The following is a 41,133-nucleotide window of genomic DNA, read 5'->3' on the forward strand; positions in this document are numbered from 1 at the left end:
CGGCGAGCGCACCCGGGAGGGCAACGACCTGATCGCCGAGATGGCCGAGGCCGGTGTCTTCGACAAGACCGCGCTGGTCTTCGGGCAGATGGACGAGCCGCCGGGCACGCGCCTGCGCGTGGCGCTGAGCGCGCTGACGATGGCGGAGTACTTCCGCGACGTGCAGAAGCAGGACGTGCTGCTGTTCATCGACAACATCTTCCGCTTCACCCAGGCCGGTTCGGAGGTCTCCACGCTGCTGGGGCGCATGCCCTCCGCGGTGGGTTACCAGCCGACCCTGGCCGATGAGATGGGCGTCCTGCAGGAACGCATCACGTCGGTGAGGGGGAGGTCCATCACGTCCCTCCAAGCCGTGTTCGTCCCCGCGGACGACTACACGGACCCCGCGCCCGCGACCTCGTTCGCGCACCTGGACGCGACCACGGAGCTCTCCCGCGAGATCGCCTCGCGCGGTCTGTACCCGGCGGTGGACCCGCTGGCCTCGACCAGCCGGATCCTGGACCCGTTGTACATCTCCAAGGAGCACTACGACACCGCGGTGCGGGTGAAGCAGATCCTGCAGCGCAACAAGGAGCTGCAGGACATCATCGCGATCCTGGGTGTGGACGAGCTGAGCGAGGAGGACAAGCTGACCGTCTCGCGGGCGCGGCGCATCCAGCAGTTCCTGTCGCAGAACACGTACATGGCGGAAAAGTTCACCGGGGTGGCCGGCTCGACGGTGCCGTTGAAGGAGACGATCGAGGGCTTCTCGAAGATCGCCGACGGGGAGCTGGACCACGTGGCGGAGCAGGCGTTCTTCAACGTCGGTGGCCTGGAGGACGTCGAGCGCAACTGGGCCCGCATCCAGAGGGGGAGCTGAACCGCCGCTACCCCAGGTGCTCGTCGGCGGCGTCCTGGTCGGACTCGAAGATGCGGACCTCCACGATCCTGCCGTCGCGCACCCGGTACGTGTTCAGCCGCAGCAGCTCGAAGGGCCCACCACCCGCCGGTCCCGCACCCTCGCCGACCTCACCACCCTCACCGTCCCCGGGGCCGCCGAGCACCTCGCGCACCAGCACCCCCACGTGCTCGCGGCCCTCCAGCACGTCCAGGACCTCCACGCGCGCCCGGCCACCGAAGCGCTCCAGGACGGCACGGATGTAGCCCTCCACCTCGGCGCGCCCCTGCTTGCGCCCGGCCAGCGCGGATCGCCCGGGGACGTAACCGGTGACGTCGGGGGCGAAGTGGTCGAAACCCTCCTCCCACCGGCCCGCCGTCATGGCCCGCAGGTAGCTGTGCACCACGTCCGCCGCACCCATCTCAGCCTCCCTCGCCGGAACCCGCCGGAACCCGTTGACACCCGTCGTGCGTGGTCCTGCCCGCGGTGGCGGTGCGCGGTCGATCGCGCGGACCCCTGCAGGGTAGGGAGGCAGCAGCCGGATACACAACCATGGTTGTGCGGTTGAACCGCCGGGCTCCGGGCGGGTTCAGCGCGGCGGGGCGACGGCGCGGCGCACCGCGGCGGCCAGCGCCGCCCTGCGCCGCTCGTGCACCGCGGCGGGGTCGTCCGCCGCGGCGGCGAGCAGGATGCTGGCCGGGCTCCAGGACATCGCCATGGCCACGACGAGGGAGAGCACGTCGGCGGGGTCGAGGTCCGGGTCGACGTGGCCGTCGCGCTGGGCAGCGGCGATCAGCGCCACCTTGGGCGCGCTGTGGTCGACGCCGTCGGCGAAGAGATCCCCGCCGTCGCCGTGGCGCTCGAGCCGGGACCACGTGGCCAGGCGCACGGCCTGCGGGTGGCGCAGGTAGGCGTCGTAGAGGGCGGTGGCGTAGCCCGGAAGGTCGGCGCCGTCCAGGGGCGCGGCGTTGACGATGAGCTCGAAGTGCTCGTCCAGCACGGCGTCGAACAGGCCGTCCTTGCTGCCGAAGTAGGCGTACATCTGCGCCTTGTTCGAGCGCGCCGCCACCGCGATGCGGTCCACCCGCGCCCCGGCGATGCCGTGGGCGGCGAACTCCTCGGTGGCGGCGTCGAGCAGCCGTCGCCGGGTGGCCGCAGCGTCTCGCACGCGCCCAGGGTACGGGCGACCGACCGGTCGGTTGTCTCGGCGGGGATGACGGGCTACCGTCACTACCGACCAGTTGGTAGCTTCACGTCCCCTCGGGAGCGACATGCCCGGCCCCTCCACCGCCACCGCCCACCAGGCCTCCTCCCCCGGCGCCCCGCTGCTGCCCGTGCGGATCACCCGCCGCGCGCTGCGGCCCGACGACGTCGCGGTCCGCGTCACCCACTGCGGCGTCTGCCACAGCGACCTGCACGCGCTGCGCGACCCCGGCGGCACCTTCCCGCTCGTGCCCGGCCACGAGTTCGTCGGCGAGGTCACCGCCGTCGGGGAGGAGGTGCGCGGCTTCGCCGTCGGGGACGCCGTCGCGGTCGGCAACATCGTCGACTCCTGCGGCACCTGCGACATGTGCCTGACGGAGCAGGAGAACTACTGCCGCGAGTTCCCGACCCTGACCTACGGCGGGCGCGACCGCCACGACGGCTCGCCGACGCTGGGGGCGTACTCCACGGCGGTGGTGGTGCGCGAGCGCTTCGTCCACCACCGCCCCGCCCACCTCGACCCCGCCGGCGTGGCGCCCCTGATGTGCGCCGGCATCACCGTGTGGGAACCCCTGCGGCGCTGGGGCGCCGGCCCCGGCACCCGCGTCGGCGTCGTCGGCCTCGGCGGGCTCGGGCACCTGGCGGTCAAGCTGGCCGCGGCCCTGGGCGCGCACGTGACCGTCTTCACGACCTCCGCCGCCAAGGCCGCGGACGCCACCGCCCTCGGCGCGCACCGCACCGTGGTCTCCACCGACGGCGAGGCGATGGCCGCCGCGCGCGGGTCCTGCGACCTGGTGCTGGACTGCGTGCCCGTCGCGCACGACCCGGCGCCGTACCTGCGGGTGCTGGCCCTCGACGGGACCCTGTGCTCGCTGGGGCACCTCGGCCCGGTCACCGTCGAGACCACCGACCTGCTCGTGGGACGCAAGTCGCTGGCCTCGGCCGGCAGCGGCGGGCACCGCTGGACCCGGGACCTGCTGGATTTCGCCGGCCGCCACGGCGTCACCGCCGACGTCGAGGTGCTGCCCTCGGCGCAGGTGGGCACCGCCCTGGAGCGCCTGGCGCGCGGCGACGTGCGCTACCGCTTCGTCCTGGACCTCTCCGACCTGCAGCACCCGTGAGGCCCCCCGCGGGCGCACCGCAGCCGTGATCTTCCCCTTCCGGGCGCACGGGCGGTCGGGCACACTCGCGCCGTGGAGCGTCAGGAGTTCGGTGCGGCCGTGCGCGCGCTGCGCGAGGCCACCGCCCCCGCCGCGGTCGGGCTGCCGGCGGGGAGCCGCCGGGTGCGCGGGCTGCGGCGCGAGGAGCTCGGCGAGCTCGCCGGGATGTCCGCGGACTACGTCCGCCGCCTGGAGCAGGGCCGCAGCCACCCCTCCGCCGGCGTGGTCAACGCCCTCGCCCGAGCGCTGCGCGTCGGGCGGGCCGACTACGAGCGGCTGTGCGCGCTGGCCGGCTACGCCGCCGCCGACGGGCGGGTGCCCACCGACCTCGGCCCGGGCGCGCGGCGGCTGCTGGAGCGGTTCTCGGACACCCCCATGATCGTCTCCGACGCGGCGATGAACGTCGTCGCCGTCAACAGCGCGTTCCTGGCCCTGGAGCACTGGAACCTCACCGGCGACCGCTGGCAGTGGAACGTCGCCTGGCGCCTCTTCCGCGACCCGTTCGAGGCCTTCAAGCAGTCCGCGGCCGACGCCGACGACAACGAGGCGGTCCTCGTGACGCAGCTGCGCAGCTCGCTGCTGCGCTACCCCGCCGACACCTCCCTGGCCGCGATGGTCGACGACATGCGCACCCGCAGCCGCCGCTTCGACGCGCTCTGGCGCGCACCGCGGCCGGTGGCGGCCTACGAGAGCAGCGCGACGATCACCCAGTCCGACGGGGGGTCGGTCACCGTGGTGGGCAACCTCATCTCCATCCCCGGGGACGACCTGGCGGCCGTGATGCTGACCGCGGCCCCGGGCTCGGCCGACGAGGCCCGGCTGGCGGAGCTGGTCGCCGCGAGCGACGGGCGGGCCGTCGTCGAGGTGGGCCGGGAAGCGGGTCAGGAGGTGGGTCAGGAGGCGGGCCGGAAGGTGGGCCGACTCGGCCCAGGCTGAGCGCGCCGGGACCTGCGAGCGTCGAGGACGTCACCAGGACCGCGGAACGGATCCGCGGGGCAGGCCGGTGGCACCCACGAGAGCAGGTGCAGCGGTGAAGGCAGTGCGCTTCCACGAGTTCGGCGGTCCCGAGGTCCTGCGGTACGAGGACGTCGAGACGCCCGTCCCCGGCCCGGGCGAGGTCCGCGTCCGCGTCGCCGCCACGTCGTTCAACGGCGTCGACGCGAACATCCGCGCCGGGTACATGCAGGGCCCGATCCCCGTCGCCCTCCCGCACACCCCCGGCCTCGACGTCGCCGGCACGGTCGACGCGCTCGGGCAGGGCGTGCAGGGCCTCGCGGTCGGCGACCGGGTCGTCGGCTTCCTGCCGATGACCGCGCCCGGCGCCGCCGCCGAGCACGTCCTCGCGCCGGCGGAGCTGCTGACCGGGGCCCCCAGGGACCTCCCGCTGGCCGACGCGGCGGCCCTGCCGGTCGTGGGCCTGACCGCCTGGCAGGCGCTGTTCGACCACGGCGGCCTGCGGGCCGGGCAGCGGGTCCTCGTCAACGGCGCCGGCGGCGCCGTCGGCGGGTTCGCCGTGCAGCTGGCCGTGGAGGCCGGCGCCCACGTCACCGCCACGGCCAGCCCGCGCAGCGCCGTCCGGGTCAAGGCCGCCGGCGCCGACGAGGTCGTCGACCACACCCTCACCGACGTGGCGGCGGCGGTGACCGAGCCCGTCGACCTCGTCCTCAACCTCGCCCCGCTCGCCCCGCAGCAGCTGGCCGCGCTGGTCCCGCTGGTCCGCGACGGGGGCAGGCTCGTCAGCACCACCGTGTGGGTGCCCACCCCCTCCGACGAGGAGCGCGGTGTGCGCGGGACCGACCTGTTCGTGCGCAGCGACGCCGACCAGCTCGCCGACCTCGTCGCCCGCGTGAACACCGGCGAACTGCTCGTCGACGTCGCCGAGCGGGTGGACCTGGCCGACCTGCCCGCGCTGCACGCCCGCGCCGGCGCCGGGGACCTGCCCGGCAAGGTCGTCGTCCTCGCACCCGCGGCCTGACACGGGCGCACCACCGAGAACCCCCACCCCTGGAACCAGAGAACCCCCGAGAGGAACACGACGATGCGAACCATGAAGGCCGTGCGCTTCCACGAGACCGGCGGACCCGAGGTGCTGCAGCACGAGGAGGTCGAGCTGCCCGTCCCCGGCCCCGGGCAGGTGCGCGTGCGGGTGGCGGCCTCCGCCTTCAACGCCGCCGACAACGGCATGCGCGCCGGTTTCCTGCCCATCCCGGTGCAGCTGCCGCACGTGCCCGGCTACGACGTCTCCGGCACGGTCGACGAGCTCGGCGAGGGCGTCGACGGCCTGCGGGTCGGCGAGGCGGTGATCGGTTTCCTGCCGATGGAGCGCGACGGCGGCGCCGCCGAGCACGTCCTCGCCCCCGCCGAGGCGCTGGTCGCGGCGCCCACCACGATCCCGCTTCCCGACGCCGCCGGCCTGCCGTCGGTGGCGCTGACGGCCTGGCAGTCCCTGTTCGACGAGGGTGAGCTGCGGGCCGGTCAGCGGGTGCTGATCGTCGGGGCGGGGGGCGTGGTGGGCAAGTACGCCGTCGCGCTGGCGGAGCGCGCCGGCGTGCACGTCGTGGCCACCGCCAGCCCGCGCAGCGCCGAGGCGGTGCGCGCGGCCGGCGCCGACGAGGTCGTCGACCACACCCGCACCGACCTGCTCAGCGCCGTCGAGGGGCAGGTGGACGTCCTGCTGAACCTCGCCCCCCTCGACCCCGAGGAGTTCACCGAGCTCGTGGCGCTGGTGCGCGACGGCGGGAAGGTGGTCAGCACCACCGCGTTCATCCCCACCCCCGGCGACGAGTCCCGCGGCGTGCGCGCGGTGACCGTCTTCGTCCGCCCGAACCGCGAGCGCCTGGCCGAACTGGTCGCCCTGGTCGACGCCGGGCAGCTGCACGTGGAGGTCACCCGCCGCATCGCGCTGGCGGAACTGCCCGCCCTGCACGCCGAGGCCGCCGCCGGGCGCATCCCCGGCAAGGTGGTCGTCCTGCCCGAGTGAACCTCGCACGACCCCACCCACCACCCCACCCACCACCCCACCCAGGAGGAACCCGTGTCCGCACGACCGATCGTCACCGTCATCGGCGCCACCGGGACCCAGGGCGGCGCGGTCGCGCGCACCCTGCTGGCCGACGGCACCTCCGCCGTCCGCGCCGTCACCCGCGACGCCACCTCCGCGAGGGCGCGCGCCCTCACCGACCTCGGCGCCGAGGTCGTCGAGGCGGAACTGACCGACCGGGGTAGCCTGCGCCGCGCGTTCGACGGCGCGCACGGCGCGTTCCTCGTCACCCCCTTCTGGGAGCACCGCTCCCCCGAGCGGGAACTGGCCGAGGTCCGCACCCTCATCGCCGCCGCGCAGGACGCCGACCTGCGGCACGTGGTGTGGTCCACGCTGGAGGACACCCGGCGGGCCATCCCCGCCGACGACCGGCGCATGCCCTTCGTCGGCGACGGCTACCGGGTGCCGCACTTCGACGTCAAGGGCGGTGCCGCCGACGCCCTCTTCGCCGCCTCCGGGCTGCCGGTGACGTACCTGCTGATGTCGTTCTACTGGGACCAGCTGCTCGGCGACCTGGCGCCGCAGCGCGACGACGACGGGACCCTCGCCCTGCACCTGCCCGTCGGGGACGCCCCGGTCGCCGGCGTCGCCTCCGACGACATCGGCCGCGTGGTGCTGCGCGTGCTGCAGGACCCCACGACCGTCGGCGCCAGGGTCGCCGCGGTCAGCGACGTCCTCACCGGCGAGCAGGTGGCCGCCGCGTTCACCGAGGTGCTCGGCGAACCCGTCGCGTACCGGCCGCTGACACCGGAGCAGTTCCGGGGCTTCCCCGTGCCCGGCGCGGTGGAGCTGGGCAACATGTTCCAGTACTACGCCGACTTCCCCGACGCCTACAACGGGCAGCGCGACCCGGCCGCGGCGCACGCCCTCAACCCCGACCACGTCACCCTGGCCGGCTTCCTCGCCGAGCACCGCTCCCGGCTCGACGCGCTGGCGCGGTCGTGAACCCCGCCGCGCACCGCCGCGGACCCCGCGGCGGTGCGCGACGTCAGTTGACGATCTCGCCGCGCTCGTCGGCGCGGAGGGCGGCCAGGCGCTCCCGCCACGTCCGCAGCTCCTCGGGCGTCAGGCGGGTCCACTCGGCGACCTCGCCGACGACCTCCAGCGGAGCCGCGCTGCGGTAGGAGCGGGTGGGGTTGCCGGGGAACCTCCTGTCGGTCACGTTCGGGTCGTCCTCGTAGTCCCCGGTCGGCTCGACGACGTAGACGCGGGGCGGGCCGTTCCCGGCGGCCAGCTCCGCGGCGAGCCCCGCACCGTCGCGCAGCGCGGTGAAGTAGACGTGGTTCATCACCACCTCGGGGCGGTAGTTGGACCGGAAACCCGGCCTGAGCAGGTCACCGGCACGCAGGTCGGCCCGCGTGCCGTGGAAGAACGGTCCCTCGTCGGACGCTCGGCTCACCGCAGCAGGGTAGGCGGGCGGCGTCCTGCGCGCGGGCACGGCGCGCGTCCCACGGTCGCCGCGCCCGGCGGCCTACGGTGCCCGCGAGCGCCGCCGGCGGCCGGCGGCCGCGACGCCGAGGAGGGCACCGTGCACGAGACCGACCACGCGAACCCCGTGCTGGACAGCGGCGACCGGCTGTGGGCGCCGCGCACCGACGGGCTGTGGGAGTCCAGCGACCGCATCATCACCACGCGCCAGCTGCTCGAGGACGCCTTCGGCCCCACCCGCCCGGCGCAGCCCGCCCTGCCGTGAGCGCCCCGCCCGACGGCCCGGCCGGCGCGGGCGGCGCGTGGGACGCCTCGCGTGCGGCGTTCGCCGACGCGGCGGGCTGGTTCGCGCGCACCACCGCCGCCGTCGGGGACCGCTGGGCCGGACCCGGCCTGGGCGAGTGGGACGTGCGGGCCCTGGTCGGCCACACCAGCCGCTCGCTGCTGACCGTGGAGGAGTACCTGGGCCGGCCGGCGGCGGGCGCGCAGGTCGGCTCCCCCGCCGGCTACGTGCGCGCCACCCGCGCGATCGCCGCCGGGCCGGCGGTCGCGCAGCGCGGGCGCGACGCCGGCGCCGCCCTCGGCGCCGAGCCCGCCGCGGCGGTGGCGGCCCTGGCCGGGCGGGTCGTGGCGCTCGTGGGCACCTGCGACGGCACCGAGCTGCTCACGACGGTGGCCGGCGGGATGCGCCTGGCGCAGTACCTGCCCACCCGCACGTTCGAGCTGACCGTGCACACCGCGGACCTGGCCGCCGCGCTGGGCGAACCGCTGGAGGTGCCCGCGAGCGCGGCGGCGCAGGCGCTGGCCCTGGTGTCGGACCTCGCGGTCGGCGACGGGCGCGCCGGGCCGCTGCTGCTGGCCGCGACCGGGCGGCGGGGCCTGCCGCCGGGGTGGTCGGTGCTGTGAGCGCTGCGGGCGCTGCGAGCGCCGGTCGCGGCGGGGCCGTTCAGGCGGTCGCGCCGGTGCGCTCCCAGCCGCGCACCGGGCCCACCCGCGCCGAGAGCGGGTAGCGCGCCGGGTCGCGCTCGCCGGTCCCGGCGAACTCGAACAGGCTGACCACCAGGACCAGCGGGTAGGCGGGCGACTGCTCGACGGTGCGCAGGAGGGCGCCGTCGGCGTAGCAGCGCGTGCGCCGCCCGTCCCACTCGACGGCGTAGGCGTGCGGCTCGCGGGTGTCGAAGGGCACCGGAACGTCGGCGACGTCGTCGCGCAGGTGCGGGTCGTGGTGCGCCTTGACGCCCGAGCGCACCGCGGAGGCGCGCTCGCCGGCCGCCGAGCCGAACAGCTCCGCCACGCACAGCTCCCCGGACTCCCCGGGCTCGTCCTCCAGCCCCACCAGCCACAGCGCGCTCATGCCCGCCGGGTCCGCCGGCGCGCTCAGCACCGCCTCCACCACCCCGCGCGAGGGCGTCCACAGCGCCCGGCGGGGCACCGGGGTGCGCACGCGCAGGTCGGGGCGGTGCCGGTGCTGGCCGGTGGTGGAGCCGGCCGGGCCGCAGGTGACGCCGGTCTGCAGGCTGGACACGCGCAGACCGCCGTCCTCGGGCCGCCACGCCGGCTGGTCGGCCTCCACGAGCAGGCGGAGCCCGTCGCGGGGCCCGTCGCCGCGCCCGTCGCCGGGCGCCCAGCGGGCCGCGGAGCGCTCGGGGGTGCTCCAGTGCGGCATGTAGTGCGCGACCCAGCGCGCCGGGTCCGGTGCGGGGCCGGTGAGGTCGTCGCGGAAGACCTCGCGCAGCCCCGTGCGCTCCAGCCGCTCCCCCGGTACCGCGTCCACGACCCCTCCCGGCCCGCCCGCCCCTGCCGCACCCCGCCGCGGACCACGGTGCCAGGGCGGCGGTGCCGCCCGCCGGGGTTTCCGCGCGACGGGTGGGACCGGCCCCGCCGGGGTAGGGGGAGGACATGCCCAGCGACGTCTCGAAGGTCTCCGAGCTGCACCAGCGCCTGCACGCGGTGCAGTCCGCCTACCAGGGCGACGAGGAGCGCCCCCTGGGCGGCTTCGTCGTCCTCATGGGCGTCTACGCGAGCGCCGTGGGCGGGGCGAGCCTGCTGGCCCGCGCGCGCGGCCGCTCCCTGCCCGACCGCTTCACCGCCGGCGACCTGGCGCTGCTGACGCTGGCCACCCACCAGGGCAGCCGGCTGCTGACCAAGGACGCCGTCACCGCGCCGTTCCGCGCCCCGTTCACCCGCTTCGCCGGCTCGGCCGGCGAGGGCGAGACGATGGAGGAGGTGCGCGGCCAGGGGCTGCGGCACTCGATCGGCGAGCTGCTGACCTGCCCGTTCTGCGCCGGGGTGTGGGTGGCCACCGGCTTCGTGGCCGGCGGGGTGCTCGCCCCGCGGCTGACGCGCAGCGCCGCGGCGATGCTCACCGCCGTGTTCGGCTCCGACGTGCTGCACCTGCTGTACGACAGCGCCAAGCACCTGCCCGAGCGGGCCCAGCCGCAGGGCTGAGCGCGCCCGGCACGGCTCAGCGCCGCGCCGGGGCCGTCCCGGTGCCCGCGGCGCCGCGCGGCAGCGCCAGGACGGCCAGCGCGGCGCTGGCCGCGACCGCCACCGCGAACGCCCACCCGGTGCCGGCGCCGTCGGCCAGCGCGCCGGCGACGGAGGCGCCCAGCGCGATGCCCAGCACGGTGCCGCTGGTCAGCAGCGCCATCGCGGCGCCGCCGGAACGCTCCCCGCCGGCCTCGGCGGTCACGGTGTTGAGGGTGACCATGGCGGGGCCGACGAAGAACCCGGTGAGGAACGTCGCGGGCACCAGGGCCGCGGTGCTGCCCACCGCGGCGGCCATCGCCAGGGAGCCGACGAGCAGGCCGGCGCCGCTGAGGAACCAGCGCCGGCGCAGGGACACCGAGGCGGGCACGAGCACCACCGCGAGCGCGGTGATCGTCGAGCCGACGGCGAGCGCGGCGTAGACGAGGGAGCCGTCGGAGGCGCGGCCGGCGTCGGTGGCGGCGGCGGTCAGCGCGGTCTGGGTGCCGCCGAAGACCGCGCCCATCGCGAGCATCCCCGCCACCGGCAGCAGCACGGAGGGCCCGCGCCCGGCGCGCCCGGCCGCGGCGGCGGGCGCGGACCCGGAGGCGGCGGCGGCCGCACCGGGCGCGGTGACGCGGGCGGTGCGGTGCAGGGCGAACGCCGTGGTGAACACCGCGGTCAGGGCGGCGACCACGAGCAGCGGCGCGCCCGCCCCCACGGCGAGCGCGACCAGGCCGACGGCGACCGGGCCGGCGACGAAGGACAGCTCGTCGACGACGCCCTCGTACGCCAGGGCGGTGCGCACGTCGGCGGGCGACAGGAGCATCCAGCGCACCCGCGAGAGCGGGCCGACCTGCGGCAGCGTCAGGCCGGTGAGGAACGCCGCCGCCAGCAGCAGCGGCACCGGTGCCCGCCCCAGGCAGAGCACGAGGGCGGCCAGAGCCAGCAGGTGCGCGGCGACCAGCGGCAGCAGCACGCGCCGCTGCCCGTGCCGGTCGCACAGCACGCCGGTGCCGGCCGAGCCGAGGGCCTGCCCGATCGCGGTGGCGGCGCTGGCGGCGCCGCCGGCGGCCAGCGAGCCGGAGGTGGCGGTCACGGCGGTCAGGCCGGCGATGGGCACCATCGACACCGGCAGGCGCGCGAGCGCGGAGACGAGCAGGTAGGGCCGGCCGGCCAGCGCGGGCAGCCGGCCGTAGGCGGCCAGGGCGCCGCGCGGCACGCGGGGGGCGCCGGCGGTGCGGGCGCGCGGCGGGGTGAGGACGTCGTGGTGGTCCACGGGGTGGGTAGCCTCCAGTGCGGCGGCGCCACCCCCAGCCACTGAGGCGCCCGGACCCTGGACTACGGCGTCCAGGGTACGTCGGGCCCCCGCGGCGCACCACCGCGATCACCGCCCGTCCCACCGGCGGGTGCGCGGCGGGGACACGGCGGGGGCGCGTCACTAGGCTCCGGTCATGGCAACGCGCAACGTCGTGGTCGTCGGCGCCAGCGCCGGGGGCGTGGAGGCGCTGCGCACGCTCGTGGGCGGGCTGCCGGTCGACCTGCCCGCCACCGTCCTGGTGGTGCTGCACGTGCCGCCCACGGGCGTCAACGCCCTCGCGGCGATCCTCGACCGCGCCGGGCCGCTGCCCGCGCGGGCCGCCCGGCACGGCGAGCACCTGCGGCCCGGGCAGGTGCTCGTGGCGACCCCCGACCTGCACCTGGTGCTCTCCGACGACCACGTCCTGCACAGCGCCGGGCCGCGCGAGAACGGCCACCGCCCCGCGGTCGACGTCCTCTTCCGCTCCGCGGCCCGCGCGGTGGGTTCGCGGGCGGTGGGCGTGGTGCTCTCGGGCACCCTGGACGACGGGGCCGCCGGGCTGGTGGCGATCCGCGGGCGCGGCGGGCTCGGCGTGGTGCAGGACCCGGCGGACGCGCTGTACGCGGGGATGCCGAACAGCGCGATCGCGGCCGCGCACCCCGAGCACGTGCTGCCGGTGGCGCGCATCCCCGAACTGCTGGCCGAGCTGGTGCGCACCGAGGCGCCGCCGACCCCGCCGGCCACGGACCTGCTCGAGGAGGAGTACGCCATGGCCCGCTTCGACCTGGACGCCATCGGCGGCGACGAGCACCCCGGCACCCCCTCGGGGTACGCCTGCCCGGACTGCTCCGGCGTCCTGTGGCGCATCGAGGAGGCCGGCATGGTGCGCTTCCGCTGCCGGGTGGGGCACGCCTGGAGCCCGGAGAGCCTGCACGCGGAGCAGACCTCGGCGATGGACAGCGCGCTGTGGATGGCGCTGCGCAGCCTGGAGGAGCGCGCCGCGCTGAGCCGGGAGATGGGCGAGCGGGCGCAGCTCAGCGGGCACCGGCTCTCGGCGCAGCGGTTCCTGGAGCGCGCGGCGGAGACGGAGACGGCGGCGCGCACGATCCGCGACCTGCTGACCTCGCGCGCCGACGCCGGCGGCGCCGTACAGGTGCCCGACGACGAGGCGATCGGCTGACGCGGTGGCGGACGCGCGGGACGGGGTGGACGCGGTGAGCGGCGTGGACGAGGTGGACGGCGTGGACGGCGCGCCGGGCGCGAGCGCGCTGGACGGCGCGGACGGCGTGGGCGGCGCGGACGGCACCGGCTCGCCCGGGACGGCCGAGGAGTTCGAGGACCTCCTGCAGCACCTGAAGGAGGCGCGCGGGTTCGACTTCACCGGCTACAAGCGGCCCAGCCTGGAACGGCGGGTGCGTCGGCGCATGAGCGACGCGGGCGTGGCGCGCTACGAGGAGTACCGCGACCTGCTGGAGGTGGACGGCGAGGAGTTCACGGCGCTGTTCAACACCGTCCTCATCAACGTCACCTCCTTCTTCCGCGACCCCGACGCCTGGGCGCGGCTGCGCACCGACCTGCTGCCGGCGCTGCTGGAGCGGCGCCCCCGCGGGCCGGTGCGGGCGTGGAGCGCGGGGTGCGCCTCCGGGCAGGAGGCCTACACGATCGCGATCTGCCTGGCCGAGGCGCTGGGGCCGGAGGCGTTCCGCGAGCGGGTGAAGATCTACGCCACCGACGTCGACGAGGAGGCCCTCGCCCACGCGCGCACCGCCGCCTACGCCGAGCGCGAGGTGCGCAGCCTGCCGCCGGAGCTGCGGGAGAAGTACTTCGAGCAGCACGGCAACCGGTACGTCTTCCGCCCCGACCTGCGCCGCTCGGTCATCTTCGGCCGCGCCGACCTCGTGCAGGACGCGCCCATCTCGCACGTGGACCTGCTGACGTGCCGCAACACGCTCATGTACCTGACCGCCGAGGCGCAGGCGCGCATCGCCGAGCGGCTGCACTACTCGCTGCAGCCCGACGGGGTGCTCTTCCTCGGCAAGGCGGAGATGCTGCTGAGCCAGAGCGCGCTGTTCGCCCCGGTGGACCTGAAGAACCGCCTGTTCCGGCGGCTGGGCGCCGCGCGCCCGTCGGCGCGCACGACCACGGCGGTGCCGGTGCCCCACGCCTCCTCCGCGGACGACGCGGGGCTGCGCGCGGAGGCGCTGGCGGCCAGCCCCCTCGCCCAGATCGTGCTCGACCAGGCCGGGCGGGTGGTGCTGTCTAACCACCGCGCGGACGCGCTGTTCGGCACCACGGCGGCCGACGCGGGGCGCCCCTTCCAGGACCTGGAGGTCTCCTACCGGCCGGTGGAGCTGCGCTCGGCGGTGGAGCAGGCGCACGCGCAGCGGCGCACCGTGTGGATCCGCGACGTGCAGGTGCAGCGCCCGCGCACCCCGCCGCAGTGGTTCGACGTGCAGGTCGTGCCCCTGCGCAGCCCGCAGGGGCACGTGCTGGGCACGGCGGTCGTCTTCGTCGACGTCAGCCGCTCGCGGCAGCTGCAGGACGAGCTGGAGGAGGCGCACCGGCAGCTGGAGACCGCCTACGAGGAGCTGCAGTCCACCAACGAGGAGCTGGAGACCACCAACGAGGAGCTGCAGTCCACCGTCGAGGAGCTGGAGACCACCAACGAGGAGCTGCACTCGACCAACGAGGAGCTCGAGACGATGAACGAGGAGCTGCAGTCGATGAACGACGAGCTCCAGAGCTCCAACCACGAGCTGCGGCTGCGCACCGACGAGGTCAGCGCCCTGAACGCCTACATGGAGGGCGTCTTCGCCGGCCTGCGCGTCGGCGTCGCCGTCGTCGACGCCGACATGCGCGTCACGGTGTGGAACGCGTGGGCGGCCGACCTGTGGGGGGTGCGCGCCGACGAGGCCGCCGGCCAGCACCTGCTCAACCTCGACATCGGCCTGCCCCTGCACGCCGTGGCCCCGGCGGTGCGCGCGGCGCTGGCGGAGGGGGAGGAGTCGAAGGCCGTGCTGGACGCGGTGAACCGGCGCGGGCGCCCCGTGCGGGTGCAGGTGTCGGTCGTCGCCCTCGCCGGCGCCCCCGGCACCCCCGCCGGGGCGCTGGTCGTCATGGAGCAGCAGGGGCCGGAGCCCGACGCCCGCTGAGGCCGCCCCGGCGCCTCAGCCGGCCGCGCGCCGCTGCGCGCGCTCGTGCGCGGCGGCCAGCAGCGGCACCAGCTCCCGGCGCGAGGGGTCGGCGACGACGAGCGCGGCGAGGTCGCGCACCTTGACGTTGCGGTCCTGGCTGAGGGTGGTCAGGGCGGTGAAGGCCTCCTCGACGCCGCAGCCGATCCACGCGGCGACGACCCCCTTCGCCTGGTCGATCGTCGCCCGCGAGCCCAGCGCGGTGCGCAGGTGCTCGGCGGTGGAGCGCAGCTCCTCCACCCGGCGCAGGTCCTGCAGGACCGCCTCGGCGGCGCGGGCGAAGACGAGGGCGCGCTCGAGGTCGCGCGCGCCGGTGAGGTCGGCGCCGGCGGGGCCGTAGACGCCCAGCACCCCGACCACCTCCTCCTCGATGCGCAGCGGCAGCGCGAGGACGGCGCGCACCGCCGTGGCGGCGGCCGGCCCGGCCAGCGCCGGCCAGCGCGGGTCGGCGGTGACGTCGGTGCAGGTGACGGGCGCGGCGTCGGCCCACGCCTGCGGGCACGGGCCCTGGTCGGCCCTCCACTGGGCGCCGTCGAAGGCCTGCGCCTGCTCGGAGTCGGTGGCGCTCTCGCGCGGCGAGCGCGGGTCGCCCAGCAGCACGCTGGACCACGAGGCGCCGGGCAGGGCGCGGGTGGCCAGCGCCGCGACGGCGGCGAGCACCTCGTGCGTGCCGGCCTCGCCGACGGGCAGGGCGGCCAGGCCCGCGACCGCCTGCAGCGCCTGCTCGGCGTCGCGGTCGGCGCGCTCGCCGGTGTCGGTGCCGCGCGGCGCCAGGACCCAGGTCAGCGCCGCGGCGGGCGCGGTGCGCGGCGCGGCGGCGGTGACGACGACGCGCACCGCCACCGGTGCGCCGTGGCGGGGGGCGAGGGTGAACTCCCCCGCCGCGCTGCCGCGGGTGGCGGCGGTGGACAGCAGCGTGCGGGCGCGGGAGCGGTCGGCGGGGACGACGAAGGCCTGCACGGGCTTGCCGACCAGGCGCGGGGCCGGCACGCCCAGCAGGTCGGCGGCCGCCCGGTTCGCGCTGGTCACCGCGCCGGCCGCGCCGGTGCTCAGGAACGGCACGGGCACGCTGGCGACGACGGTGGCCAGCACCTCGCGGGCGGCGACCTCGCGGGCCAGCAGGTCGTCGATCTCGCGCTGCTGGGCGGCGAGCTCGTCGTCGGCGACGGCCAGCTCCTCGCTGACCACCTGCAACCGCTCCAGCAGCAGCTCGGGGTCGCGGGTGCCCGCCCCCGCCCGGCCCGCGGACCGGACGGCCTCGTCCCCCTGGCTGCTCACGTCGCCTCCCGGCCTCGTGCGAGCACCGCTGCTGGGTGCGGGGTCAGGGTACCGGGGCCGACCCGCTCGCGCGCCCGTCGTGCGGCCGCCGGCGCTGGGAGCGGCCCCGCGCACGGTCCTGCCCACGGCCCTCCCCGCGGTCGGGGGCGTGCTCGCGGGCCTGCTCCGCGGCGTGCAGCAGGCGCAGCGCCGCCAGGAGCTCCTCGGGCAGGTCCTCACCGGCGGCGACCCGGGCGGCCAGCGCGTCGGTGAGGTCGCGCACCTTGCGGTTGGTGTGCTGGGAGAACACCGACAGCGCGCGCCAGGCGGCGTCGGCGTCGCAGCCCAGGCTGAGCATGACCATGCCGACGACGTGCTCGACGAACGGCCGGCGCCGCAGGGCGGTGGTCAGGTGCTCGACCTCGACGTGCAGGGCCTCGGCGCGCGCGGCGGCCCCGGCGCGCACCGCCTCGGCCCGCCGGAGCCGCTCGGCGACCTGCGCGCTCAGCTCCTGGGCGCGCTCGACGGCCGCGCACGCCCTCGCCGCGGCGGCGCGGCTGCGCTCGGCGGCGGTGGTGCTGCGGGCGCGCGCCACGGCGAGGTCCTCGGCCAGCGAGCGCACCGCCTCGCCCGCCTCGTGCAGCTCGGCGCGCAGCTCGGCCGCGTCGCGGCGGGCCGTGTCCAGCAGGACGGGCAGCTCGCAGCCGGTCTCCACCGCGGGCTGCTCGGTCAGCGGGTCCACGCGTCGATCCTCCCCTCCGGGGACAGGCGGGCCGGCGGGGCCGGCGGGCGCGGCCGGGGTGCGACCGCGGGCCGCCGCCCGTGGGGGGAGGCTAGCGGCGGGGCGGCGGGCCGTCTCGCCGGCGGCGCGTCACGCGCCCGCCGCGTCCCAGGCGGCGATGCCGCCGCGCAGGTGCACGACGTCGTCGCGGCCGCTCCCGCGCAGCGCGCGCAGCGCCCGCGCCGAGCGGGTGCCGCCGGCGCAGTGCAGCACCACCGGCTGCCCCGCCGGCACGCGCGCGGGGTCGGCGAGCAGCTCGGCCAGCGGCACCAGGACCGAGCCGGGGATGGCGTGCGCGGCGTGCTCGTCGGGTTCGCGCACGTCCACCAGCACGAAGCCGTCGCGGCCGGCAGCGCGCTCGCGCAGGCGGTGCGCCAGCTCGGCGGCCTCGACCTCCGGCACGTCCGGCGCGTCCGCCCCGTCGGCGCCCGCCGCCTCGGGGGAGGGTTCGCGGTCCGGCGCCCCCTCGACGGGCTCGAGGGCGGTGACCGGGGCGCGGCGCGGGTCCGGCGCCAGGCGCAGGGAGCGCCACGTGCCCGCCAGGGCGTCGTGCACGAGGACCTGCCCGAGCAGGCTGCGCCCGGCGCCGGTGATCAGCTTGAGCGCCTCGGTGACCATCGCCGAGCCCACCGCGGCGCACACCGCGCCCAGCACGCCGGCCTCGCCGCAGGAGGGCACGGTGCCCGGCGGCGGCGGGGCGGGGAAGAGGTCGCGGTAGGTGGGCCCGCGCCCGTCCCAGAACACCGCGACCTGCCCGTCGAAGCGCAGCACCGCCCCCCACACCCACGGCACCCCGGCCAGCACGCACGCGTCGTTGACGAGGTAGCGGGTGCCGAAGTTGTCGGAGCCGTCCACGACGAGGTCGTAGCCGGAGACGACCTCCAGGGCGTTCTCGACCGTCAGCCGCCCCGGGTGCGTGACCACCCGCACGAGGGGGTTCAGCCGCGCCACGGCGTCGGCGGCGCTGTCCACCTTGGGCCGGCCGACGTCGGCGGTGCCGTGCAGCACCTGCCGGTGCAGGTTCGACTCCGAGACGTCGTCGCCGTCGACGACGCCGAGGGTGCCCACGCCGGCGGCCGCCAGGTACAGCAGCGCCGGGGAGCCCAGCCCGCCGGCGCCGACGACGAGGACGCGCGCGGCCTTCAGGCGCCGCTGGCCCAGCTCGCCGACGCCCGGCAGCAGCAGCTGGCGCGCGTAGCGGGCGCGCTCCTCGCCGGTCAGCTCCGCGGCGGGCTCCACCAGGGGGCCGGGGGACGCGGGGGACGGGGGGGACGCGGGGGACGGGGGGTTCACGCGCCCTCCCCGAACTGCGCCAGCCCCTGCCAGGGGGAGGACGCCTGCGCCAGCGCGCGCCGCGGGACGCGCCCGGCCAGGTGCGCGGCGCGCCCGGCCAGCACGGCGTGGCGCATCGCGGTGCCCATCAGCTCCGGGTCGTGGGCGCGGGTGACGGCGGTGGCCAGCAGCACCGCGTCGCAGCCCAGCTCCATCGCCAGGGCCGCGTCGGAGGCGGTGCCGATGCCGGCGTCGAGGACGACGGGCACGCAGGCGCGCTCGACGATGAGGGCGATGTTGTGCGGGTTGAGGATCCCCAGGCCGGTGCCGATGGGCGCGCCCAGCGGCATCACGGCCGCGCAGCCGGCGCGCTCCAGGCGCAGGGCCAGCGCGGGGTCGTCGTTGGTGTAGGCCAGGACGGTGAAGCCGTCGTCGACGAGCTGCTCGGCGGCGTCGAGCAGCTCGACGGCGTCCGGCAGCAGGGTCTCCTCGTCGGCGACGACCTCCAGCTTCACCCAGTCGGTGCCCAGCGCCTCGCGGCCCAGGCGCGCGGTCAGCAGCGCCTCGCGCGCGGTGCGGCACCCGGCGGTGTTGGGCAGCACCTGCACGCCGGCGCGCTCGAGCACGTCGAGCAGGGAGCCGCGCGCGGCGGGGTCCACCCGGCGCAGCGCCACCGTGGTCAGCTCCGTGCCCGAGGCGCGCAGCGCCCGCTCGAGCACGTCGTGGTTGGCGGCGCCGCCGGTGCCGGTGATCAGCCGGGAGGTGAACTCCCGCCCGGCGATGGTCAGCGGGTCGTGCGCGGTGGCGCGCAGCGTCGGCGCGCTCACCCGCCCGCCACCGCCCGCACCAGCTCCAGGCGGTCCCCCGCCGCCACGGGCGTGGACCCCCACGCCCCGGCGGGCACCACCTCCTCGCCCAGCGCCACCGCCGTGCCGCGCCCGGCCTCCAGCCCGGGGGCGAAGGCCGCCACCACGTCGGCGACGCTGGCGCCGTCCGGCACGCGCAGCGCCTCGCCGTTCACCAGCACCTCCAGCTGCTCCGCCAGGACCGCCCGCTCGAACCCGCTCACCGCACCCCCACCTCCTCGCGGGCCGCGGCCCGCGCTCCGAACCGGCCCGGGTCGCACGCGGCGACCTCGGGCGGGACCTCGACGCCGTCGGCGAGGTCGGCGACCGCGTCGGCCGTCACCCCCGACAGCAGCACCCCGTTGCGGTGGTGGCCCACCGCCAGCAGCAGCCCGGGCACCTCGCCGAACCCGATCAGCGGCAGGTTGTCGGGCGAGCCGGGGCGCGAGCGCGCCAGCACCTCCACCAGCTCCAGCTCCGCCACGGCCGGCACGAGGGCCTGCGCGTCGCGCAGCAGGTCGTGCACGCCGCCGGCGGTGACGGTCTCGTCGAAGCCGCGGTCCTCGCTGGTGGCGCCGACGACGAGCTCGCCGTCCTCGCGCGGCACGAGGTAGACGTCGCGGTCGCGCACGACGCCGCGCACGGTGCGCTGCAGCACGTGCTCCCCCTCGGGCATGCGCAGCCGCGCCACCTGCCCCTTGACCGGGCGCACCGGCGCGTGGGCCTGCGCGCGCGCCCCGGTGGCCAGCACCACCAGCGGCGCGCGCACCTCCCCGCCGCCGGCCAGGCGCACGCCCACCGCGCGCCCGCCCACCCGCAGGACCTCCCCCCGCGCGGGCAGCACCTGCACACCGCGGCGCCCGGCGGCCGTGCGCAGCGCCCGCAGCAGCGAGCGCGGGTCCACCTGGTGGTCGCCGGGCACGAGGGTCCCGCCGGAGACGGCCGGGTCCAGCAGCGGCTCCAGGCGCCGGCACTCCCGCCCGCTGAGGGCCCGCACGTCCAGCCCGAGGCGCTCCTGGGTGCGGCGCACGTCGGCCAGGCGGGCGCGGTCGCCGGCGTCCAGGGCCACCACGAGCGTGCCGCAGGCGCGGTGCGCGACGGGCGAGCCGGAGGCGGCGGCCGCCTCGGCGGCGTAGCGGGCGAAGCCCTCCGCGGCCAGCAGCCCCAGGCCCAGCAGGTCGTGCTCGCCGTGGTGCAGCTCGCTGACGGGGGCCAGCATCCCGGCGGCGGCGCGGGAGGCGCCCTCGCCGGGGTCGGGGTCGACCAGGACCACGGAGCGGCCGCGCTCGGCCAGCCGCCACGCGCACGCGGTGCCCACCACGCCGCCCCCCAGGACGACGACGTCGCACGTCAGCACGGCACCCTCCCTCCGCCGGCACGACCCGGAGCAGGTTCGACGGTCGGCGAGTGCGCTCGCCCTCTCAGCCCGCGATCCCGGGCTCCCGTGGTGCGCTCACCCTACCTGCGGCTGCTGGCACACTCGCGCGGGTGCCGAGCGCCCCGGGGACCCCCGCCACCACCGACCCGCGGGCGGCGCTGCGCGCCGCCCGCCTGTACCTGTGCACCGGCGCGCGCCGGCGCGAGGGCGACCTGGAGCAGTTCCTCGACGCGGTGCTGGCCGCCGGCGTGGACGTCGTGCAGCTGCGCGAGAAGCACCTGGAGGCGGCCGAGGAGCTGGAGCTGCTGCAGGTGCTGGCCGCCGCGGCCGCCCGCCACGGGCGCCTGCACGCCGTCAACGACCGCGCCGACGTGGCCGCCACCGCCGGCGCGCCCGTGCTGCACCTGGGCCAGCGGGACCTGCTGCCGGCGGCCGCGCGGCCCCTGGTGGGGCCGGCGACGGTGATCGGCCGCTCGACGCACTCCCCGGCGCAGTTCGACGCCGCGGTGGCCGACGCGGACGTGGACTACGCGTGCGTGGGCCCCACCTGGGCCACCCCGACCAAGCCCGGCCGCGCGGCCACCGGCCTGGAGCTGGTGCGCCACGCGGCCGCGAGCGCCGGCGCCACCCCCTGGTTCGCCATCGGCGGCATCGACCCGTCCACCGTGGAGCAGGTCGTGGACGCCGGCGCGCGGCGGGTCGTCGTGGTGCGGGCCGTGACGGAGGCGGACGACCCGGCCGGGGCCGTCGCGGCGCTGCTGCGCGCGCTGCCGGGACCGGCCGCGGGCTGAGCCGGCCGCCGGCTGAGCCGGGCGCGGTCAGGACGGCGGTGCGGGCCGGGCGCGCTGCGGGTACGGGGTCTCACCGCGCGCGAGCATCGCGACGAACTGCGCGATGCGGCGCTCGCGGGTCTCGGCCCGCTTCACCGAGCCCAGGCGGTGGATCAGGGCGTAGCGGTTCGTCCTCGTGAGCACCTCGAACATCGCCCGCGCCGCCGGGTCGGCGGCGATCGCGGCGGCGAGGTCGTCCGGCACCTCGGCCTCCGACGGGGGCGCGTACGCGGCCGCCCAGCGCCCGTCGGCCTGCGCCGCGGCCACCGCCGCGCGGCCCGCCGGCAGCACCCGGCCCTCGGCCTCGAGGCGGGCCACGTTCGCCACGTTGCGCTGCGACCAGGCGCTGCGCGGCCCGCGCGGGGTGTAGCGCACCAGCGAGGTGTGCTCGTCGCGCCTGCGGCCCTGCCCGTCGATCCAGCCCACGCACAGCGCCTCGTCCACGGCCTGCTGCCACGTCAGCGACGTGACCGTGCCCCCCTTGCGGCCCAGCGCCAGCCACACCCCCGGCGAGGTGGCGTGGTGCTCGAGCAGCCACGCGCGCAGCGCGGCGGCGTCCGCGACGACCAGCTCCTGAAGCTCCCCGCTCCCGGTCACGGCTCCACGCTAGGTGCCGCCCCCGACACCACCGCCGACACCGCCCGGGGCCGGGGCGGGGACGGCGGGCGGGGCGGGGGCCGCCAGGGAGCCCAGGTGCGCGCCGGCGGCGCGCGCCAGCGCGCGCAGCGTCTGCTGCTGGGTGCTGTTCAGCGTGCGCGGTCGCTGGTCGAGCACGCACACGGTGCCCAGCAGGTGCCCGGCGGCGTCGGTGACGGGGGCGCCGGCGTAGAAGCGCACCCGCGGGCCGCCGGTGACCATCGGCAGGTCGCGGAAGCGGGCATCCAGGGTGGTGTCGGGCACCTGCAGCAGCTCACCGGCGTCCAGGGCGTGCCGGCAGAAGCTGCGCTCGCGCGGGCCGGTGAAGGGCGCGAGGCCCACCGTGGCGCTGACGTGCTGCTCCCGCTCCCCGACGAAAGTGACCGCGGCGGCGGGGACCTCGGCCACGCGCGCGGCGATGGCGCTCAGCTCGCGCAGCACCGGGTCCTCCGGTCCCGCGGCGGCGGCGTGCCGGTCGGCGGAGCGGGCGCGGGCGCGCTCCGCCGCCGGGTCCGGCGCGCCGGGCGCGGGCCCCTCGGACGCGGACGCGGGCGCCGGGGTGGACGCGGTGAAGTCCAGGAGCTCGACCTGCTCGGCGGGCACCGGGCGGCTGAAGTGGTAGCCCTGCAGCAGGTCGTAGCCCATCTCGGCCAGCAGCGTGCGCGTGGCCTCGTCCTCCACCCCCTCGCCGACCACCTCCAGGTCCATGCGCTGCGCCAGCTGCGCCACGGCGCGCACGATCGCCTCGTCCCCGCCGCCGCGCAGCGCACCGGCGACGAAGCGGCGGTCCACCTTCAGCTCGTCCAGGGGCAGGTCCTGCAGCATCGCCAGGCTGGTGTAGCCGGTGCCGAAGTCGTCCAGCGCGATGCGCACCCCCAGCGCCCGCAGCTGCGCCAGGGTCGCGGCGGCGCGGCGCGGCTGGGCGGTCACCGCGGACTCGGTGACCTCCAGCGCCAGCAGGTGCGCGGGCACGCCGGCGCGCTCGAGGTGGGCGCGCACCTGCTCGGCCAGCCCCTCGTGGGCGAGCAGGCGGGCGGACAGGTTCACCGACACGCGCAGCGGGCGCCCGCGGCGCGCCCACGTCGCGGCCTGCTCCAGCGCCTCGCCCAGCACGCGGTCCGTCAGCCCCACGATCACCGAGGTGCGCTCGGCCAGGGGCAGGAAGGCGCCGGGGGGCAGCAGCCCGCGCTCGGGGTGCTGCCAGCGCACCAGCGCCTCCACCCCGCGCACCCGCCGGCTGTGGGCGTCGACGAGCGGCTGGTAGTGCACGCGCAGCTGCCCCTCGGCCACCGCGGTGCGCAGCTGCGCCTGCAGCTGCAGCTCCCCGGCGCTGCGCTCGTCCATCTGCGCCTCCCACAGCGCGGCGGGGCGGTCGGCGCGCCGGGCCGCGTGCAGGGCGGTGTCGGCGCGCTGCAGCAGGGTCGTCAGGTCGGTGCCGTGCTGCGGGGCGAGCACCACGCCAAGGGTGACGTCGACGTCGACGTCGATGCCGTCCACCGCGAAGGGGCCGCCGACCCCGCGGGTGACCTCCTCCACCAGGCGGTTCAGGTCCACGCCGGGGGCGCCGCCGCGCACCGGCTGCGGCAGGCGCGGCAGCCACACCGCGAAGTCGTCGCCGCCCAGGCGGGCGACGGCGCCGAGCCGGCCGGTGGTGCGCAGCTGGGCGCGGGCCACCTGCCGCAGCAGCTCGTCGCCGCCGTCGCGGCCCAGCGCCTGGTTCAGCTCGCCGAAGCGGTCCAGGTCCAGCAGCACCAGCGCCCCCGGGCGCTCGGGGTCGGCGGCGGCGAGGTCGCGGGCGACGACCTGCGCCAGGCCGCGCTCGTCGAGCAGGCCGGTCAGCGCGTCGGTGGTGGCCAGCAGCCGGGTCCGCCGGGTCAGCAGCCCCGTGATCGCGCCGGTGGAGGCGGTGATGACCACGAGCAGGACCACGTGCAGCGCGGCGGAGCCCGGCGGCTGCCCCGCGCGCAGCGCCAGGGAGGTGACGACCAGCGCCGCGGTGCTGTGGACCACCGCCTGCCGCCGCGGCAGGAAGAGCGCGCCGTAGACGACCACCCAGCCGGTGAACATCGCCACCGCCGCGCTGGGCAGGCCCCCGCCGGCGGCGTGCACCGCCGTCGCGATCACCCCGGTGCTGGACAGGACCAGCACGTGCGCGGCGGGCACCGGCAGGCGCCGCGCGCGCACGAGCCCGGCGCACACGAGCAGCGCCAGAGCGCCCAGCACGGCCGTCAGGGGCCGGTCCACCCCGCCCCAGGCGCCGCTCGCGGCCACCGCCTGCAGCAGCACGCCGCCCGTGCCGAAGAAGACGGCCAGCGTCACGCGGCTGTCGATCACGGTCTCGTCCTCCTCCCGGGCGTCGGTGCGCGGGCCACCTGCGGCTGGAGGGCACCTGCACAGGGGCATCGACGCGCCGGGGGCGCCGCTGAAGGAGGACCACCCGTCGGGCGGCAGCGGCCCGCGCTCCCGCGGGCACGTGCACCCGCACCGGGGCCTCAGGTCGTCCCCACCTCCAGCGTGGGCCAGCGCTCGCGCGCCCACGCCAGCCAGGTGGACCACCCCGGCGGCGGGCCGGGCACGTCCGCGCCGGCGAGCTCGTCGGGCCCGGGGGCCTCGAAGCGCTCGCGCCAGGCGGCGACGTCGGCGGCGGGCATGGGGAAGTTCTCGTGGGGCGCGCTCGCCCAGCGCTGCGCGATGCGGGCGAGCTGCACGTCCGGTGCGACGGGCAGGTGCACGACCCGGCAGGACGCGCCGACCTCCCCGGCCAGCCGGCGCAGCGCCGAGCGCTCGTCCCGGCTCCACAGGCCGAAGTCCAGCACCACGCCGGTGCCCAGCTGCAGCACCCGCAGCGCCACCGTGATCAGCCGGCCCTCCAGGACGTCGCGCCTGCCGCCGCCGTCCAGGGACTCGCCGAGCAGCGGGCGGTGCCACTCGTCGGGGGTCAGGCGCAGCGCACCGCGCGACCTCGCCAGCTCCCGCGCCAGGGTGGTCTTGCCGGCGCCGGGCAGCCCGACCATCAGGAAGAGCGTGGCGGTGGAGGCAGGGGGGAGGCGAGGGGGCACGAGGACGCTCCGGGCACCGGGGCTCCGACGGGGGGACGGCCCATCCACGCTACCCGCGCACCCGTGCGCTCGCGGGACCGCGGCCGCCTCGCACGGCGGTGACGGTGGGGGCGGTGCGCGCTACCGTGGGTCCGTGCTCCGGCTCACGACCTCCTTTCCCCGCCCTCGGCTGCTGAGCAGCCGTGAGGGCGCCGAGGTCTGCCGGTAGCCGCTCACGGGGCCGTCGGCCGGGGGTGGAACCTCCCCGCACCGACCACGCGAAGGAAACCCCGTGAACACCTCCGTCCCTCCCCCGCGCTCCGCCCTGCTGCCCGCGCGCGACCTGCTCGCGGCGCTGGAGCTGCGCGGCCTGACCGACCCCGCCCAGGGCCCGCACGCGGTGCAGCTGCTGCTCGACGAGGTGCTGGCCGCCCTCGTCGGCGAGTGGGGCTGCGACCTGCGGCTGCGTCGGCTGCACCCCCTGGTCGCGGTCGAGGACAACTACGACCGGCTGGGGTACGCACCCGGTGACGTCACCCGCGACGCGCGCTACAGCCGCTACGTCGCCGAGAACGTGATGCTGCGCAGCCACACCAGCGCGGGCGTGCCGCTGGTGCTGCGGGAACTGGCGGCCGCGCGTGCGGCCGTGGCGGACCCCGGGAGCCGGCTCGACGTGCTGCTGGCGCTGCCGGGGGTGGTGCACCGCCGCGACAGCATCGACCGCCTGCACGTGGGCACGCCGCACCAGGTGAACCTGTGGCGCATCGTCGAAGCTCCCGGCGCGCTGCCCGGCCCGGACGACCTGCGGCGCACGGTGGCCGTGGTGGTGCGGGCCGTGCTGCCGGGGGCCGAGTGGCGCACCACCCCGGCGGTGCACCCCTACACCCGCGAGGGGGTGCAGGTGGACGTGCGCACCGACGCGGGGTGGGTCGAGCTGGCCGAGTGCGGCCTGATCGCCGAGCACGTCGTGGCCGGGGCCGGCCTGGACCCGGCGCGCGTCGGCGGGCTGGCGCTGGGCACCGGCCTGGACCGAGCCGTGATGCTGCGCAAGGGCATCGACGACATCCGCCTGCTGCGCTCGGACGACCCGCGGGTGGCCGCGCAGCTGCAGGACCTGCTGCCCTGGCGGCCGGTCTCGCACCGGCCCCCGGTGCGCCGGGACCTGTCCGTCGTCACCGACGGCGACGTCGACGCGGAACTGCTCGGCGACGCCGTGCGCACCGCCCTGGGCGGCGCCGCCGAGGACCTCGAATCGGTGGACGTGCTCGCCTCCACCGCCCACGAGGACCTGCCGCCGGCGGTGCGCGAGCGGCTGGGCACCCGGCCCGGGCAGGTGAACGTGCTGCTGCGGGTGGTGCTGCGCCCCCTCGGCCGCACGTTGACCGACGAGGAGGCGAACCGGCTGCGCGACCGCGTCTACGCCGCCGTGCACCGCGGGCCGGTCACGGAGTGGGCCTGCGGGTGAGCCCGGGACGGGGTCCCGCCGCGGCGGGACCCCGTCGGCGTTGATGCCGCCCCCGTCGCTGACGCGGGACCGCGCGCCGGGACCCCGGGGGCGTTGCGCCCGCGCGCGGTCGCGGCGACGCTGGCGCCGTGAAGCGCCGCTGGGTTCCCGCCCCCGCACCGCGGGACGCCGGTGCGAGGGTCCACGGCCCGCTGCTGCTGGGCGAGGCACCTGGCATCCGCGCGGAGCTGGACCACGTGCAGGCCCACGCCGAGCCGGCCGGGCTGGCGCTGCACGTGCTGGTGCGCGCCGAGGGCGTGCAGGCCGAGGCCGCGCGGCGCCAGGTGTCCGCCGAGTTCCGCGAACCCCTCGACCCGGCGGGCGGCAGGCCCGACCTCGGCTCGCGGCCCGTGCTGCGCGTGGCGATCGGCGACCTCGACGACGAGGTGCACCCGGCGCCGTGGGCGGTGCGCACGCACGAGGACCGGGCCACCGGCGAGGTGCGCTTCTCGATGGAGGGTCGCTGCTGGGTCGACGAGCTGCCCGCCGACGGCCGGGTGCGCGTGAGCGTCTCCTGGCGGCAGGCCGGGCTGCCCGAGTCGCACCGCACCCTCGTCCTGCCCGTCGGCGGCCCGGACGTCCCCGACGCACCCCGTCCACCGTGATCGCGCGCGCACGACCGCCGTCTCCGGTCAGGTGTCGGCGCGCACCGGTCCTGGCGCCGCGGGAGGTCGGCTGGGCAGCATCGCAGGCATGGAGACCCCGTCCGGCTCCGACCGGCACCGCGAGGAGGCCCGCGGACGTCCCCCGGCGCGCGGCACCCCCACCGGGTCGGCCGCGGTCCAGCTGAGCCGGCTGGCGCGCGACCTGCAGCAGCAGCTCGACGCCCCGGCCACGATGCAGCACGTCGTCGACTGGGCCGTGCAGCTCGTCCCGGGCGCCGAGCACGCCTCGGTCAGCCTGGTGCACCGCCGCCGGGAGATCACGTCCGCCGCCGTCACCGGCGAGGTGCCGCGCCGCTTCGACCAGCTGCAGCAGGAGGTCGGGCAGGGCCCCTGCCTGGACGCGATGTACGAGCACGAGACGGTGCGCGTGGACGACCTGGCCGGCGAGGCGCGCTGGCCGGAGCTGGCGCGGCGCTGGGGCGAGGTGGGGGTGCGCAGCGCCCTGTGCCTGCAGCTGTTCGTGCGGGGGCAGGACCTCGGCGCGCTCAACGTGCTGGCGGCGCGCCCCGGCGCGTTCGACGACGAGTCGGAGCACTGGGGGCTGCTGGTGGCCAGCCACGGCGCGGTCGCGCTCGCGGCGGCGGTGGAGATCGAGGGGCTGACCCGGGCGACGGTGAACCGCACCGTGATCGGGCAGGCCGAGGGCATCCTCATGGAGCGGCTGGGGATCAGCGCCGAGGTGGCGTTCGCGGTGCTGGTGCGCACCAGCCAGGACGTCAACCGCAAGCTGCACCTGGTCGCCGAGGACCTCGTGCGCACCGGGAAGCTGCCCACCGCGTCCACCGGCCAGGCCCGCCGCGGCGAGCGGTGACGGCCCGGCGGCCGGGGCGCGTCGGGCGTCCAGCGGGCGCGGGGTCGCCGGCACCGCCGCCTCCGCCGCGGTACCGGCGCTACTGCGCGCAGACCACGCCGATGCACTGCGGGCTCGCGGCGTTGCGGCGGGCGCGGTTGCCGCCGCCGTCGACGACCCCGGCGGCGTTGATGCCGTACCGGGCGCTGCCGCGCACGTCGTTGCCGCGCAGCGTCAGGCCGGCGCGTTCCGGCACGTACGGCGTCGAGACCAGGATGCCGTCCGGGGCGGGCTCGCCCTGCTCGTCGGGCACGTCCTGGTAGCCGCTGCCGGTGACGCGGTTGCCCTCCACGACGATGCCGTCGTAGCCCTGGAAGGTCCGGTCGGCGTGGATGCCGGCGGAGCGGGTGTCCCGGACGCGGTTGTGCCGCAGGGCGGTGTTCTCGTGCCGGGCGCCGCTGAGGACCACGCCGTTGCGCGTGCCGGTGAAGGTGTTGCGCTCCACGACGACCTCGAAGGTGAACTCGCCCAGGGACAGGCCGGCCCCGCCGCGGACGCGGTTGCCGGCGTAGCGCAGTCCCGCGGTCTCGCTGAAGGCGCCACCGGACCCCATCGCGTTGCCCAGCACCCGCACCTCCAGCACCGCCTGCGCGCTCGCGCCCTCTGGCAGGTGGTTGCGCTCGACGACGAGGAGGTCGCCGTCGACGGCCGAGACGCCGCGCACCCGGGAGTCGCGCACGCTGAAGCCGTCGAACAGCGCGGCGCTGACCGCGCCGTCGCTGCGCAGGCGGGTGATGCCGGTGCGGGCGACGTGGGCGGCCTCGACCGCGCGGGAGTAGCCCTCGACCCTGCCGCCGCCCACGCTGACGTCGGTGACGGTGCTGCCGGCGTCCTCGAAGCGGTCGAAGCCGATGCGGATGCCGGGCGCACCGTCCCCGGACGAGCCCGCGCGGCGGCGCACGGTGTGCCCGTCGAGGTCGATGGTGGTGCCGGACTCCGTCACCACCAGGGCGGTGCCCGGACAGGTCAGGTCCTCCGTCAGCACGACCGTGCCGGAGACCTCGGCCCCGCACGTGATCGGCGCGGCCGGTGCGGCGGCCGACGCCACCGGCGCGGCCAGCAGGGCCAGCGGCAGCACGACCGCGGCGGCGAGCACCCTCGTGACGTCCTCCACGCGCGTTCTCCCTCGAACTGCGGCTCCCGGACCTGCCGTGGTGACGACGTGCAGCCTAGCGGCCCGCGAGCGCGGAGTCAGGTGCTCCGGCGCAGGCAGCCGGGTCCGCGCGGTGCGCCTGGCCCAGCCGGATGACCTCGTCGAGCTTGTCGCGCGTGGCGGTCAGCTCCTCGAGCTGCTCCTGCACGCGGGCGCGCTCGGCGAGCAGCCGCTCGTGCATCTCGTCGGTGAGCACGCCGTGCTCCATGCACGGCAGGATCCGCAGGACGGCCCTGCTGCCGAGCCCGGCGGCGTAGAGGTTCTGGATGAACCTGACCCGCTCGACCGCCGAGGGCGGGTAGTGGCGCTGCCCGCCGGCGCTGCGCTCGGCGCTCAGCAGGCCCTGCTCCTCGTAGTAGCGCAGCGCGCGGACGCTGACCCCCGCCAGCGCGGCGACCTCCCCGATGCGCACGCGTCCTCCTCCCCGCCCGGTCCCGGACTTGACCCTGACGTCGGCGTCAGGTCTTAACGTAGCGGCCATGACCACCGCACTCGTCACCGGGGCCAACCGCGGCCTCGGCCGCCGCTTCGCCGCCGAACTGCTCCAGCGGGGGGCGAAGGTCTACGCCGCCGCCCGCCGGCCGGAGAGCGTCGACCTGCCCGGCGCCCACCCGATCGCCCTGGACGTCACCGACCCGGACGCCGTCGCCGCGGCCGCCGCCCTGGCCACCGACGTCGACCTGCTCGTCAACAACGCCGGCATCTCCACCGGCGCCACGCTGCTCGGCGACCTCGACGGCGTGCGCGCCGAGATGGACGTGAACTTCTGGGGCACGCTGTCGGTGGTGCGCGCCTTCGCCCCCGTGCTCGCGGCCAACGGCGGCGGCACGGTCGTGAACGTCGCCTCCGCGCTGTCCTGGTTCGCCTTCCCGGGCTCGGGGGCGTACGCGGTCTCCAAGGCCGCGAACTGGAACATGTCCAACGCCCTGCGCCTGGAGCTGGCCGGGCAGGGCACGCAGGTCACCTCCGTGCACCTGGGCCTGGCGGACACGGACATGGCCGCGGGGTTCGACGGCCCGAAGACCGACCCGGCCGTCGTCGTCCGCCGCACGCTGGACGCCGTCGAGGCCGGCGACCTCGAGGTGGTCGTCGACGAGTGGAGCGCCGACGTCAAGGCCTCCCTGGCCGAGGACCCCCGGACGTTCTACGCGCGGTTCCTGACGACCTGAGCGGCAGCGGCGTCAGCCCGCCTCGCGCGCCCAGGCGTTCGCCCACTCCTCCAGCGCCCCGCCGGCCAGGGCGTCGCGCAGGTCCAGCAGCGCGGTGAGCCGGTCGGTGCCGAGCCCGGCGAGCGCGACGACCGTCGCGGCGCGCACCGCGTGGTCGTGGAGGTCCTCGCGGGTGAGCCGGTGCAGGTCCGGCAGCCGGCCGGCGGTGCGCGGGTGCGCGCGCCAGCGCTCGACGCGGTCCCACAGCTCGCGGGTGTCACGGGTCTCGCGGGTCTCGGGGGTGCTCATGCGCGTGCCTCGCTCGTCGTGCTCGTCGGGGTGGCGGGACGCGCTCCTGCGGAGCCGCCTGCCCGGTGCGGCCGCGCCGGACGGCCGGACCGGGTGGTCCCACCCCCTGCACAACACCGCGCGGGCCCCTCCCCGACCCGCGCGGGGTGTCGCGTGCGCCACACCGCCACGGTCGCCCCACGGCCTCGCGCCCCACGGCCTGCGCCCCGCGGCCTGGCGCGCCGCGGAGCGCGCTGGCACGCTCCCGCCGTGACCGAGCGCTCCCGCCACCTCAGCGTCCACGTCGACCGGCCGGTGGCCGAGGTGTACGCCTTCGCCTCGGACCCGGCCAACCTGCCGCTGTGGGCGCCGGGCCTGGGCGGGCCGCTGGTGCACGAGGACGGCGCGTGGTCCGTGCTCACCCCGCACGGGCGCGCCCGCCTGGAGATGACCCCCCTCAACGAGCACGGCGTCCTGGACCACGTGGTGACCACGCCCTCCGGGGAGCGGGTGCACGTGCCGCTGCGGGTGGTCGCGGACGGCGCGGGCAGCGAGGTGGTGTTCACGCTGCGCCGCGCGCCCGGCACGAGCGAGGAGGAGTTCGAGCAGGACGCCGAGCGCGTGAACGCCGACCTCGCGCTGCTCAAGCAGGTGGTCGAGGCCGGGGCCGCCGGGGGCGCCGGCGGCCCCGCGGGGGCGTGAGCCTCACGCCACCCGGCAGCGCAGCGGCTCGCCGGCCAGCGCCCGGGCGGTCTCCTCGGCGGCCAGGCGCTGCAGGTCCGCGACGGAGTCGTCGGAGAAGTACGCCGCGTGCGGGGTCAGCAGCACCCCGGGCAGGCGGCGCAGCGGCGAGTGCGCCGGCAGCGGCTCGGGGTCGGTGACGTCGAGCGCGGCCCCGCCCAGGCGCCCGCTGCTCAGCGCCTCGACGAGGGCGTCGGTGTCCACCAGGCCGCCGCGGGCGGTGTTCACCAGCACCGCGCCCGGGCGCAGCCGGGCGAACGCGGCGGCGTCGAGCAGGTGCCGGGTGGCGCCCGTCAGCGGCAGGTGCAGCGAGATCGCGTGCGAGCGCTCCAGCAGCTCCTCGAAGCCCACGGCGCCGATCCCGCGCGCGGCCAGCGCGAGGGGGTCGGCGTAGGGGTCGTGGGCCAGCACCGTGAACCCGAAGGGGGCCAGGCGGTCGGCGACGGCGGAGCCGATGCGCCCGGTGCCCACCAGGCCCACGGTGGTCGAGCGCGAACCGGGCAGCGGCGCCAGGCTCGCCGGGTCCACCCAGCCGTGCTCGCGCACCGCGCGGTCGAAGCGCGGCAGCTTGCGCAGCAGCGCCAGCAGGCAGGCGGTGGCGTGGTCGGCGACGGTCTCGCTGCCGTAGTCGGGCACGTTGGCGACCGCCACCCCGGCGGCGCGGGCGGCGTCGAGGTCGACGTTGTCCACGCCCACGCCGTAGCGCACGACGGTGGCGCCGGGAGCCATCGCGCGCAGCACCGCGGCGGTGACCGGGGCGAAGTTCACCAGGGCCACGTCCGCGCCGGCGACGGCCTCGACGGTCTCGGCCTCGGTGCGGCAGCGGTGCTCGGAGAACTCCGCGCCGGCGCGCTCGGCGGCGGCGCGCTCGCGCTCGAGGTCGGTGAAGGCGTGGTCGGTGACCACCACGCGCGTCACCGCAGCACCCCGCGCGCGGCGAGGTTGCCCATCAGGGCCGTGATGCCGAACTCCCACGGCGGCGCCTCCTCGGAGGCGGTGACGGTGTTCACCAGGGTCCCCAGGCGCTCGGCGGAGACGGCGACGACGTCGCCGCGGGCGTGGGTGAAACCCTCCCCGGGCCGGTGCCGGTCGTCGGTGGGGGCGAACATCGTGCCGGTGAAGAGGACGAACCCGTCCGGGTACTGGTGGTGGCGCCCGCACGCGTGGGCGACCAGGTCCAGCGGGTCGCGGCTGATCTCGGCCATCGAGCTCCTCGCCTCCAGCACGTAACCCTCCGGGCCCTCCACCCGCAGGGACACCTCGGTGCGGCGCACGTCGTCCACGCCGAACCCGTCGTCGAACAGCCGCAGCACCGGGCCGATCGCGCAGGAGGCGTTGTTGTCCTTCGCCTCCGTCAGCAGCAGCGCGCTGCGGCCCTCCAGGTCGCGCAGGTTCACGTCGTTGCCCAGGGTGGCGCCGACGGCGCGGCCGCGGGAGGTGACCGCCAGCACCACCTCGGGTTCGGGGTTGTTCCACGTCGAGCGCTCCAGCACGCCGACGTGGGCGCCCACGCCGACGGCGGAGAGCACCGGCGCCTTGGTGAAGACCTCCGGGTCCGGGCCGATGCCCACCTCCAGGTACTGCGACCACAGCCCCTCGGCGAGCAGCACCTCCTTCACGCGCGCGGCCTCGGGCGAGCCGGGGACCACCGAGGAGACCGCCCCGCCGACGACGCCGGCCAGGCGGGCGCGGACCTCCTCGGCGCGCAGCGGGTCGCCCGCGGCGCGCTCCTCGATGACCCGCTCCAGCATGCTGCGCACGAACGTCACGCCCGCGGCCTTGAGCACCTGCAGGTCCACCGGCGCCAGCAGGTGCGCCGCGCCGCGCCGGCGCGCCAGCGTGGCGTCCAGCACCCCGCCCAGCGGCCAGGTGCGCCCGCCGGGCGCCGAGCGCACCAGGTCCACGGCGTCCTCGCGCTCCAGCAGCGCCGAGACCGTGGGCACCAGGCCCGTCAGGTCCACCAGGTCCTCGCCGCGCACGGCGGCCACGCACGGCCCGCCGACCTCCGGGTCGTGCACGCGCGCCACCAGGGTGGCCGCGGCGGCGTCGCGCGGCAGCACCGCGTCGCGGTGGGTGCCCAGGTCCATCGTTCCTCCCCCGTCCGTGGCCGCGCCGGTGCGGCCCGTCAGCGACCCTGCCAGGCCGGGCGCCGGTGGTCGAGGAACGCAGCCACGCCCTCGGTGAAGTCGGCGCTGCCGTACACGCGCGCGTACACGTCGTCGTGCTCGACGGCGGCGGCGCGCTCGTCGAGGCGGCGGCCGAACTCCTTGGCGGCGGCCACCGACAGCGGCGCGCACGCCGACACCCGCGCCAGCAGGTCCACGACGAGCCCGTCGAACTCGGTCGCCTCCACCACGGCGCGCACGAACCCCGCCGCCAGCGCCTCCTGCGCACCGGCCAGGCGCCCGGTCAGCAGCAGCTCAGCCGTCAGGGCCCGCCCCAGCGCGGCGCGCAGCCGGGCCGTGGTGCCCGGCGAGACGCAGTTGCCCAGCGTGCGGGCCACCGGCGCGCCGAAGCGCGCCGAGGCGGTGGCGTAGACGAGGTCGCAGCACGCCAGCAGCGCCAGCCCGCCGCCGACGGCCGGGCCGTCGACGAGCGCGACGACGGGCACCGGCAGCGCGCGCACCGCGTCGAGCACCGCGGTGATGCGCCCCTCGTACGCCACGCCGTCCCCGCCGGTGCGCACGGCGGTCAGGTCGGCCACGTCGGTGCCGGCGGCGAACGCGCCGCCCTCGCCCTGCAGCACGACCAGGCGCACGCCCGGATCGCCGGCCAGCTCGGCGCACGCCGAGCGCAGCTGCTCGTACATCGCCTCCGTCAGCGCGTTGCGCGCGGCGGGGTTGTCCAGCACGAGCCGCACCAGGGCGCCCTCGCGGACCACGCGGGTCCGCCCCGGGCGCCCCGGCGCAGCGGGCTCGGTCGTCACTCGACGCCGTCCGGTCCGCGCGTCACCGGACGCTGTCGTCCAGCGGCAGGCCGGCCTTCTCGTACAGGGCGCGCCGGCCCTTCTTGTCGTTCTCGTTCTCCTGGCGCGCCCACCTGGCCACCTCCTCGGCCACCTCGAGCGGCACGGCGATGACGCCGTCGCCGTCGCCGACGACGATGTCGCCGGGCTTGATCTGCACGCCGCCGATGGAGACGGGGATGCCGTACGTCTCGTACTCCACGCGCCCCTGCGTCATGGCCTGGTTGCGGTAGGCGGCGAAGATGGGCACGCCCTGCGCGACGCACTCGTCGTGGTCGCGCGCTCCGCCGGAGGTGACGACGGCGGCGGCGCCCTTGACGTGCATGTCGAGGGAGTTGTACGAGCCGATCTCGCCGCAGCCGGCGTCGGGCGACTCCAGCACCACGATGTCGCCCGGGCTCAGCTCCGCGTCCCAGGGCTGGATCTGCACCTCCTTGTACCAGTAGTTCCGCGCCCACTCGGTGTACTCGTCGCCGGTGACCATCGGCACCTGCTTCTGGGTGATCCGCGAGCGCACCGTGAAGGCCGGCCCGCAGAACCTCATGCCCTCGGCGATCGGCATGATGGAGCGGTCGACGCTGCCCTTGTTCGGCATGCCGATCCAGTCCAGCCCGTCGCGGACGTCGGCCACGCGCAGACCCTCGAACAGCTTCACGATCTCGTTGCTCACGTCTGTCCCCGTCTCTCTTCCTGCCGGGCGCGGCCCCCGGTGGGCCGGCCCCGTGCGTGGGCCGTGCGGGCACGGCGGTGGTGGTGACGCGGTCACCAGCTGGTGGCGAGGTAGGTGGTCTCGGTGTACTCGAGCAGCCCCTCGCTGCTGCCCTCGCGGCCCAGGCCGCTCTCCTTGACCCCGCCGAACGGCGCGGCCGGGTCCGAGACGAGGCCGCGGTTGACGGCGACCATGCCCGCCTCGAGCCGCTCGCCCACGCGCAGCGCGCGGGCCAGGTCCTTCGAGTACACGTAGGAGACCAGCCCGTGCGCGGTGTCGTTGGCGGCGGCGACCGCCTCCTCCTCGCCGTCGACGACGACGATCGGGGCCACCGGCCCGAACACCTCCTCGCGCAGCACGGCGGCGCCGGGCGGCACGTCGGCCAGCACGGTGGGGAGGTAGAAGCTGCCCGGACCGGCGGGCGCCTCGCCGCCGGTGAGCACGCGCGCGCCGCGCGCGACGGCGTCGGCGACGAGGCGCTCGACCTTGCGCACCGAGGCGCGGTCCACCAGCGGCCCGCACCCGGTGGCCGGGTCGGAACCCGGGCCGGTGCGCACCGCGGCCATGCGCTCGACGAGCCCGCGGGTGAACTCCCCGGCCACGCGCCGGTCGACGTAGAAGCGGTTGGCTGCGGTGCACGCCTGCCCGCCGTTGCGCATCTTCGCCACCACCGCGCCCTCCAGGGCGGCGTCGACGTCGGCGTCGTCCAGGACGAGGAAGGGGGCGTTGCCGCCCAGCTCCATCGCGCACTTCAGGACCCGGTCCGCGGCGGTGCGCAGCAGCACCTTGCCGACCTCGGTGGAACCGGTGAAGGAGAGCATCCGCACCGCCGGGTGGTGCAGGACGGCGTCGACGACCGGGCCGGGCGAGCTGGTGGTCACCACGCCCACCGCGCCGGCGGGCACGCCCGCCTCGGTGAGCAGGTCGGCCAGCAGCAGCGCCGTCAGCGGTGTCTGCTCGGCGGGTTTGAGCACCGCCGTGCACCCGGCGGCCAGCGCCGGCGCGAGCTTGCGGGTGGCCATGGCGGCGGGGAAGTTCCACGGCGTGACGAGGGCGACCACGCCGATCGGCCTGTGCCGCACGAGGACCTCGTTGCCGCCGCCGGGGGCGCGGCTGAGCCGGCCGGGCACGCGCACGGCCTCCTCGGAGTACCAGCGCAGGAACTCCGCGGCGTAGGCGACCTCCGCGCGCGCGTCGGCGGCGGCCTTGCCGTTCTCGGCGGTGATGAGGGCGGCGACCTCGTCGGTGCGCGCCACGAGCAGCTCGAACGCGCGGCGCAGCACCTCCGAGCGGTGCCGGGGCGCCGCCGCCGCCCACGCCGGGCCCGCGGCCACGGCGGCGTCGACGGCGGCCAGCGCCTGCTGCGCGGTGGCGTCGGGAACGGTGCCGACGACCTCGCCGGTGGCGGGGTCGTGCACCGCGAACCCGGCGCCGCCGCGCACCGCGGAGCCGGCGGCGGTGAGGGTCACGACGCGCTCCCGGCGGTCACCGGCTCGGCGGCGGCGGGCGCGTCGGGCACGGCGGCGGCCGCGAGGTCGCCGGCGTGGGCGGCGCGCAGCAGCGCCAGCGCGGAGGCCTCGTCCAGCGGGCGGGGGTTGTTCTCGACCAGCCGGCGCGCGCCCAGCGCCTCGGCGGCCACCCGGGGCAGGTCCTGCGCGTCCACGCCCAGGGCGGCCAGGTCGCGCGGGATCCCCACGGACGCCAGCAGCTGCGCCACCGCGCGCACCGCCGCCGCGGCCGGGTCCTCCCCGCCGGCGGCGCCCAGGGCGTGCGCGAGCTCGGCCAGCTCCGCGGCGCGCTCGCGGGCGTTGAACGCCATGACGTACGGCAGCAGCGCGCCGACGCCGGCGCCGTGCGAGGTGCGCGTCAGCGCCCCGATCGGGTACTGCAGGGCGTGCGCGGCGGCGGTGCCGGCGGTGCCGAAGGCGTACCCGCCGGCCAGCGCGGCCAGCGCCATGCCCGAGCGGGCCGCCAGGTCGTCGGGCACCTCGCACGCGCGGCGCAGGTGGGCGGCCACCGAGCGCACCGCCAGCAGCGCGAAGACGTCGGTGAGCGCGCCCTTGCCGACGAAGACGCGCTCGTCGGCCAGGCCCGGGGTCAGCGGGCGGCGCACGGCGGTGAACGCCTCGACCGCGTGGCTGAGGGCGTCGGCGCCGGCGGCGGCGGTGACCGCGCGCGGGCACGAGACGGTCAGCTCCGGGTCGCACACCGCGGCCGCGGGTACCAGGTGCGCGCTGGAGATGCCCACCTTGGTGGTGCGCTCGGGGTCGGTGACCACCGCCACCGGCGTGACCTCCGAGCCGGTGCCGGCCGTGGTGGGCACGGCCACCACCGGCGCCACCGGCCCGGGCACGCGGTTCTCGCCGTAGAACCCCTGCAGCGGGCCGGGGTGGGCCAGCTGCAGGGCCACCACCTTCGCCAGGTCCAGGCAGCTGCCGCCGCCCAGGCCGACGACGACGTCGGCGCCGCCGCGCCGGGCGGCCTCGAGCGCGCGCGGCACCTGCGCCAGCGGCAGCTCGGGGGCGGCCTCGTCGAAGACGCTGACGGCCACGCCCCGCGAGCGCAGCAGGGCGACGAGCTCGGGCAACGCCGGGCCGGAGGCCAGGTGCGCGTCGGTGACGACGAGGGCGCTGCCGCCGGTGCGGGCGACGACGTCGCCCAGGGCGTGGCGCTGCCCCACGCCCAGCAGCACGGTGCGCGGGGCGCGCAGCACCCCCGCCGCCGCGCCGGCGAGCGCAGCCGCCGCGGTGGTGCGCCCGCCGGTGGGGTCTCCTGCGGTGTCCACGGTCAGTCCTCTCCTCGACGGGTGCGGTGCGGTGCGGCCGCGCGGTGCAGCCGGGTCAGCTCGCGGTAGGCGCCGGCGCCCTCGCCCGCGCGCGCGGCCTCCTGCGCGCTCAGCTCCCGGCGCACCACGGCGGGCACGCCCGCCACGAGGGAGCCGGGCGGGACGACGGTGCCCTCGCGCACGACGGCGCCGGCGGCCACGAGGGAGCCGCGCCCCAGCCGGGCGCCGGTGAGCACGACCGCGCCCATGCCGACCAGGCAGCCGTCCTCGACGACGCAGCCGTGCAGGACGGCGCGGTGCCCGACGGTGACGTCGGCGCCGATCAGGACGGGGCCGTGCTCGTCGGCGTGGGCGACGCAGCCGTCCTGCACGTTGCTGCTGGCGCCGACCTCGACGCGGGCGCCGTCGGCGCGCAGCACGCAGCCGTACCAGACGCTGGCGCCCTCGCCCAGGTGCACGTCGCCGGCCAGCACCGCGCCGGGGGCCACCCACGCGCCGGGGTGCACGTGCGGGGCGCGCTCGCCCAGGGCCAGCAGCACCGGCGCGCTCACGCCGGCCCCGCGGGGGCGGGCACGGGCAGGCCGTAGCAGCGGGTGGCGGTGCCGCCGCGCACCAGCGCCAGGTCGTCCGCGCCGGCGCCGGCGGCCACCACGGCCGCGTCCAGGTCCGCCCACGCGCGCCCGTACGGCGCGCGCAGCAGCACCACGGGCCAGTTGCTGGCCAGCATCAGCCGCCCGGGCCCGAACTCCTCGAGCACGTGCGCGACGTACGGGCGCAGCGCCCGCGGGTTCCAGGAGGTCCACGCGGTCAGCGCGTCGACGCCCACGGAGACCTTCAGCGCCACGCCCGGCACGCGGGCCAGCTCGGCGACCAGGCCGGCCCACGGCTGCCGGGCGCCGGTGTCCAGCGGCGGGCGGGCCAGGTGGTCGACGACCACGCGCAGCTCGGGCACCGCGCGCGCCAGCGCCACGACCGCGGCGACCTGCTCGGGCGTGACGGGCACGACGTCCCACGCCAGCCCGGCGGCGGCCAGCTCGCGGAAGAGGGCCACCACGCCCGGTTCGGCCAGCCACGCCAGCGGGTCGCGCCCGACGAGGGCGCGCACCCCGCACCAGCGCGCGGTGTCGGCCCGCTCGAGCTCGGCGCGCGCGGCGGCCGGGTCCGAGACGGGCAGCCAGCCCACCACCCCGGCCACGGTGCCGGCCCGCGCCGCGTAGGCGGCCAGGCGGTCGTTCTCGGCGGCCTCGTCCACCGACTGCATGAGCACGGTGGCGCCCACCCCGGCGGCGGACAGCTCCGGCGCGAGGTCGGCGGGGCCGTAGTCGCGCTCGAGGGAGGCGTGCGCGGGGGTGCGCCAGGCGGACTGGTCGGCCTCCCCCCAGCGCCAGTAGTGCTGGTGCGCGTCGACGACCCCGCTCACGGCTGCTCCCCCCTCGCTCATCGCCCCTCCCAGCGGGGGCTGCGGTGCTCCAGGAAGGCGGCCACGCCCTCGCGGAAGTCCGCGCTGCCGTAGCAGCGCTCCAGCAGGTCCTCGTCCTCGGCGCCGGCGCCGGCGGCGGCCACGCGCCGGTCGATCTCCTTCAGCGCGGCCAGCGTCAGCGGGGCTCCCGCGCACAGGCGCCGCACGAGGTCGGCCACGCCCTCCTCCAGCTCCTGCGGGGCCAGCACGGCGTGCACGAAACCCGCCTCGGCGGCCTCCCGGGCGTCCAGCAGGCGCGCGGTCAGCAGCACCGCGGTGGTGCGCGCCGCGCCCAGGCGCTGCTGCAGGCGCGCCACCACGGCCGCCGGCAGGCAGTTGCCCAGCGTGCGGGCGACGGGGGCGCCGAAGCTCGACGAGGGGGTGGCCACCAGCACGTCGCACACCGCGGCGATGGCCAGCCCGGCGCCGACGGCCGGGCCGTCCACGACGCCCAGGACCGGCACGCGCACCTCCAGCAGGCGCTGCAGGACCCGCCCGACGCGGCGCTCGTAGGCGACCCCGTCGGCGCCGCCGGTGAACAGCGGGAACTGCGAGACGTCGGTGCCGGCGGCGAACGCGCCGGGGGCGCCGCGCAGCACCACCAGGCGGGTGGCGGGGTCGGCGTCGACCGCGTCGCACAGGGCCAGCAGCTGGTCGTACATCGCCCAGGTCAGGGCGTTGCGCCGGCGCGGGTTGCTCAGCTGCGCGTGCAGCACCGGGCCCTCGCGGCGCACCAGCACCCGCCCCGGCGCGTCCGGCGGCGCCGCGGTCTCCCCGCTCACGGTTCCACGACCGCCCGCTCGAGCACCTCGTCGGTGTGCTGCCCCAGCAGCGGCGGCGGGCGGCGGATGGTCGTGGGGGTGGCGCTCAGGCGCAGCGGGGAGGCGAGCACCGGCACCTCGCCCTCGACGGGGTGCTGCACGTGCTGGACCATGCCGCGCGCCTTGACGTGCGGGTCGTCCTGCAGCACCTGGCGGTAGTCCTGGATGGGCCCGGCGGGCACGCCCGCGGCCAGCAGCAGCTCGACCCACTCGGCGGTGTCGCGCTGCGCGAAGCGCTCCTCGAGCACCTGCACGAGCTGCGCGCGGTTCTCCATGCGGGCGGTGTTGGTGGTGAAGCGCGGGTCGTCGGGCAGGTGCGGCAGGTCCACCGCCGCGCACAGCCGGCGCCACAGCCGGTCGTTGTTCGCCCCGACGGTGACGTAGCCGTCGCGCGTGGCCAGCGCCTGGTAGGGCGCCGACATGCGGTTGGCCGAGCCCAGCTTCGCCGGCACGCGGCCGGTCTCCCACAGCTCGGTGGACTCCCACACCGCCAGCGCCAGCGCCGACTCGAACAGCGAGGTCTCCACGCGCTGGCCGCGCCCGGTGCGCCGGCTGCTGATCCAGGCGGCGAGGATGCCGACGGCGCAGAACAGCCCCGAGCCGAGGTCGGCGACCGGGATGCCGCTCTTGACGGGGCGGCCGTCGGGTTCGCCGGTGATGCTCATGACGCCGGTCATGGCTTGGGCGATGAGGTCGTAGCCGGGGCGGTCCGCGTACGGGCCGGACTGCCCGAACCCGGAGATGCTGGCGTACACCAGCGCCGGGTTCAGCTCGGCCAGGGTCTCGTAGTCCACGCCGAGGCGGGCGGCGACACCGGGGCGCCAGTTCTCCACCACCACGTCGGCGGTGGTGACCAGCCGGTGGAACTCCAGCAGGCCCTCCTCGGACTTCAGGTCCAGCGCGACGCTGCGCTTGTTGCGGTTCAGGGCCATGAAGGCGCGGCTGTCGTCCCCGCGGCCGGTGCGGCCCCAGGAGCGGCGGGTCTGGTCGCCCGCCTCGGGGTTCTCCACCTTGACGACGTCGGCGCCGAGGTCGGCCAGCACCATCGTGCAGAACGGCCCGGCCATCACCTGCGTCAGGTCCAGCACCCTCATGCCCGCGAGCGCGCCGGGCGGCTGCGCCCCGCGGTCCGGGTCCGCGGTCGTGTCCATGGTCTCCACCTCTCGTTCCCGGGCGCCCGAGGCGCCCGTGCCCCGGGGGGGGGGGGGGGGGGGGGCGGCCCCGGCGGCCGGGGGGGCGGGGGGGGGGGGGGGGGGGGGTGGGGGGGGGGGGGGAGGGGGGGGGGGGGGGGGGGGGGGGGCCGGGGGGTGGGGGGTGGCGGGGGAGGGGGGGGGGGGTTGGGG

General features: G+C 77.5%; 44 protein-coding genes and 1 riboswitch. Of the genes, 17 read left to right on the forward strand and 27 right to left on the reverse strand.

Annotated elements, in window-relative coordinates:
• The coding region (gene atpD / locus ACRYMN_RS15150; protein ID WP_432496717.1) for a F0F1 ATP synthase subunit beta at positions 1-859 on the forward strand (859 nt) is incomplete at its 5' end.
• A 7-nt stretch (positions 860-866) separates the two neighbouring features.
• On the opposite strand, the gene ACRYMN_RS15155 is transcribed toward atpD, so the two are convergent.
• Positions 867-1,298 carry a nuclear transport factor 2 family protein gene (locus tag ACRYMN_RS15155; RefSeq protein WP_432496720.1) on the reverse strand — a complete coding sequence of 144 codons (432 nt, stop codon included), beginning with the start codon at positions 1,296-1,298 and terminating at the stop codon, positions 867-869.
• A 168-nt stretch (positions 1,299-1,466) separates the two neighbouring features.
• Entirely contained in the window at positions 1,467-2,045 is a 579-nt protein-coding gene (locus tag ACRYMN_RS15160) for a TetR/AcrR family transcriptional regulator (protein ID WP_432496723.1), read from the reverse strand.
• Between the two features lie 103 nt (positions 2,046-2,148).
• On the opposite strand from ACRYMN_RS15160, the gene ACRYMN_RS15165 reads away from it, so the two are divergent.
• The 5 genes from ACRYMN_RS15165 (at position 2,149) to ACRYMN_RS15185 (ending at position 7,225) form a co-directional block, all read left to right on the forward strand.
• Positions 2,149-3,201, forward strand: coding sequence for an NAD(P)-dependent alcohol dehydrogenase (locus ACRYMN_RS15165; RefSeq protein ID WP_432496726.1), 1,053 nt, complete (start codon positions 2,149-2,151; stop codon positions 3,199-3,201).
• A 72-nt stretch (positions 3,202-3,273) separates the two neighbouring features.
• On the forward strand, positions 3,274-4,176 hold the full coding sequence (locus tag ACRYMN_RS15170; RefSeq protein WP_432496729.1) for a helix-turn-helix domain-containing protein: 903 nt from the start codon (positions 3,274-3,276) through the stop codon (positions 4,174-4,176).
• A 94-nt stretch (positions 4,177-4,270) separates the two neighbouring features.
• Positions 4,271-5,215: an NADP-dependent oxidoreductase gene (locus ACRYMN_RS15175; RefSeq protein ID WP_432496731.1), complete on the forward strand. Its 945-nt coding sequence runs from the start codon at positions 4,271-4,273 to the stop codon at positions 5,213-5,215.
• A 72-nt stretch (positions 5,216-5,287) separates the two neighbouring features.
• Positions 5,288-6,220 (forward strand): NADP-dependent oxidoreductase, encoded by a 933-nt coding sequence (locus tag ACRYMN_RS15180; RefSeq protein ID WP_432496821.1) that lies wholly within the window; start codon positions 5,288-5,290, stop codon positions 6,218-6,220.
• A gap of 54 nt (positions 6,221-6,274) precedes the next feature.
• A complete protein-coding gene (locus ACRYMN_RS15185) occupies positions 6,275-7,225 on the forward strand; it encodes an NmrA/HSCARG family protein (protein ID WP_432496733.1) in 951 nt (316 codons plus the stop codon).
• 43 nt (positions 7,226-7,268) lie between these two features.
• Here ACRYMN_RS15185 and arr read toward each other — a convergent pair whose 3' ends face one another.
• Positions 7,269-7,679, reverse strand: coding sequence for an NAD(+)--rifampin ADP-ribosyltransferase (arr, locus tag ACRYMN_RS15190; protein WP_432496735.1), 411 nt, complete (start codon positions 7,677-7,679; stop codon positions 7,269-7,271).
• Positions 7,680-7,808: 129 nt separating this feature from the next.
• Between arr and ACRYMN_RS15195 the strand changes: the two genes are divergently transcribed.
• The gene (locus ACRYMN_RS15195; protein ID WP_432496737.1) at positions 7,809-7,973 is read left to right on the forward strand and encodes a hypothetical protein; all 165 of its coding nucleotides are present in this window, start codon (positions 7,809-7,811) and stop codon (positions 7,971-7,973) included.
• Entirely contained in the window at positions 7,970-8,614 is a 645-nt protein-coding gene (locus tag ACRYMN_RS15200; RefSeq protein WP_432496740.1) for a maleylpyruvate isomerase N-terminal domain-containing protein, read from the forward strand. Before ACRYMN_RS15195 ends, ACRYMN_RS15200 begins: the two co-directional genes overlap by 4 nt.
• 40 nt (positions 8,615-8,654) lie before the next feature.
• Here ACRYMN_RS15200 and ACRYMN_RS15205 read toward each other — a convergent pair whose 3' ends face one another.
• Entirely contained in the window at positions 8,655-9,482 is an 828-nt protein-coding gene (locus ACRYMN_RS15205; RefSeq protein ID WP_432496742.1) for a glycoside hydrolase family 16 protein, read from the reverse strand.
• A 125-nt stretch (positions 9,483-9,607) separates the two neighbouring features.
• Between ACRYMN_RS15205 and ACRYMN_RS15210 the strand changes: the two genes are divergently transcribed.
• On the forward strand, positions 9,608-10,156 hold the full coding sequence (locus tag ACRYMN_RS15210; RefSeq protein ID WP_432496745.1) for a DUF1360 domain-containing protein: 549 nt from the start codon (positions 9,608-9,610) through the stop codon (positions 10,154-10,156).
• A gap of 16 nt (positions 10,157-10,172) precedes the next feature.
• On the opposite strand, the gene ACRYMN_RS15215 is transcribed toward ACRYMN_RS15210, so the two are convergent.
• Entirely contained in the window at positions 10,173-11,453 is a 1,281-nt protein-coding gene (locus ACRYMN_RS15215; RefSeq protein WP_432496747.1) for an MFS transporter, read from the reverse strand.
• Positions 11,454-11,628: 175 nt separating this feature from the next.
• Here ACRYMN_RS15215 and ACRYMN_RS15220 point away from each other — a divergent pair, with 175 nt between their 5' ends.
• Both ACRYMN_RS15220 and ACRYMN_RS15225 read left to right on the forward strand, forming a co-directional pair.
• Positions 11,629-12,654: a chemotaxis protein CheB gene (locus ACRYMN_RS15220; protein WP_432496750.1), complete on the forward strand. Its 1,026-nt coding sequence runs from the start codon at positions 11,629-11,631 to the stop codon at positions 12,652-12,654.
• Between the two features lie 106 nt (positions 12,655-12,760).
• The gene (locus ACRYMN_RS15225) at positions 12,761-14,626 is read left to right on the forward strand and encodes a CheR family methyltransferase (protein ID WP_432496823.1); all 1,866 of its coding nucleotides are present in this window, start codon (positions 12,761-12,763) and stop codon (positions 14,624-14,626) included.
• A 15-nt stretch (positions 14,627-14,641) separates the two neighbouring features.
• Here the strand turns inward: ACRYMN_RS15225 and ACRYMN_RS15230 are convergent, their stop codons facing one another.
• From ACRYMN_RS15230 to thiO, 6 genes are all read right to left on the reverse strand, one after another.
• Positions 14,642-15,943 (reverse strand): GAF and ANTAR domain-containing protein, encoded by a 1,302-nt coding sequence (locus ACRYMN_RS15230; RefSeq protein WP_432496753.1) that lies wholly within the window; start codon positions 15,941-15,943, stop codon positions 14,642-14,644.
• 43 nt (positions 15,944-15,986) lie between these two features.
• Positions 15,987-16,664, reverse strand: a complete 678-nt coding sequence (locus ACRYMN_RS15235; protein WP_432496756.1) for an ANTAR domain-containing protein — start codon at positions 16,662-16,664, stop codon at positions 15,987-15,989.
• Positions 16,665-16,793: 129 nt separating this feature from the next.
• The gene (gene moeB, locus ACRYMN_RS15240; RefSeq protein ID WP_432496759.1) at positions 16,794-17,942 is read right to left on the reverse strand and encodes a molybdopterin-synthase adenylyltransferase MoeB; all 1,149 of its coding nucleotides are present in this window, start codon (positions 17,940-17,942) and stop codon (positions 16,794-16,796) included.
• Positions 17,943-17,992: 50 nt separating this feature from the next.
• Entirely contained in the window at positions 17,993-18,802 is an 810-nt protein-coding gene (locus ACRYMN_RS15245) for a thiazole synthase (protein ID WP_432496762.1), read from the reverse strand.
• The gene (gene thiS / locus ACRYMN_RS15250) at positions 18,799-19,044 is read right to left on the reverse strand and encodes a sulfur carrier protein ThiS (protein ID WP_432496764.1); all 246 of its coding nucleotides are present in this window, start codon (positions 19,042-19,044) and stop codon (positions 18,799-18,801) included. Before thiS ends, ACRYMN_RS15245 begins: the two co-directional genes overlap by 4 nt.
• Entirely contained in the window at positions 19,041-20,177 is a 1,137-nt protein-coding gene (thiO, locus tag ACRYMN_RS15255) for a glycine oxidase ThiO (RefSeq protein ID WP_432496767.1), read from the reverse strand. The genes thiS and thiO overlap by 4 nt, the downstream gene beginning before the upstream one ends.
• Positions 20,167-20,276: riboswitch (TPP riboswitch) on the reverse strand. It overlaps the preceding gene by 11 nt.
• A gap of 32 nt (positions 20,277-20,308) precedes the next feature.
• Between thiO and thiE the strand changes: the two genes are divergently transcribed.
• Positions 20,309-20,989 carry a thiamine phosphate synthase gene (gene thiE, locus ACRYMN_RS15260; protein ID WP_432496769.1) on the forward strand — a complete coding sequence of 227 codons (681 nt, stop codon included), beginning with the start codon at positions 20,309-20,311 and terminating at the stop codon, positions 20,987-20,989.
• A gap of 27 nt (positions 20,990-21,016) precedes the next feature.
• On the opposite strand, the gene ACRYMN_RS15265 is transcribed toward thiE, so the two are convergent.
• From ACRYMN_RS15265 to ACRYMN_RS15275, 3 genes are all read right to left on the reverse strand, one after another.
• Entirely contained in the window at positions 21,017-21,625 is a 609-nt protein-coding gene (locus tag ACRYMN_RS15265) for a YdeI/OmpD-associated family protein (protein ID WP_432496772.1), read from the reverse strand.
• Positions 21,626-21,634: 9 nt separating this feature from the next.
• Complete coding sequence (locus tag ACRYMN_RS15270) at positions 21,635-23,998, reverse strand: EAL domain-containing protein (protein WP_432496774.1); 2,364 nt, start codon at positions 23,996-23,998, stop codon at positions 21,635-21,637.
• Positions 23,999-24,156: 158 nt separating this feature from the next.
• Positions 24,157-24,678 carry a P-loop nucleotide/nucleoside kinase family protein gene (locus ACRYMN_RS15275; protein WP_432496776.1) on the reverse strand — a complete coding sequence of 174 codons (522 nt, stop codon included), beginning with the start codon at positions 24,676-24,678 and terminating at the stop codon, positions 24,157-24,159.
• Positions 24,679-24,994: 316 nt separating this feature from the next.
• Here ACRYMN_RS15275 and srmL point away from each other — a divergent pair, with 316 nt between their 5' ends.
• From srmL to ACRYMN_RS15290, 3 genes are all read left to right on the forward strand, one after another.
• Positions 24,995-26,167: a PheS-related mystery ligase SrmL gene (gene srmL / locus ACRYMN_RS15280; RefSeq protein ID WP_432496779.1), complete on the forward strand. Its 1,173-nt coding sequence runs from the start codon at positions 24,995-24,997 to the stop codon at positions 26,165-26,167.
• Positions 26,168-26,295: 128 nt separating this feature from the next.
• Positions 26,296-26,811 (forward strand): hypothetical protein, encoded by a 516-nt coding sequence (locus ACRYMN_RS15285; RefSeq protein WP_432496781.1) that lies wholly within the window; start codon positions 26,296-26,298, stop codon positions 26,809-26,811.
• Positions 26,812-26,899: 88 nt separating this feature from the next.
• The gene (locus ACRYMN_RS15290; protein WP_432496784.1) at positions 26,900-27,682 is read left to right on the forward strand and encodes a GAF and ANTAR domain-containing protein; all 783 of its coding nucleotides are present in this window, start codon (positions 26,900-26,902) and stop codon (positions 27,680-27,682) included.
• 79 nt (positions 27,683-27,761) lie between these two features.
• Here ACRYMN_RS15290 and ACRYMN_RS15295 read toward each other — a convergent pair whose 3' ends face one another.
• The gene (locus ACRYMN_RS15295) at positions 27,762-28,835 is read right to left on the reverse strand and encodes a right-handed parallel beta-helix repeat-containing protein (protein ID WP_432496786.1); all 1,074 of its coding nucleotides are present in this window, start codon (positions 28,833-28,835) and stop codon (positions 27,762-27,764) included.
• A 55-nt stretch (positions 28,836-28,890) separates the two neighbouring features.
• Positions 28,891-29,286: a MerR family transcriptional regulator gene (locus ACRYMN_RS15300; RefSeq protein WP_432496788.1), complete on the reverse strand. Its 396-nt coding sequence runs from the start codon at positions 29,284-29,286 to the stop codon at positions 28,891-28,893.
• Positions 29,287-29,353: 67 nt separating this feature from the next.
• Here ACRYMN_RS15300 and ACRYMN_RS15305 point away from each other — a divergent pair, with 67 nt between their 5' ends.
• Entirely contained in the window at positions 29,354-30,043 is a 690-nt protein-coding gene (locus ACRYMN_RS15305) for an SDR family oxidoreductase (protein WP_432496790.1), read from the forward strand.
• A 12-nt stretch (positions 30,044-30,055) separates the two neighbouring features.
• Here ACRYMN_RS15305 and ACRYMN_RS15310 read toward each other — a convergent pair whose 3' ends face one another.
• Complete coding sequence (locus tag ACRYMN_RS15310; RefSeq protein ID WP_432496793.1) at positions 30,056-30,331, reverse strand: hypothetical protein; 276 nt, start codon at positions 30,329-30,331, stop codon at positions 30,056-30,058.
• Between the two features lie 249 nt (positions 30,332-30,580).
• Between ACRYMN_RS15310 and ACRYMN_RS15315 the strand changes: the two genes are divergently transcribed.
• Positions 30,581-31,012 (forward strand): SRPBCC family protein, encoded by a 432-nt coding sequence (locus ACRYMN_RS15315; protein ID WP_432496796.1) that lies wholly within the window; start codon positions 30,581-30,583, stop codon positions 31,010-31,012.
• 3 nt (positions 31,013-31,015) lie between these two features.
• Here the strand turns inward: ACRYMN_RS15315 and ACRYMN_RS15320 are convergent, their stop codons facing one another.
• The 10 genes from ACRYMN_RS15320 to ACRYMN_RS15365 all read right to left on the reverse strand — a co-directional run bounded on the left by ACRYMN_RS15320 (position 31,016) and on the right by ACRYMN_RS15365 (position 40,941).
• Entirely contained in the window at positions 31,016-31,969 is a 954-nt protein-coding gene (locus ACRYMN_RS15320; RefSeq protein WP_432496798.1) for a C-terminal binding protein, read from the reverse strand.
• Positions 31,966-33,138, reverse strand: coding sequence for a fumarylacetoacetate hydrolase family protein (locus tag ACRYMN_RS15325; RefSeq protein WP_432496800.1), 1,173 nt, complete (start codon positions 33,136-33,138; stop codon positions 31,966-31,968). The genes ACRYMN_RS15320 and ACRYMN_RS15325 overlap by 4 nt, the downstream gene beginning before the upstream one ends.
• A 38-nt stretch (positions 33,139-33,176) precedes the next feature.
• Complete coding sequence (locus tag ACRYMN_RS15330; protein ID WP_432496802.1) at positions 33,177-33,932, reverse strand: enoyl-CoA hydratase; 756 nt, start codon at positions 33,930-33,932, stop codon at positions 33,177-33,179.
• 67 nt (positions 33,933-33,999) lie between these two features.
• Complete coding sequence (locus ACRYMN_RS15335) at positions 34,000-34,686, reverse strand: RraA family protein (RefSeq protein WP_432496804.1); 687 nt, start codon at positions 34,684-34,686, stop codon at positions 34,000-34,002.
• 92 nt (positions 34,687-34,778) lie between these two features.
• Positions 34,779-36,194 carry an NAD-dependent succinate-semialdehyde dehydrogenase gene (locus ACRYMN_RS15340; protein ID WP_432496807.1) on the reverse strand — a complete coding sequence of 472 codons (1,416 nt, stop codon included), beginning with the start codon at positions 36,192-36,194 and terminating at the stop codon, positions 34,779-34,781.
• Positions 36,191-37,438, reverse strand: coding sequence for an iron-containing alcohol dehydrogenase (locus ACRYMN_RS15345; protein ID WP_432496825.1), 1,248 nt, complete (start codon positions 37,436-37,438; stop codon positions 36,191-36,193). The genes ACRYMN_RS15340 and ACRYMN_RS15345 overlap by 4 nt, the downstream gene beginning before the upstream one ends.
• Before the next feature lie 74 nt (positions 37,439-37,512).
• The gene (locus ACRYMN_RS15350; RefSeq protein ID WP_432496809.1) at positions 37,513-38,061 is read right to left on the reverse strand and encodes a gamma carbonic anhydrase family protein; all 549 of its coding nucleotides are present in this window, start codon (positions 38,059-38,061) and stop codon (positions 37,513-37,515) included.
• Positions 38,058-38,930 (reverse strand): amidohydrolase family protein, encoded by an 873-nt coding sequence (locus ACRYMN_RS15355; protein ID WP_432496812.1) that lies wholly within the window; start codon positions 38,928-38,930, stop codon positions 38,058-38,060. Before ACRYMN_RS15355 ends, ACRYMN_RS15350 begins: the two co-directional genes overlap by 4 nt.
• 17 nt (positions 38,931-38,947) lie before the next feature.
• Positions 38,948-39,751, reverse strand: coding sequence for an enoyl-CoA hydratase (locus ACRYMN_RS15360; RefSeq protein ID WP_432496815.1), 804 nt, complete (start codon positions 39,749-39,751; stop codon positions 38,948-38,950).
• Positions 39,748-40,941 carry a CaiB/BaiF CoA transferase family protein gene (locus ACRYMN_RS15365; RefSeq protein WP_432496818.1) on the reverse strand — a complete coding sequence of 398 codons (1,194 nt, stop codon included), beginning with the start codon at positions 40,939-40,941 and terminating at the stop codon, positions 39,748-39,750. Before ACRYMN_RS15365 ends, ACRYMN_RS15360 begins: the two co-directional genes overlap by 4 nt.
• Positions 40,942-41,133 lie beyond the last annotated feature (192 nt).

The organism is Kineococcus gypseus (genome assembly GCF_050871305.1).
GTDB classification, from domain to species: domain Bacteria; phylum Actinomycetota; class Actinomycetes; order Actinomycetales; family Kineococcaceae; genus Kineococcus; species Kineococcus gypseus.

What these genes read in the sequence shown, in the direction of transcription:
- ACRYMN_RS15155 (WP_432496720.1), bottom strand. Translation starts at nt 1,298, where the DNA reads ATGGGTGCGGCGGACGTGGTGCACAGCTACCTGCGGGCCATGACGGCG.
- ACRYMN_RS15165 (WP_432496726.1), top strand. Translation starts at nt 2,149, where the DNA reads ATGCCCGGCCCCTCCACCGCCACCGCCCACCAGGCCTCCTCCCCCGGC.
- ACRYMN_RS15180 (WP_432496821.1), top strand. Translation starts at nt 5,288, where the DNA reads ATGAAGGCCGTGCGCTTCCACGAGACCGGCGGACCCGAGGTGCTGCAG.
- ACRYMN_RS15210 (WP_432496745.1), top strand. Translation starts at nt 9,608, where the DNA reads ATGCCCAGCGACGTCTCGAAGGTCTCCGAGCTGCACCAGCGCCTGCAC.
- ACRYMN_RS15220 (WP_432496750.1), top strand. Translation starts at nt 11,629, where the DNA reads ATGGCAACGCGCAACGTCGTGGTCGTCGGCGCCAGCGCCGGGGGCGTG.
- ACRYMN_RS15275 (WP_432496776.1), bottom strand. Translation starts at nt 24,678, where the DNA reads ATGGTCGGGCTGCCCGGCGCCGGCAAGACCACCCTGGCGCGGGAGCTG.
- ACRYMN_RS15290 (WP_432496784.1), top strand. Translation starts at nt 26,900, where the DNA reads ATGGAGACCCCGTCCGGCTCCGACCGGCACCGCGAGGAGGCCCGCGGA.
- ACRYMN_RS15305 (WP_432496790.1), top strand. Translation starts at nt 29,354, where the DNA reads ATGACCACCGCACTCGTCACCGGGGCCAACCGCGGCCTCGGCCGCCGC.
- ACRYMN_RS15310 (WP_432496793.1), bottom strand. Translation starts at nt 30,331, where the DNA reads ATGAGCACCCCCGAGACCCGCGAGACCCGTGACACCCGCGAGCTGTGG.
- ACRYMN_RS15325 (WP_432496800.1), bottom strand. Translation starts at nt 33,138, where the DNA reads ATGGACCTGGGCACCCACCGCGACGCGGTGCTGCCGCGCGACGCCGCC.
- ACRYMN_RS15365 (WP_432496818.1), bottom strand. Translation starts at nt 40,941, where the DNA reads ATGGACACGACCGCGGACCCGGACCGCGGGGCGCAGCCGCCCGGCGCG.